This window comes from Pseudomonas sp. IAC-BECa141 (genome assembly GCF_020544405.1).
Taxonomy (GTDB): domain Bacteria; phylum Pseudomonadota; class Gammaproteobacteria; order Pseudomonadales; family Pseudomonadaceae; genus Aquipseudomonas.
On record NZ_CP065410.1, the window covers coordinates 3,206,493 to 3,262,969 of the forward strand.

A 56,477-nucleotide genomic window follows, 5' to 3' on the forward strand; every position below is an offset into this window, starting at 1 on the left:
TCGCGCGGCGGGGCTCGATGTGTTCGAACGCGAGCCGTTGAATCATGACTCGCCGTTGTTGCAGTTGAACAACGTGGTAGCGACGCCGCACATGGGCTCGGCAACCCATGAGACGCGCGAGGCAATGGCGCGGTGTGCGGTGGAGAACCTGTTGGCGGCGTTGGCGGGTGACAGGCCCGCCAACCTGGTCAATCCCCCACGTTGATCGTTCCCACGCTCTGCGTGGGAATGCAGCCCGGGACGCTCCGCGTCCCTTCCAGAGCTGGAACGCGGAGCGTCCCTTGAGGCATTCCCACGCGGAGCATGGGAACGATCGGTGTAGTTGCTTGCGCGTGGGAACGATCGAGGTCAGGCACTTCGCAGTTGCAAAAGCTGCGCAGCGCACAAGGCGATCCGCGAACACGCATCCGCCAGCTTCACCCGATCCACCACCAACCCGATGCGAATATGCCCCGCCGCACTCGGCCCGAACGCCTCCCCCGCCAGCACCGAAACGCCATACCCTTCCAGCAGCCGCTCGGCAAAACCCTGCGCACCGAGCCCGGTCTGGCGCACGTCGACCATCACGAACATCCCGCCATCCGGTTTGATCGGGTACAACCCCGGACAGTCGTGCAAGCGTTCGCACACCAGATCCCGGCGCAACCGGTATTCCTCGCGCATCTGCGTCACTTCCGGCAGATCCTTCTCCAGCGCGATCTGCGCTGCTTTCTGCACAAAATCCGGCAGACCGAACAGCATGCTCAACGACAGGTTCACCAGATGCTCGGCCAACGGCTTTGGCCCGATCATCCAGCCGATCCGCCAACCGGTCATGGCATGGGATTTCGACAGGCTGTTTATGGTGGCGGTGCGCTCGGCCATGCCCGGCAGGCTCGCCGGGCTGACGTGCTGGCCTTCGTATAACAATTCGCTGTAGACCTCATCGCTGATCAGCCACAGGTCATGACGGATGCACAGCGCTGCCAGCTCCTGCCAGATCAGCAACGACAGACTGGCGCCGGAAGGATTGTTGGGGCTGTTGAGCAACATGGCCCGAGTCTTCGGGGTGATCCGCGCTGCGACATCTGCCGGGTCGACACGAAAACCGTTTTCCGGACGAACCGGCACCGGCACCACGATTGCGCCGCAAGCACCGAACACGCCTTCATAAGTCACGTACATCGGCTCGGCGACGATGACTTCATCGCCCGGATCCAGCAGACATTGCGCCACCGAATACACGGCGCATTGCGCGCCGGGCAGCACAATCACATGATCAGCGTCCACATCCTGGCCACTTTTTCGCCGATGGCGTTCGGCAATCCGTTTGCGCAGCGCCAGCCGGCCGCGCACTTCGGAATAATGGGTATCGCCCGCCAGCAGGCTGTCGATGGCGCCGTGGATGATCGGCAAGGGTGTATCGAAATCCGGATCACCCACCGACAGCAGCAACACATCGACCCCTTCGGCGCGCAGCTCCAGCGCTCGGTCGTGAATCCGCCAGGCCGCTGCTCCCTCCCCGGCGATTCGTTGGGTCAAGGCTGAATAGCGCATGTACGTCTCCTGATTGCGCGGTCTCCAGCCTACACCCTAGGTCAAATCACAAACCGCGCCACCATCGCATTCAAATCCACCGCCAGACGTGACAGTTCGTGGGTCGCGGCGCTGGTCTGGTTGGCGCCGGCGGCTGATTGCGTAGCCAGATCGCGGATATTCACCAGGTTGCGGTCAACCTCGCGGGACACCTGTGCCTGCTCTTCCGAAGCGCTGGCGATCACCAGATTGCGCTCGTTGATCTGGTGAATCGATTGCGTGATCTGTTCCAGCGCAACGCCGGCGGCACGGGCCATTTCCAGCGTCGTCTGGGTGCGCTGGTTGCTTTGCTGCATCGACTCGACCGCTTCGCCCGTGCCGTTCTGGATGCCGGCGACCATTTTTTCGATTTCCTGAGTCGATTGCGCGGTGCGATGAGCCAGGGCACGAACCTCGTCCGCGACCACGGCGAAACCGCGCCCGGCTTCACCGGCACGGGCCGCTTCAATGGCGGCGTTGAGTGCCAGCAGGTTGGTCTGTTCAGCGATAGCGCGGATCACGTCCAGCACCTTGCCGATGTCGCGGCCCTGAGCCGCCAGGCCTTCGATCATCTGTGCGGTGTTCTGCACGTCGTGGGTCATGGTCTGGATCGCGTCGACGGTCTTCACCACCTGATCACGACCTTCGCGGGCGGCGTGAGTCGACTGGTTCGACGCTTCGGAGGTCGACACCGCGTTGCGCGCCACCTCTTCCACCGCAGCGGTCATTTCGTTGACGGCAGTGGCAGCCTGTTCGATTTCGTCGTTCTGCTGTTGCAGGCCACGGGACGCTTCTTCGGTCACGGCGCTGAGCTCTTCGGCAGCGGCGCCGAGTTGCGTGGCGGAGCCGGCAATCTGTTCGATGGTCTTGCGCAAGTTGGTCTGCATCGCGGCCAGGGCTTCAAGCAGGCGCGCCGGCTCGTCCTTGCCGTCGACTTCGATGGGTTTGGTCAGGTTGCCGTCGGCGATGGTTTGGGCGGCAGCGACGGCGCGGTTCAGCGGGGTGACGATGCTGCGGGTCAGCAGCCAGGCCAGCACTACGGTCAGCAACGCGGCAATCACGGCCACCACAATGATCCCGGTGATCGCGCCGCTGTACTGGTCACCGGCCTGGGACGACGCGGTTTTCGCGTCGGCCGAGTTGATTGCAATCAGTTGGTTGAGCTGTTCGCCCATTTTGTCGGTGCCGTCCTTGATCTTCGTGTTGATCAGGGTACGCATCTCATCGACCTTGTCCTGGCGCGACAAGTCGATCATCTGGTTTTGGGCTTGCAGGTAATTGTCGAGGGTCGTCGCGAATGTCTGATACAGCGCGCGTTCTTCCGAACCGGCCGGCAGTGCCGCGTAACTCGCCTGGGCGGTACGTACCTTGTCCACCAGCACGCCGATGCGGGTCTGGGCTTCCTGCAAGCCGGCAGGGTCTCGGTTGACCAGAATGCGGAACGAGAGAATGCGCAGTCGCAGGACGTTTTCCGTCACTACGGCGAGTTGAGTGACGCTGGGCAACTGTGTCGACTCCATCTCCAGGGACGCCTGACGGATGATCGACATGCGATTGACGGCGAACACGCCGAGCACGATCACAAGCAGAGCAATAAAGGCAAAACCGAGGAAAGCACGGGGCGCGATATTCAGATTACGCAAGGACATAGGAGGACTCTCGGATGATTGAAACTACGAGCGTCCATGCCGTGATCACTGGCCCATGGGGGCGGGCTTCAGTCCGGCGTCACTGTTTTTGGAAGTGTTGTGCGCCTGATTTCTTTATCGGCCAGGCTTGAGGAAGTTTGCGGGTAAAGATGAAATATTTTTCAAAGTGTTGCAGGTGTTTCAGCGGTGAAACACCCGTCGTTTTAGATGATGAGTGACAGGTCAGTCCGGGGTTGCCATGCACCAGACGCGCGCAATGTCTGTCGCGCGTTCGTGCAACAGGCGCGGCGCTTCGGCGCAGGCTTGTTCAAGTGTCATCGGGCCGCTGGTGACGGCGAAAGCTGCGTCGATGCCGTGCTCGTAGAGTGCCTGATAGCCCTCGCCCAAAGTCCCGGCAATGACGATCACCGGTACGCCGTGTTGTTTGGCGATCCGCGCCACGCCGAACGGTGTTTTGCCGCGCAGGGTCTGGGCATCGAAGCGCCCTTCGCCGGTAATCACCAGATCCGCACCTTTTACTGCATCCGCCAGCCCGACCAGTTCCGCGACCACTTCAACCCCGGCCTGGAACCGTGCGCCGAGGAAAGCCTTGGCGGCAAAACCCAGCCCACCCGCCGCACCGCTACCCGGCTCGCCCCGAACATCCTTGCCCAGCGCTTGCGCGCAGAGTTCGGCGAAGTGGCCGAGGGCGTGATCCAGTTGCTGCACTTGCGCCGGTGACGCGCCTTTCTGCGGACCGAAAATCGCCGAGGCGCCATGGGGGCCACACAGCGGATTGTTGACGTCGGCGGCGATGTCGAAGCGCACCTGTGCCAGACGCGGGTCAAGTTCGCTGAGATCCAGTCGTGCGAGTTGCGCCAGCGCCAGACCACCCGGCACCAGCGATTGCCCTTGAGCATCCAGCAGTTTCACGCCCAGCGCCTGCATCGCACCGGCGCCGCCGTCGTTGGTGGCACTGCCGCCGATGGCCAGAATCACCCGTTGTGCGCCGGCATCGAGCGCCGCACGGATCAATTCTCCGGTGCCGAACGTGCTGCTGATGCACGCATCGCGTTGACCCGGCGGCACCAGTTGCAGGCCGCTGGCTTCGGCCATTTCGATGATCGCGGTGTGGTTGTGCGGCAGCCAGCCCCATGCGGCTTCGACCGCCGCGCCCAATGGGCCGCGTACACGGGTGCGGCGCAACTCGCCCTCGCAGGCGTCGAGAATCGACTCCACCGTCCCTTCGCCACCGTCGGCCATCGGGCATTTGACCAGCGTCGCCTGCGGCCAGACCTGCGCCACGCCCAGCGCGATGGCTTCTGCAACGCCTTGGGCACTCAGGCTGTCCTTGAACGAATCGGGGGCGATGACGATTTTCATGCGAATTCTCCAGTTCCAATGCCCCTCATGCTGCCAGTCGCTTGGAACGTTGACGCCTGTCCGCTGCACAAGTGGCGCGGGCGTTTATTGTTCATTTCGACAAATCGTCGGTCTGCGGCAGCAATTGCACCCCGAGATACAGCGCCAACATGCCATCGAGCTTCAGCGGATCGACCCCGCTCAACTCGGCAATCCGCTCCATCCGGTAACGCAGGCTGTTGCGGTGAATCCCCAAAGCATCGGCGCAGGCCTGGCTCTGGCCGTCGTGGTCGCACCAGCTGCGCAGGGTCGCGAGCAACTGGCCGTTGCTGTCCTTGGCGATGACCTTGCGCAACGGTTTGAGCAGTTCATCCAGCGCATCATCGTTGCGATGGCGCCAGAGCATCACCGGCAAGCGGTAGCGATTGAGGGTCAGCAGTCTTGAGTGCGGCAATACTTCTCGGCCATAGGCGAGCAAATCGCCGACCCGCCGATAGCAACGGCGCAACCCGGCCAACCCATCGGCCTGCCCGCCGACGGCGATGCGCAGGATGTTCCAGCCCAGGCCATCGAGTTTTTCCAGCAGGCGATCATGCTCGACGTTCTGACTCGCCGGCCGGCACCACAGCAGCGACGACTTGGCCGAACTTACGCACCAACTGTCGGGATAGCGCGACATCAGCCAGGCACTCAGTGCCTCGACGGTTTGTCCAGACCCGTGTTCAAGTCCCAGCTCAAACAGATACGGCACCCGCGTCAGTTGCGGTTTGAGCCCGAGTTGCTGGGCCTCGTCGACCAGCCTTGGCGAATCCCCCGCCTCGCTCAGCAACAACGCAAGCAAGTCATCGCAACGTTGCCGTCGCCATTGCTGTTCGGATTGCTGGTTGCGCTGGCCGACCAGCATTTCGGCGGTCATGCGCACGAGCTCGGCGTAAGTGCGCAGTTGCTCTGGCTCGCCGGTAATGCCGAGTACGCCGATCAAACGCTGATCGAGCAGCAACGGCAGATTGATCCCCGGCTGCACGCCTTTCAGATGCACGGCGGTCTGCGCATCGATCTCCACTACCCGCCCGTTGGCCAGCACCAGTTGCGCGCCTTCGTGGCGGGTGTTGATCCGCTCCGGTTCGCCGCTGCCGAGGATCAGCCCCTGGCTGTCCATGACGTTGACGTTGTAGGGCAAAATGGCCATGGCCCGGTCGACGATGTCCTGGGCGAGGTCGTGGTCGAGTTCGAACATAAGGGGAAAATCCTTGAAAACAGGCGCGGACGGTTGTTCACCCGCACAGGGTCTGCCGGCAAACCCTGTGCTCAGGCACAAAGACAATCCGGCCAAAGGTGGCCGAGACTCTCAGGGCGATCAACGTTACCCTTTGCATCGCAAAAAATCATAATAAAGAGAGAGCCGCCATGTCGCAGAGCGCCGCTGCCGCCCAGACCATCGCTGACGATAAAAATGCCGTCTACAAACGCATCACCCTGCGTTTGATCCCCTTCATCTTCATCTGCTACCTGTTCAACTACCTCGATCGGGTCAACGTTGGATTCGCCAAACTGCAGATGCTCGACGCGCTGAAATTCAGCGAAACCGTGTACGGCCTCGGTGCCGGTATCTTCTTCATCGGCTACGTGCTGTGCGGCGTACCGAGCAACCTGGCGCTGACCAAGTTCGGCCCACGGCGCTGGATCGCGCTGATGATGATCACTTGGGGCACGCTGTCGACCTGCCTGCTGTTCGTCACCACGCCGACCCAGTTCTACACCCTGCGCCTGTTCACCGGCGCAGCCGAAGCCGGGTTCTTTCCGGGCGTTGTGCTGTATCTCTCGCAGTGGTTCCCGACCTTCCGCCGGGGCCGGATCATGGCGCTGTTCATGTCGGCGATTCCGGTGTCCGGCCTGCTCGGCAGCCCGTTTTCCGGCTGGATCCTCAATCACTTCGCTGCGGGCCAAGGTGGCCTCGCCGGCTGGCAGTGGATGTTCCTGCTGCAAGGCATTCCGACTGTAATCCTCGGCGCACTCGCCTACTTCCTGTTGAGCGACAACTTCGCCGCTGCCAAATGGCTGACCCCGCACGAGCGTTCGGTGCTGGAAGCCGATCAGGCGGAAGACCTGGCAAACAAACCGAAAACCACTTCCGATTCGCTGATCGCCGTGTTCAAGAACCCGGCGATCTGGGCCTTCGGCCTGATCTACTTCTGCATCCAGAGCGGCGTTTACGCGATCAACTTCTGGCTGCCGTCGATCATCAAGAACCTCGGCTTCAGCGACAACCTGGTGATTGGCTGGTTGAGTGCGATTCCTTATCTGCTGGCCGCCGTGTTCATGCTGGTGGTCGGGCGTTCGGCGGACTTGCGCAAAGAACGTCGCTGGCACTTGGTGGTGCCGATGCTGATGGGTGCGATCGGCCTGCTGATCGCGGTGAACTTCGCGGCCAACCCGCCGATTGCGATCCTAGGTCTGACCATTGCGACCATGGGCGCGCTGACCGGTCTGCCGATGTTCTGGCCGGTGCCGACAGCGATGTTGAGCGCGGGCGCGGCGGCAGGCGGTCTGGCGTTGATCAACTCCATGGGGCAGATGGCTGGATTCCTCAGTCCTTATCTGGTGGGTTGGGTCAAGGACAGCACCGGCTCGACCGATGCGGCGTTGTATCTGCTGGCGGGTGTGATCGTTGGCGGGAGTCTGCTGGCGTTGCGGATGACGCGGACGTTGCGGGCTTAAGCCTTAGTCGAAATACAGAAACGGCCCATTACGGGCCGTTTTTCATTTAGATCGTTCCCACGCTCCGCGTGGGAATGCCTCAAGGAACGCTCCGCGTTCCAGCTCTGGAAGGGACGCGGAGCGTCCCGGGCTGCATTCCCACGCGGACGGTTCGACGCCTCGACGTGGGAACGATCAGGCTAAGGATCTGGCTAGAGCGGTGTTTCTGTCTTCAACTCCAAATTATCCAGCGCCCGATTCACCGCCAGTTCACTCAGCATGATCAGTTGCGCAATGCCCAACAGCACATGTCGCTGCGAGCCGTCCACCAGCCCGGCGAAGTCAGTGGCCATGGTTTTGGCGCAGGTCAGGGTTTCAGAGGCGTCGGCCAGCAGTTCTTCGCTGTCGATGCCGGGGGCGATGAGGTAGCGGGTGTTGGGTTTGAGCAGCGGTTTTCTGGGGAGCAGCGGATTGAGGTAGTGATCGAGGGCGCGTTCGGCGGCTTCGTGGAATGTCTTGGAATCGAGGGTTTCGTAGGGCGAGGTGGTGTCGGCTTCGGGTGGGTTGGGTGTTGGTTTGATCACGTTTGAATCTCCAAATCAGAAAAATGGAGCCATCAAACTTCGCTACCAAACGAAGAGGTGGTGGCCATGCACGGGTTGGTAGACCGGTGACTTGGAGAACCGGCGCGCTCGAAAGCGCCCCGCGCATGGCCACCATAAAAGCACGGACGGATAAGCGTCCGAATACGGTGAGTTGCGCAACAAGTCAGAACCGGGCTACCAAACCCCATCGCTGTTTTTCAGCGACGAGATAACGATAAAACCCGGCCTATAAGCGCACAAGCCGGCGGATTCTGGCGCAGTTGTAGGCAACGGCGCAAGGTTGTGTAGCCTGAGGTGCGTGTCTGAACGTGTCCTTTAAACGCCACGATTAAACGCTCACAAGATCCCCGTTTTTGCATCCAGTTCCAGCACCAATCCCCCCGGCATCTGCACAAAAATCTGCCAGATCCCGTCCTCCGGCACCTGCGCCACCTGATACGGCAACCCACTCCCCTGCACCCGCCTCAAAACCACCGCCGCGTCTTCATCCGTACGAAACGCAATATGACTCAACGTCGCCTCATCCTGCGCCGGCTGCTCGATCACATGCACCAACGCCTCCCCGTCCTGATACAACCACCGCCCGGGAAACGGAAAGGGCGGCCGGCGCCCCGGCACCAATCCCAATAACCCGCCAAAAGCGTCCTGCAGCGCCTGCCCGTCAGCGGTGTTGAAGGCCAGATGATCAAATGTCCACGTCATGTCTGTCTCCTGCGGTTGTTCAGAATTCCAGTATCTGCGCTTGCCAATCCCGAAAAAATCCCGCAAAACGCCAAGGATCTTCAACGGATTTTTACTAATGAGCTCGATCCTCGACCTGGAAATCTTCGTTCGCACCGCCGACTCCGGCAGCATTTCCGCCGCCGCCCGGGCACTGGAGCTGACTCCCGCCGCCGCCAGCATCGCATTAAAACGCCTGGAAACCCGCCTCGGCATCCGCCTGTTCGCCCGCTCCACCCGCAGCATGCGCCTGACCGAAGAAGGCCGGCGCTATCTGGAAAGCGTGCGTCTGGCGCTGACCACCCTGGCCGAGGGCGAGCAGGCGCTGAAGCAGCAGACCGAAGGCCTGAGCGGTGTGCTGCAACTGGCGGCGCCGTCGGACTTCGGGCGCAATGTGTTGCTGCCGTGGCTGGACGACTTCAAGCGCGAGCACCCGCACATTCAACTGCAATTGTTGCTCAACGACCGACATGCGGATCTGTTTCGCGAGACGGTGGACGTGGCGCTGCGCTTTGGCGTGCCAAGTGATTCGACGCTGGTGGCGTTGCCAATCCTGCCTGAGCATCGGCGCGTGGCCTGCGCCAGCCCCGCGTATCTGGAGCGCCACGGCACACCGCAAAATCCTGCCGAATTGAGTGAGCACAGCGCCCTGCTCTACCTGCGCAACGGCCGGCCTTATAACACCTGGCGCTTCCATCGCGACGACGAAACGGTCGAGGTCGAAGTACGCGGCGACTACCTCAGCGACGACGGCGAAGTCGCCCGCCGCTGGGCGCTCGCCGGGCACGGCATCGCCTACAAAGCCTGGCTCGACGTGGCCGAAGACGTGCGCGCCGGGCGGCTGGTGACGCTGTTCGATGACTGGCACGGCGAGAACGTGCCGTTCAATCTGCTGTGCCCGCATCGGGTGCAGGTGTCGGAGCGGGTCAAGGTGTTGCAGGCATTTTTGCGCGAACGGTGCGAGGCATTGCGGCGATAAATTCACTTTGCCGCGTCGGATGCTTCTGGTATTTGATGGGAGCTTTCCCACCGACAAAAGGATTTCGGTATGAGCTATCGCACACTGGGTCACTCGGGGTTGCAGGTATCCACCCTCACCCTCGGCACGATGATGTTTGGCGAACAGACCAGCGCGGAAGACTCGCTGCGCATCATCGACAAGGCGTGGGATCAAGGCATCAACTTCATCGACACCGCCGACGTCTACACCAACGGTCGCTCGGAAGAAATCGTCGGCGAAGCCATCGCCCGTCATCGTCATGAATGGGTGCTGGCGACCAAGGTCGGTTTCGGCCCGGTGGACGGCGTGCCGAACCGCAGCGGTCTGAGCCGCAAACATATCTTCAATGGCCTGGAGGCCAGCCTGACCCGGCTCGGCACCGATTATCTCGACATCTATTACCTGCACCGCGAAGACCACAACACGCCGCTGGAAGTGACGATTTCGGCAATTGGCGACCTGATTCGCCAGGGCAAGATCCGTTATTGGGGCCTGTCGAACTATCGTGGCTGGCGAATTGCCGAGGTGATTCGCGTGGCGGACAAACTCGGCGTTGATCGCCCGGTGATCAGCCAACCGCTGTACAACATCGTCAACCGCCAGGCCGAAACCGAGCAGATCACCGCCGCTCAGACTTACGGCCTCGGCGTGGTGCCTTACAGCCCGCTGGCCCGTGGCGTGCTCAGCGGCAAATACGCACCGGACGTAACGCCGGACGCCAACAGCCGTGCCGGGCGCCAAGACAAGCGAATTCTGGAAACCGAGTGGCGCGTGGAGTCGTTGCGCATTGCCCAGCAGATTCAGCAATACACAAAAGAGCGTGGGGTCGGGATTGTCGAGTTTGCGATTGCCTGGGTGCTGAACAACGGTGCGGTAACGTCGGCGATTGTCGGGCCGCGCACTGAAGAACAGTGGGATGCGTACACCAAGGCGCAGGCGGTGAAGATTACGGCGGAGGATGAGGCATTTATCGATTCGCTGGTGACGCCGGGGCATGCTTCTACGCCGGGGTTCAACGATGTGAGCCATTTTGTGTCTGGGCGTAAACCCCATAAGGCTTAGGATTTTCCCTAAACCTTGAACAGCCGATACAATCGGCTGTTTTTTATTGAATCAAGCGCGATCAAACGGAATCTGATTGATCGTTCGGAATTTGCAAGGGATCAGCACATGTCCAATCGCTCCGCCGAGCTCCTCAGAAAGCCACTGCGCGGGCTGCTGTTCAAATTAACGGGCGATAAAGATCTGCGCGCCCTCACTTGCGCTATGGAGCCCGCAACTTTCGGCGATCGCCGCCCCTCACTTGCGTACCGGGCCGATATTGACGGACTTCGCGCCATCGCTGTTCTACTGGTGTTGATCTTCCACGGCGAACTGGCGCTTTTCCCGTCCGGTTTCATCGGCGTCGATATCTTCTTCGTGATTTCGGGTTATTTGACCACCGCTATCATCATGAAGTCGCTGCACAACGGCACGTTCACTTTCTCGGGGTTCTACACGCGCCGGATCTGGCGACTACAACCGGCCGTTATTGCGTTATTGATCGTCACATTGACGCTCACGACGCTACTGTATTTGCCCGATGATTACGTCGATTTTTTAAAAAGCGAAAAGTACACCTCGTTAATCATCTCCAACCAGTACTTTTCCAAAGTGACCACGGGTTACGCCACACCGGATGCAGCAAGCCTGCCGCTGTTGCACACCTGGTCTCTGGCCATCGAATGGCAGTGGTATCTGATACTCCCCCCGGGCATCTGGCTGCTCAACCGCTATCTGCCGAAAGTTATTTTCAAAGCGGCGGTGCTCGGCCTGACCGTGGCGGCAATGGTGCTCGCGCTGTACCTGTCTTACGCCACTCCTGAGAAAAACTACTATTTCTTCGCTGCGCGGATTTTCGAATTGATGATCGGCTCTTGTGCGGTCATCTTCAGTACGGACAAGTTCCGGCTCAATCGCCTGAGCGCCTCTGTGGTCTGTGCACTTTCGCTGGTCACGATCATCTATTGCGCTACCCGGGACGATATCTTGCCGGGATTCCCGCAATACCATGCCATTGCCGTATGTCTCGCTACTGCAGCTTTGCTGTACCAGGGGATTGGTGATGCAAGCATTTTCGCCAAGCTGCTCGCGGCCAGACCCATAGTGTTTATCGGCACACTCTCGTACTCCTTGTATCTATGGCACTGGCCGATCCTGGCGGTGATGAATTACATGGGAATCGCGCTAACCCCGTCGATGACGATCATTTACTTCGTTTGCACTTTCATCACGGCCTGGCTCTCTTATGTGCTGATTGAAAACAAGTTCCGCAAGGCACGATTTGGCTTTGGCAAAACGCTCGTGGTACTGATGATTTTGCCCGCTATCGGCCTGTCGCTGCTGCACTCTGCCAGTGTCAGGCACGAGGGCTGGCCGGGCCGCTTCAATCAGGGCTACAGCAACATGCTCAACGATTTGAAAGCCTCTGTGCCAGTTGCTCGGGAAGGATGTCTTGGTGTCAGCGATGGTGCCGATCCAGGCTGCATATTCGGCGCCGATCACACGGCGCCACAAGTATTTCTGATGGGCGATTCGTTTTCGAATCACTACTGGGGTTTTGTTGAAACGCTGGCCAGGGATGCCAATCTTGCTGTACTCGCACAGGCTTACCCGGCGTGCCTGGCATTGCCCGGGATCTACCAGTACGACGAGAAAAAATACAAGAACGCGTTGTTTGAAAAATGCCACGACGCCGCTCAACGCTATTACGAGATGATTGCGAACAAGCATTTCAAGTATGTGATTGTGGGCCAGTTCTGGGAGGCTTATTTGAACGGTGACATCGTCACCAAACGCGATGATCCTCACAGCCTGGAACTGTCCCGACAACGCTTTGGCGTAGCAATCCGGGAAGCCCTGGATATTATCGTCGCATCAGGCGCTATCCCGGTGTTTCTGGAGAACACGCTGCCCATGCCACCTGGTATCAACGCGTGCCTGCTGCGCCAGGTCAAGTTGCGTGGGCTGATGGGCAGCGTCGAGCAAGGCAGCCTCTGCGCTGCTATGCCATGGTCCGGTAGCAAAGAACCAGCGCTGGAAACACTTTTTAATGAACTGAAGGCTGAATACCCCGGGTTAATCGTCATTGACCCGAAAACCGTGCAATGCACAGGTGATGCGTGCATGAGCACGGTCGACGGTTTTCCGGTCTATCGTGACATTGGGCACATCACCGATTACGCCTCTTACAAGTTTGGCGAGATGTATCTCATGAACTTTGGTAATCCCTTGCAAGTTGGGCAGTGATGATTTCTGCCTCCGGACGGGCTCCGCGGCAAGGTTGAAAGCTTCGCGAGCAGGCGAATGTCTATGGGCTGTTTCATGTGTGGCAAATATTGAGCATCTGCCCAATATTCAGCACAAAAACCACGTATCCTGCGCACCCCGTTTGACCATTACCCCGCGAGGACAGTTTGTCTAAAGGTATCGCTCTCTCGGTAACAGCCTCGACGCTGTTTGCCGTCATGTATTACTACACCTCGCTGCTCACCCCGTTGAGCGGCGTGGAAATCTTCGGTTGGCGGATGCTGCTGACCGTGCCCTGCATGACCCTGTTCATGTTGTTGTCCGGCGAATGGCGGCGGGTGCTGGACCTGCTGCGCCGGATCCCTGCGCTGCCGAAGCTGACCGGCGGGTTGATCCTGTCGTCTGCGTTGCTGGGCGTGCAGTTGTGGCTGTTCATGTGGGCGCCGCTCAATGGTTACAGCCTCGATGTGTCACTGGGCTACTTCCTCCTGCCGCTGGCCATGGTGCTGACCGGGCGCATCGCTTATGGCGAGAGCCTGTCGTACCTGCAAAAAGTCGCGGTGTTCTTTGCCAGCCTCGGCGTGTTGAACGAGCTGTATCAGGTGGGCGGATTTTCCTGGGCGACGCTGGTGGTGGTCGTCGGTTACCCGTTGTACTTCGTGCTGCGCAAATACCTCAAGACCGACAACCTCGGCGGCCTGTGGGTCGACATGACTTTGATGCTGCCGGTGGCGTACTGGTTTGTGCGCGGCGGCGAACAGGGTTTCGGCGTGTTCGATCAGTACCCGGCGCTGACGTGGCTGATTCCGCTGCTCGGCCTGATCAGTGCATCGGCGCTGGTGGTGTACATCATTGCCAGTCGCCTTTTGCCGTTCAGCCTGTTCGGCTTGTTGAGTTACGTTGAACCGGTGTTGCTGCTGGGTGTGGCGCTGCTGCTGGGCGAGAGCATCAAACCCGGCGAATGGTTGACTTACATTCCGATCTGGCTGGCTGTGGTGGTGCTGGTATTTGAAGGGTTCAAGCATCTGATGCGCCAGCGGCGCCCGTAAGACGAGCAATAAAAAGCCCGGCCTGCAATTGCAGGCCGGGCTTTTTTACATCTGATACGGGTTACTCGGTAGCGAGTACACCGCGACGCACCTGGTCACGCTCGATCGATTCGAACAGTGCCTTGAAGTTACCTTCGCCGAAACCATCATCGCCCTTGCGCTGGATGAATTCGAAGAACACCGGGCCCATCAGGGTTTCCGAGAAGATCTGCAGCAGCAGACGCTTGTCGTCCTTGTCTGATGCGCCATCGAGCAGGATGCCGCGCGATTGCAACTGATCCACCGGTTCGCCGTGGTTCGGCAGGCGGCCTTCGAGCATTTCGTAGTAGGTGTCCGGCGGCGCGGTCATGAAGCGCATGCCGATTTTCTTCAACTGATCCCAGGTCTTGACCAGGTCGTCGGTGAGGAACGCCACGTGCTGGATGCCTTCGCCGTTGAACTGCATCAGGAACTCTTCGATCTGCCCGGCGCCCTTCGACGATTCTTCGTTGAGCGGGATGCGGATCATGCCGTCCGGCGCGGTCATCGCTTTCGAAGTCAGGCCGGTGTATTCGCCCTTGATGTCGAAGTAACGGATCTCGCGGAAGTTGAACAGCTTCTCGTAGAAGTTCGCCCAGTAGGCCATGCGACCGCGATACACGTTGTGGGTCAGGTGATCGATGATCTTCAGGCCGGCACCGACCGGGTTGCGGTCAACGCCTTCGAGGAACACGAAGTCGATGTCATAGATGGAGCTGCCTTCGCCGAAACGGTCGATCAGGTACAGCGGCGCGCCGCCGATGCCTTTGATCGCCGGCAGGTTCAGTTCCATCGGGCCGGTTTCGATGTGGATCGGCTGAGCGCCGAGTTCCAGTGCGCGTTTGTAGGCTTTCTGCGAATCCTTGACCCGGAACGCCATGCCGCACACCGACGGGCCGTGCTCGGCCGCGAAGTACGAGGCGACGCTGTGCGGTTCGTTGTTGAGGATCAGATTGATCGCGCCCTGGCGATACAGGTGCACGTTCTTGGAACGGTGGGTCGCGACCTTGGTGAAGCCCATGATCTCGAAGATCGGCTCCAGAGTGCCAGGCGTCGGCGCTGCGAACTCGATGAACTCGAAGCCCATCAGGCCCATTGGGTTTTCGTATAAATCTGCCATGGTTGGCGCCTCATCATTCTTATCAATTAACCAGAGTTATTTGTCAGTAATGCTGAGGCCGGTGGGTGGCGCACAGGAGATGCCACGCACACTGCGGGCGAGGAAGTCACCGTAGATCAGTTGAAACCCGAATATCTTCATTGTCGACCCAAGGCTCTTGCGGGCGAGGCTTCTGCTGCCAGAAGACGATTATTATTGTATGCGTAACCCGATTCTACACAGCGTAAATAGGGTTGTCTGCCCTCTCTATAAAATCCGCTTTTTTCGGGTCGGTGCAAGGGGTTTGTTGCACAGCCAGATACCCGCCAGAATCAGCACACCGCCCAGGCACATGGCCAGCGTCAGCTGTTCACCCAGCACGATTGCACCGGCCAGCACGGCGGTCAGCGGATTGAGAGCAATGAACACGCCGGAGCGTGTGGCGCCGATTTTACGGATGCCATCGTAGTAACCGATGTAGGCCAGCGCAGAACCGAGTACGCCCAGATAGACCAGGCTCAGCCATTGACGCGGGCCAAGCGCGGCCAGGGCCGCAACGTCCACTTCGCCCCGGCTCAGGGCCAGCGCCCACAACATCAGGGTGCCCAGTAAAATCGAAAAGGTCACGGTCTGCACCGGGCCGATGCTCTGATTGAGGCTGCGTGAGAACAGCGAATAGACGCCCCAGCTCAAAACGCAGCCGAGGATCAGCAGATCGCCAATCCACGCGTCCGGCGTTTCGCTCAACAGCTGCGGGTTGCGACTGACGATCACCACAGCCGCCCCGCTGATGCAGATCGCAATTCCGGTCACTTTCAACCGGCTCAGCCGCTCTCTGTACAGCAGCCAGGACGCGAGACCAATGACCGCCGGGTTCAGCGCCACGATCAATGAGGCACGAGAAGCGTTGATGTATTGCAGCCCGTAAAAGAAGCACAGGTTGTAAAAGAAGATCCCGAAGAACCCCAGCAGCACTAGTTGCAGCCATTGCCTCGGCGTGGGCCGCGCCAGCGCAATCCGCGCCAGTCGCAGAAACCCGAGCAATGCCACGCTGGCCAGCAAAAACCGCAGGCTGGCAGCAAACACCGGACTCAGGCTACCGGCCAGAAAACGCCCGGCCACCCACGTTCCGCCCCATATCATGGTGACCAGGGCCAGGTTCAAATAGACGGGCACGTCCGAAGCGGCCGGACGAACAGGTTCATGACAACTCATAACGTTCCCAATGATGAGACTGGCGGATGACGTATCATTCGATCGATTCCTCATCATCGTAAAATGAGTCTTTACTCATGACCCTGACCCAACTCGAAGTCTTCTCGATGGTGGCCGAACTGCGCGGCTTCACTCTCGCTGCCCATCGTTTGGGAATTTCCCAGTCGGCGGTGTCCCACGCCTTGAAATCGCTGGAACAGGAACTGGGCGTCGAACTGCTGCGCCGGCATCAGTCGCAAGTTGAACTGAGCGACATCGGCGAGCAATTGCTGCTGCGCGCGCGGGCGATGCTCGGGCTGGCCAATACGTTGCGTCAGGAGGCCGCGGATGCGCGCGGCATGAAACGCGGCACCTTGCGCATTGGTTCTTTCGGGCCGACGTCCTCGATCAAGTTGCTACCGAAGATTCTTCAGCGCTATCGCGAGGCGCATCCGGGGATCGAAGTGCACATTGATGAAGGCCCGGATCGGCAAGTCATCCAGTGGCTGGAGGAGCGGCGGATCGACATCGGTTTTGTAGTGCTGCCAGAAGAGCGCTTCGACACGTTTGCCCTGATTGAAGATCAGATGGTCGCCCTGCTCCCGCTCGGTCACCCGTTGGCGGAGCTTGAATCAGTAAGCCTCAAAGACCTTTGCAGCGACCCGTTCGTGCTGACCGAGGCCGGTTCATCGGAGCTGGTTTCGCGCCTGTTCAACACCGCGCGGTTGAGCCCGAACATCCGCTATCGCTGCTCGCAACTGCTCAGCACTCTCGACACGGTCGGACGAGGCGATGCCATGACCGTGGTGGCCGAAGGTTCGTTGCCTTTCGATTCCGCGCCACGCTATGTCAAGCGACCGCTGTCCCCCGCAGTCAACCGGCAGGTGGGCCTGGCGGTGCTGGATCAGCGCCAGGCGTCACCCGCCACGCTGGCATTCATTCAATTGGCAACACGGCTGGATTACCGTTGAGCAGCGCAGGTGTCATTGACCATCTATCATGGGCTCAGATCACGGGAGTTGCGCGCACGCTTCGCCTGCCATCAAGTGCCCCACTCCATTGCGACAGGATGCGCCCATGCCACTGACCGTCAGGCCCCGCCGCAAGCGCAGCACCCGGATTATCGTGACGTTGCTGTGTGGCCTGCTGCCGATCGTACTCGGCAGCGTGATTCTTTATATGCAGGCCGGGCGCGCCCTTCAGCAGAGTTCGCAACACACCGCCGATGAAGCCCTGCGGCAGTTCGAACTGATGCTCGACAATACCGCCCTCGCCGCCCGGGAGTTGCTGCCGCTGGCCGGCCAGACCTGCGAGACTGTAAAACTGGCCTTGCGCGAACAAGTCACCCGACGCCCGTTTGTGCGCTCGACCAATCTGGTATGGGACGACAATCTCTATTGCAGTTCGCTGTTTGGCGACTTCAAGGAAGTCGTCAATCCGGGCGACTACACCCAGGGCAAGTTGTGGCTCATGAACGGCAACCCGGTCACGCCCGATACTGCGTTGCTGGTATATCGTCTGAGCGAAGGGCGCGCAGGCGCACTGACCACGCTGGACGGCTATCACCTGAGCAACATCCTGCGTCTGATCGGCCGGCACACATTGTTGTTACTGCAAGTCGGCAACAACTGGCTCTCGGCCGACGGCAAAGTGCATCAAGGCGCACTGCCCGCGTTGCCGGTGGCGCAAAGTACCTTGCACTCGCCGCACTATGCATTCTCGGTCACCGCCGCGTTTCCGGAAGGCGAAACCTGGCGCTACATGAAAGATGAATACCCGCCGCTGTTCAGCCTGCTGATGTTCTTCGGTGCGGTATCGGCAGCGATCGGCTACATCTTGCAGAAGCGCTCCACATCGCCCAGCCATGAAATGCTGCGAGCTCTGGAGGCGGGAGAGTTTATTCCCTACTTTCAGCCGGTGGTGCATGGCGACAGTAAACAGTGGTCGGGCACGGAAGTGCTGATGCGCTGGAACCATCCCAAGGAGGGGCTGGTACGTCCGGACCTGTTCATCCCGTTTGCCGAACACTCCGGGCTTATCGTGCCAATGACCCGCGCCTTGATGCAGCAGACCGCTGTCCTGTTGGGGCCGCTTTCGTCGACCTTTACCGCGCCGTTCCACATTGGCATAAACATCACCGCCAGCCACTGCCAGGATCTGGAGCTGGTTGAGGATTGCCGTGAATTTTTGTCAGCTTTCCAGCCGGGCAGCATCAGCCTGGTCCTGGAGCTGACAGAACGCGAGCTGATCGAGCCGTCCGAGATCACCCACCAGCTGTTCGAGCAACTGCGTGCGATGGGTGTAAAGATCGCGATTGATGACTTTGGCACCGGTCATTCAAGCCTTGGCTACTTGAGAACGTTCAATGTCGACTTCCTCAAGATCGACCAGACATTTGTCGCGATGATCGATAAAGATGCCCTCTCCCGGCACATTCTGGACAGCATCATCGAGCTTTCCACCAAACTGGATCTGGGCATCGTGGCCGAAGGTGTAGAGACACAAGCCCAGTGTGATTATCTGGCCGCCCACCATGTCAACTTTCTGCAGGGCTACCTGTTCGGCAAACCGATGCCGGCTGCAGACTTCATCGATGCATTAACTCATCATTAACTTGGCAGCATAAATCCTGACTCGCCGACAGCTCGCACCAAATTGATACAAAACAGCGTTGTTGTTACATGAAGAAAAAGTCAGGATTTACTCTTGCCGCATTAACTACTACAATTTTTCTTACCTGTTGCAAGATTGGCAGGTGAGCCATTATCACCGAGTCGCTTCAAGGCTCTTGGCTTATAGCTTTGTTTGCGGTTGGTTTCAGCCAAACACACTATTGGAGTAAAGATATTGTCCAGACTCGCTGAATTTCGTGCAGCTGAAAAAGCCCTTCAGGAACAGCTCAAGCAGCTTGAATCGCTGAAGAACGATGCCGGGCTCAAGAAAGAAATCGAATTCGAAGAAAAGCTCCAGGGGCTGATGAAAACCTACGGCAAAGGCCTGAAAGACATCATCGCCATTCTCGATCCGAACCCGGCGAAATCCGGTCTGCAATCGACCGCCGCACCTAAAACCCGCCGCGCTCGCGTGGTCAAGGTCTATCAGAACCCGCACACCGGCGAGCTGATCGAGACCAAGGGCGGCAACCACCGCGGCCTGAAGGCCTGGAAGGAACAATACGGTGCAGCCACCGTTGATTCCTGGTTGCGCAGTTAATCCCTCGCAAACATGAAAGCCCTGCATATGCAGGGCTTTTTTTTGGACAATATTTAACAAATACAACGACTTTTCTGGCAGAAAAGTTAAGTCTCAAACCCGTTCCGCACTGAAACTATGCTTCCGAATGTTGCCTCATTTCCCGGCAATAACTTTATGCTTAATCAGTTCGGGTATCTAACATCACGCTGACCACGAACAGGCGATTAGAATTTCAAGCTGTTTCGTGCCGCCACTATGTCATCGCCGCTGGCCTTATAAACCTCTGCCTGCCCGGCATACGAAAGTACGTAAGCCTTATTCGCCTCCACCGCTGCAACCAATGTTTGCGACAGCACGTGACGGCCGTTTTCAGTCACGGTACAAGTGGTCTCAAGTGCCGCAAGCGAGCCCAGCGTAGTCGCGTGAACCTTGTTGCAGACACTCTGATAACCGCTCTGGAAAAAGTCTTTCTGCACCGACTTGCGTATCTCCAGCAACACGCCCTGCAAGTTGACCTGATGACCACTTTCCACACGGGTCATCGTCAACTCCATCACCATCACCTGATTGCCATCGGCGTCAGTCTTCACCCCGCGCTGACGGGAGACGTCCGGGGATGTTTCAGGCAACGCCTCGACTTCCCAGCCGGCGGGCCAGGTGATGCTCGGCGCCTCGGCAAAGGCCGGTAGCGCCAGCAGGGAAAAACCCAGGAAAACGAACAGCGATTTGAACGGTCGGATCATTACCAGAGGCACTCGCGGATTGAGTCGTAAAGTCTGAGCCCCGCCCGCTCGCAGGGCAAGCCCACGCTTTCGGTTTGGCGATGCTGCCAGGCATGCGTATCATTGCGCCCATTCACTCGCCCCAATTTGTTACGGAGGGCCCATGAGCCTGCAAGAACTGAACACCTTCCCTGGCGTCACCGTCACCCCAGACAGCGCAACCCGCAACTTCGTGTTCAACCACACCATGCTGCGCGTCAAAGACATCACCAAATCGCTGGATTTCTACACCCGCGTACTGGGTTTCTCGCTGGTAGAAAAGCGTGACTTCCCGGAAGCGGAATTCAGCCTGTACTTCCTCGCCCTCGTCGACAAATCGCAGATCCCGGCCGACGCCGCTGCGCGCACTGAGTGGATGAAGTCGATTCCCGGCATTCTTGAGCTGACCCACAACCACGGCACCGAGAACGACGCCGACTTCGCCTACCACAATGGCAACACCGACCCGCGCGGTTTCGGCCACATCTGCATTTCGGTACCGGATATCGTTGCCGCTTGCGCACGCTTTGAAGAGCTGGGCTGCGATTTCCAGAAGCGCCTGACCGATGGCCGCATGAAGAGCCTGGCGTTCATCAAGGATCCGGATGGTTATTGGGTCGAAATCATCCAGCCAGCGCCGCTGTAAAGCTGAGTCTGGGTAGAAAGCACCCCGCAAAGAAAAAACCCCATCATCACTGATGGGGTTTTTCTTTTTCAGGCCCGGGATTTATGCCGGAGCCGAAGTGCGGATCAGGTGATCGAAAGCGCTAAGCGAAGCCTTGGCGCCCTCGCCCACCGCAATCACGATCTGCTTGTACGGCACGGTGGTTACGTCACCGGCGGCAAAGATGCCGGGGATCGAGGTTTCACCGCGGTTGTCGACGATGATCTCGCCGCGCGGCGACAACTCGATGGTGCCCTTGAGCCAATCAGTGTTGGGCAGCAGACCAATCTGCACGAAAATCCCTTCCAGTTCGACGGTGTGCAGCTCTTCGGTATTGCGATCCTTGTAGCGCAGGCCGTTGACCTTCTGGCCATCGCCGGTGACCTCGGTGGTCAGCGCACTGGTGATCACGGTGACGTTAGGCAGGCTGTGCAGCTTGCGTTGCAATACGGCGTCGGCGCGCAACTGAACGTCGAACTCCAGCAAAGTTACGTGTGACACGATACCGGCCAGATCGATCGCTGCCTCAACACCGGAGTTACCGCCGCCAATCACCGCCACACGCTTGCCTTTGAACAGCGGGCCGTCGCAATGCGGGCAATACGCTACACCCTTGTTGCGGTATTCCTGCTCGCCCGGCACGTTCATTTCGCGCCACCGCGCGCCGGTCGCCAGAATCACGCTCTTGGCCTTAAGGGTCGCGCCACTGGCGAAGCGGACTTCATGCAGCTCGCCATTCTTGCCCGGGATCAACTTGTCGGCGCGTTGCAGGTTCATGATGTCGACGTCGTACTGCTTGACGTGTTCTTCCAGCGCGGTCGCCAGTTTCGGGCCTTCGGTTTCCTGAACGGAAATGAAGTTTTCGATGGCCATGGTGTCCAGTACCTGACCGCCGAAGCGCTCGGCTGCAACACCGGTGCGAATACCTTTACGTGCGGCATAAATCGCCGCCGAAGCGCCGGCCGGCCCACCGCCGACCACCAGCACATCAAAGGCTTGCTTGGCGCTGATTTTCTCGGCCTGACGCTCGATGGCGCCGGTGTCGAGTTTGGCGAGGATTTCTTCCAGGCCCATACGGCCCTGGCCGAAGTTTTCGCCGTTCAGGTAAATGCTTGGTACAGCCATGATCTTGCGATCGTTGACTTCGTCCTGGAACAGCGCGCCGTCGATGGCGACGTGGCGGATGTTCGGGTTCAGCACGGCCATCAGGTTCAGCGCCTGAACGACATCCGGGCAGTTCTGGCAGGACAGCGAGAAGTAAGTCTCGAAGTTGAACTCACCCTTGAGCGAGCGGATCTGTTCGATCACTTCGACACTGGCCTTCGAAGGGTGTCCGCCGACTTGCAGCAGGGCCAGCACCAGCGAAGTGAATTCATGGCCCATCGGTATGCCGGCGAAACGCAGGCTGATGTCGGCACCGGGGCGATTGATCGAGAAGGACGGTTTGCGTGCATCGTCACCGCTGTCGATCAAGGTAATCTGATGCGAAAGACTGGCAACGTCTTTCAGCAGGTCAAGCATTTCACGGGATTTCGCACCGTCGTCGAGTGAGGCAACGATCTCGATCGGCTGGGTGACCCGTTCCAGGTACGATTTCAACTGGGCTTTAAGATTGGCGTCCAACATACGGGCGATCTCCTGACTTTATTTGAGGCGAAAAAAAGCCCGAGCGAATCTCGCCCGGGCTTTTCTATTGGGCGGTGCAGCTTACTTGAGTAGGTGCGGAGTTCCGCCCTGTATTGCGTGTGTCACAGACTTAGATCTTGCCGACCAGGTCCAGGGACGGAGCCAGAGTGGCCTCGCCTTCTTTCCACTTGGCAGGGCAAACTTCGCCTGGGTGAGCAGCAACGTACTGAGCAGCCTTGATTTTGCGCAGCAGCTCGGAAGCGTCGCGGCCAACGCCGCCATCGTTCAGTTCAACGATTTTGATTTGGCCTTCAGGGTTGATCACGAAGGTGCCACGATCCGCCAGACCAGCTTCTTCGATCAGCACGTCGAAGTTGCGGGAAATGACATGGGTCGGGTCGCCGATCATGGTGTATTCGATTTTGCCGATAGCTGGCGAAGTGTTGTGCCAGGCAGCGTGGGCAAAGTGGGTGTCGGTCGAAACGCTGTAGATCTCTACGCCCAGTTTCTGGAAGGCGGCGTAGTTGTCAGCCAGGTCTTCGAGTTCGGTTGGGCAAACGAAAGTGAAGTCGGCCGGGTAGAAGAACACTACGGACCATTTGCCTTTCAGGTCAGCGTCCGAGACTTGTACGAAGTCGCCGTTTTTGAACGCGGTAGCTTTGAACGGTTTTACTTGGCTGTTGATGATAGGCATTGATGACTCTCCGTCAGGGTTGTGAATTCGATGGGTGAATCCTACCCAGTCACTCGACGGATGGCTCATTGGCAAACCTGATGCTGCTGATTTGTTTTCGCTATTAGCAGAGGATATTAATAGAAGAAAACGATATCTACGGCGACAGCGGCTTATCCGTAATCCGGGCCATCCCGTGAAAAGGGCTCGCTTCAACATAGCGCATGGCGGACTTCATATCCTTCCAGCCGACGTAACTCATCAGTGACTTGAGATCCCAGCCGCTTTGATGGGCCCACGTTGCAAAACCTCGTCGCAGAGAGTGACTCGTGTAGCGCTCAGCGGAAATTCCGGCGCGCTCCAGAGCCTGACGCAGCAACGGAATCACACTGTTGGCGTGCAAGCCCTCCTCACTCAGATTTCCCCACCGGTCCACGGCGCGAAACACCGGGCCGCGTACAAGCGCAGCCTCGGTGATCCATTCGATATATGCCTGCACAGGGCACAACTTCAACAGCGCCGGGGCCTGATAGGTTTGCCCGATGTTTTCCCGATCACCCTTGCTGCGCGGCAGGTACAAAGTGATGCCGCTGCCAGCGTGCGCCTGCACATGCTCGATCTGCATCCGACACAGCTCATCGCTGCGAAAGCCGCGCCAGAAGCCCAGCAGGATCAATGCCCTATCGCGGCAAGCCCGTAGCAGCACTGGTCGATCCTGTTTTTCCCGCGCCTCCCTCATTTCCTGCTCAAGCCAGGCGACAGTCTGTTCCAGATCTCGCAATTGCAACGGCTCGGCCTGCTTCTCCTGGGCGGGATGCAGGGCACGAATGCCCTTGAATACTTTGCGCACCACCGGGGACTTGGTCGGATCAGCGAAGCCCTGACTGTTGTGCCACTGCGCCAGCGCCGACAGACGCAACTTGAGCGTATTGACCGACAGCACGCCAGCATGTGCCACCAGATACCGGGCGATGCTGTCCGCTGTCGCTGGCAGAAACCCGCCCCACACGGACTCGAAATGCTCGATGGCCGCGCGATAACTGCGGCGGGTGTTGTCACGGGTAGCGGCTTGCAGGTAGCGATCGATATCGCTCATGGGCTGATTTTCTCGTTGCGTACTGAAGGTTTGATCGGAAATCGATTTTATGGGTTTCACATGGGGTAATACCAGTATATCCCGTCCGTTTATCGGTGCTTATTTCACTTTAATTTCAACGTGGTACACTGTGTGCTTTAGTGGCATGTACCACAGTACGAAATGGTAGGAGCAGATATGGCCCGTGGCGGCGTCAATAAAGCAGTAGTCCAGATCGCGCGCGCAGCGATTCTCGCCCGTGGCGAACACCCCAGCATCGACGCAGTACGCATCGAGCTGGGCAATACGGGTTCCAAAACCACAATTCATCGCTACCTGAAGGAACTGGATGACGGCAGCGAACCGGCCGATCCGTCGGCAGAACCTGTCGATGACGAACTCCTCGCCCTCGTCACACGCCTCGCCCAGCGCCTGAAAGAACAGGCGCAGGAGCCGATTGATCAGGCACGCGAGCAGTACGAGCATCAGCGTCAGGCACTGGAAAACGAGCTGAATCAGCTTCGTCAGGATCATGCGCAGCTGGAGAAGAAGCACGACATTCAGACTGCCGCGCTGGCAAAGGAATCCGAAGCCCTGAGCGATACCCGCTCGATGCTGCAGACCGAGCAGACCCGCAACGCCGGACTGAATCAGGCGCTGGCCGATTTTGAATTGCGCTTGCAGGACAAGGACGAGCAGATCCGCTCGCTGGAAGAGAAGCACCTGCACGCCCGCGATGCGCTTGAACACTACCGCAACGCCATCAAGGAGCAGCGTGAGCAGGAGCAAAGCCGTCACGAGACGCAGGTGCAGCAGTTGCAGATGGAGTTGCGCCAGGCGCAGCAAAGCGCCCTCGTACGTCAGGACGAAATCACCCAGCTGCACCGCGACAACGAACGCCTGCTGACCGAAAATCGCGGCACCGTGCGCGAACTGAGCCTGTTGCAGGATCAGCTCAAGCACAGTAATCAGCGTCAGGATCAATTGCTGGAGCAAGCGTCCCGCGTCGACAGTGAACGCACCCTCCTCCAGGAACGTCTGCGCGTGGCCCTGCTGGAAAGTCAGACGCTCAAGCAGAACGTCGACGAGCAGTCGCAGCTCAATCAGTCATTGGAAAAAGAATTAACCAAGGCGCAAGACAGCCTGCGCCTGGCTACTACCGCTGAGGCAGCGCCAGACGCAGCCCAACCGAAAAAGATTTAAGCGCCGACCGGCGTACGCATTGTGACAAACTCTTCGGCCGCCGTCGGATGCACTCCGATGGTGTCGTCGAAGTCACGCTTGGTTGCGCCAGCCTTCAAAGCGATTGCCAGCCCCTGCACGATCTCGCCAGCATCCGGGCCGACCATGTGACAGCCCAACACCTTGTCAGACTTGCCATCGACCACCAGCTTCATCAGCGTGCGCTCCTGGCAGTCCGTCAGGGTCAGCTTCATCGGCCGGAAGCGGCTTTCGTAGATCACCACGTCGTGACCCGCCTCCCGCGCCTCCTCTTCAGTCAGACCGACGGTGCCGATGTTCGGCAGACTGAACACTGCCGTCGGGATCATCTTGTAATCCACCGGACGGTATTGCTCAGGCTTGAACAGACGCCGCGCCACTGCCATGCCCTCAGCCAGCGCCACCGGCGTCAACTGAACACGACCGATGACATCGCCCAGCGCCAGGATTGAAGGCTCGGTGGTTTGAAACTGCTCATCGACCTTAATGAAGCCTTTGTCGTCGAGCTGCACATCGGTATTTTCCAGCCCCAGGTTGTCCAGCATCGGACGTCGGCCGGTTGCATAGAACACACAATCGGCTTCCAGCACGCGACCATCCTTGAGGGTTGCTTTCAGGCTGCCATCTGATTGCTTGTCGATACGGGCAATGTCGGCATTGAATTGCAGATCCAGGCCACGCTTGGTGAGTTCTTCCTTCAAGTGCTTACGAACCGAACCGTCGAAACCGCGCAGGAACAGATCTCCGCGATACAGCAACGTCGTATTGGCGCCCAGACCATGGAAGATTCCGGCGAATTCGACGGCGATGTAACCGCCACCGACGACCAGTACACGCTTGGGCAGCTCTTTGAGGAAGAACGCCTGGTTCGAGCTGATCGCATGCTCATGCCCCGGAATCTCGGGGATCTGCGGCCAGCCACCGGTGGCGATCAGAATATTCTTCGCGGTGTAGCGCTCGCCGTTGACCTCGACTTCGTGCGGGCCAACGATTTTCGCGTGAGCCTCATGCAGGGTCACGCCGCTGTTGACCAGCAGATTGCGATAAATGCCGTTCAGGCGATTGATTTCGCGATCCTTGTTGGCAATCAGCGTGGCCCAGTCAAAATCCGCCTCGCCCAGTTGCCAGCCGAAACCAGAGGACTGTTCGAAGTCTTCGGCAAAGTGGGCGCCGTACACCAACAGTTTTTTCGGTACGCAACCAACATTGACGCAGGTACCGCCCAGATAACGGCTCTCGGCCACCGCTACTTTTGCGCCGAAACCTGCCGCAAAACGCGCAGCGCGCACACCGCCGGAACCGGCGCCAATCACATAAAGGTCAAAATCGTAGGCCATTTCTATCTCCTCGGCAGGCGATCAGCATACCCGCAGATGCTTATTGAGCAAGTCTCTACTGCAAGGGGACGGGCAATACCGGGAGGTTCTACCGTTAGCATTTGATTAATGGCTTTCTGCCGGTTGAATTTTTGGCAGCCGCAACGTATGCCAGGCGATCAGAATCGCTACGAGCGCCAGGCCGAAAGCGAGCCACGATGCCAATGCAATTCCGCCCGCAAATGCACTTCCCGCCTGCTGCATCAACTGTTGCGCTTGATCCCCCGCCAACCCCGCCGCCACATGATGAGCGCCAGCCAGCGTTTCACTTGCCAGCATCGTCTGAACATCGCTCAAAAACGCTGGAAGCTGCAGGTCTGCTCGGTAGTGAGCCGTCACCAGGCCGCCAATCAGAGTAGTACCCAGCACCACGCCAACTTCATAGGCTGTTTCACTGATGGCGGATGCCGCCCCTGCCTTCGCCGGGGGCGCTGCCGACAAAATCACATCATTGGAAACCGTAGCGATCGCCCCCCACTCCGATGTTGAGCAACGCGAACGCCACTACCAATACCGCAAGACTGCTGCCCATGCTGGCCACCAGCAAAAAGGCCGCACCGGTGAAAGCCACCAGAATCGGTATCAGTACATGCACCGGCATGCGCTGCGCGACTGGGACGACTGCCACTCCAACCATAATCGCCATGATTTGCCCCGGCACCAATGCAAGGCTCGCACTCAAGGGCGCCATTTGCAGAACAATCTGCAAAAACTGAGTCGTGAAGAAAACGAAGCCGACAAGAAACGCAAGACTCATCAAATTGATAAGGACTGATCCGCTGAAGGCGCCATTGCTGAACAGGGTCATGTCCATCAGGGGTACAGGAAGACGCAACTGGCGACGTACGAATATCCAGCCTGCCAGTGCACCTACCAGAAAGGTGCCAAACACAACACCGTCAATGCCCTCACTGGCGCCATGCTTGATGCTGTAAACGATACAACCCAGTGCGACCATCGACTGAAGGATGCTGATCGGGTCCAGCGGACCCGACACATCACGCTCTGATTCAGGGAGCAACAGCGGCCCCAGTACTAACAATGGAATCAGGACGGGTACCGCCAACAGAAAAATCGCGCCCCAATCAAAGAACTGCAGCAACACCCCTCCCACCAAAGGCCCTAGTGCCGAGCCGACAGTCAGCGTCGTTGCCCAGATCGCTACTGCCACTCTGCGCTCCTCTCGATCCTCAAACACCGAACGTATCAATGCCAGCGTGGAGGGCATCAACATCGCGCCGAAAATCCCCATACAAGCCCGCCCGATAATCAGCTGCATCGATGTTGCGGAATATGCGGTCAGCACCGAGACCACCACAAACCCGAACGAGCCGATAAGCAGCAACTTACGGTGCCCCACCCGATCACCCAGGCTACCCATCGAAACCAGCAGTCCTGCGAGAACCAACGAATAGGCATCAATCATCCACAGCTGCTGGCTGGCCGTCGGACGCAAGGCTTCGGCGATTTTGGGTAACGCGAAACCCAATACGGTGTTATCAACGGTCACCAGCAGCACTGGCAACATGAGCACCGCCAGCCCTGACCAGCGTCTGGCACTTGATCTTCGTGTTGCAGCCATATTCTTTAACGCCACAAGCAACACTCCTTATTGCTGGAGAATAAATTTCACAACTGTCCTTCGACGATCATGAAACGCGGTCCTCCGCACCTCCCTGGCGAAGACGAGTCAGTTCAGCAGTGAACATGCAGGCTGACAATCGAACATTTGTTTCACATTGCATCCTGAATCGAATCGAGATGCGCTATTTCTCCCCACAAACGCAAACGCCCCGAACATGTCGGGGCGTTTGTTTTTAGCATCACACGATTCAGACCGTGTGACGTACCTTCAGACAGTCAGGCGCTATCAGTACGCCTTGCCAGTCTTGTAGAAATTCTCGAAGCAGAAGTTGGTTGCCTCGATATAGCCTTCAGCACCACCGCAGTCGAAACGCTTGCCCTTGAACTTGTAGGCCATCACGCAGCCGTTCTGGGCTTGTTTCATCAGGGCGTCGGTGATCTGGATTTCCCCGCCCTTGCCTGGCTCGGTCTGTTCGATCAGGTCGAAAATGTCCGGGGTCAGGATATAGCGGCCGATGATCGCCAGGTTCGACGGTGCGTCTTCCGGCTTTGGCTTCTCGACCATGCTGTGTACGCGGTAGATGTCGTCGCGGATCATTTCGCCAGCGATCACACCGTACTTGCTGGTTTCCTGCGGATCGACTTCCTGGATGGCAATGATCGAGCAGCGGAACTGTTTGTACAGCTTGACCATCTGGGTCAGTACGCCGTCGCCTTCGAGGTTGACACACAGGTCGTCTGCCAGCACCACAGCGAACGGTTCGTCACCGATCAGCGGACGACCGGTCAGGATCGCGTGGCCCAGGCCTTTCATTTCGGTCTGACGAGTGTAGGAGAACGAGCACTCGTCCAGCAGCTTGCGGATACCGACCAGGTATTTTTCCTTGTCGGTGCCTTTGATCTGGTTTTCCAGTTCATAGCTGATGTCGAAGTGGTCTTCCAGGGCGCGCTTGCCACGACCGGTCACGATGGAGATTTCGTTCAGGCCAGCATCCAGAGCTTCTTCGACGCCGTACTGGATCAGTGGCTTGTTTACCACCGGCAGCATTTCTTTGGGCATGGCCTTCGTCGCTGGGAGGAAGCGAGTACCGTAACCGGCTGCTGGGAACAAGCATTTCTTGATCATATAAGTCCTTGAAAGGGCTGTGTGTACGAGTTTCGGCGCAGTCTAATCAGGCGGCGTGCACCTTACAATGCCCCGCACTGGCTAACCGATGTCAACATAGAGAAATATTCTCGCGGATAGTTCAATCCGCACACAAAGGCTGCGAAATCAGCGTAGTCCAAAGATCCAGGAATACCTCATCGACCTGCGCCAGTCGCCGATTTACCGTTATCATGACGCCTTTGAAACAGCCAACGAGGCAGTGAGATGTCCGCAGCAAAAATCATCAATGGGTACAGCGTCGCCAAGGCGAAAGATGGCCAGTGGCATATCACCGCCGCCAACGGCGAAGATGTGTCCGGTCCGTTGCCCACTGAAGCGATGGCGATAGAAGTGGCCGCGGTGCTTGATTACACGCCTCCTGCACCGAAGCGTCGCGGCAAGGACCAAGACTGATCGGCAACCACGAATCTCGGCCCTGCCTTCGCGCAGGGCTTTTTTTGGGCTGTGCGCAAAGAACTGGCCAATCGCTATAACCTTTTCATGCCGGCGCTGTCATAGCGTCTAGCCCCCTCCTCCTCGAAGACGACATTGCCATGATCAACCGCCCCTTCATCAGTTTTCTACCCCTGATTGCGCTCGCGGCCCTGGCCGGCTGCGCCACATCGCAGACCACCTACCTGAACAACGGCGAACAGGGTTTGAGCATCGACTGCTCCGGCGAAGCCAATTCCTGGGCCAGCTGTTACGAAAAGGCTGATGCATCATGCGCCGGAACCGGCTATCGCATTGTCGGGACTGAAGGCACACCGGCGCCCAAGGAAGACGACAAGACGCTGGGCGTCGATGTCGGCAACTACAAAACCCGTAGCGTAGTAGTGGTATGTAAGTAGCCTTACATGTGAATTTCGGCGAATTTGATCCCCAGCCCGCGCACGACCTCGATCAGGTCATCGAGTCGGTTGAAGGATTCGACTTCGTCGTTATCGTCCACCAGAAAATAACTGCGACCGGCACTTTTCTTGAAGAACACGATCCACTCTCCCGGATTTGCCGGGTTCTGGATCACATGGGTAGCCGCAATGAGCCCTTCCTTGTGTCGCTCCCGCACCTGCTCTCTCTTCATTCACCTCTCCAGAAATGACAATGCCGCCACAGCAATGCTGTGACGGCATCAATGCTGACGGCGGACAGTCTATCAGCCGGAAATACAGGCCGTGGCGGCTTTGCGCACATCCCATGGACGCAGCGGCACATTGGACATCCGTTCATGCAGCTTGATGCTGCTGCCACCGGAGCGATCCTCGATATCAAACACTGCGGCGGGACCTGATCCCAGCTTGCCCGGAACGATGACCCGGACTTCGTCCTTGTGCCGCTCGACCTGCAAGGCGCCCCGGCTGCCGGACAGCTTCTCGGCCAGGCATTCAGCATACTCATGGGGCTTCTTACCGGAAATGACGTTCATGGTCGGCAGTGTTTCATTGATTTCCGAAACACTTGCGCAACCACCCATTGCCAATGCCAACGGCAGAATCACCACACCCCACTTCATACAAAACCTCCGATAAAGACCCTCCGACAGCACGAATGCCGTTTTTCTCCAAGGCCCATTGCATTTAATCCACATCGAATCGTGAATATCTGTTTTTAATTTTCAAAGCGGCGCCCGACGGCCGGATAATAACCTGTCCGGGCTGATAAACTGCGCCAATCGACAATGCTATCGTTTTGATTTTGTAGAAAAAGCCCTTCTGGAGGCGCCCATGAAATTCATTCACCAGCGCGAGCACCTCAACGAAGACGACATCGTCGTCATTCAATGCTCGCAAACCTGCAATATCCGCTTGATGAACGACGCCAACTTTCGCAGCTTCAAGAATGGCGGCCGTCACACCTATCACGGTGGTGCTTTCGACACGTTCCCGGCCCGTATTACCGCGCCGAGCACCGGCTTCTGGAACATCACCATCGACACCGTCAACCGCCGTGCGATCAGCGTGACCCGCAAGCCAACCCTGACGCACTCGATCAAGATCATTCGCCGCTCGAGCTCCAAACTCAGCTGAGCGACTCCGCCAACGCAGACAGGTAAGCATCAACGTGGCCCAAACGACCAAATACGTGATCAAGTACAAACTCAACGGTGAACGCCGTTTCGAGTTCGCCCAACTGGAAAAGGGCACGCCGGAAGAAGCCAAGGCAGCACTGAATGCCTTGCACGGCCAGAGCGACGATGTGATCAGCGACATCAGCGTCAGCAAGGCCCTGTAAAACCCGGATGACAATTCGACCGCAAGCGGCGGAGTGTTCCGAGCGGGTGGACGGCCCAGACTGAGACCTGAATGCAAGCCAAGGAATCAGCATGTCACTCTCATCCGTCTCCCCGCTCGATGCGCTCGACTGGATCGCCCTGGAGCAGCAACTGGACCAGGACGGTTGCGCGGTCGTCCGTACGCTGCTGCGCCCGGACACCTGTGATCGATTGAGTGCGCTTTACCCACAAAGTGAACCGTTTCGATCCCAAGTCATCATGGCCCGCCACGGTTTCGGGCGCGGGGAATACAAATACCTGCGCTATCCGCTTCCGCCCGTGGTCGAACGCCTGCGCAGCGCGCTCTACCCGCGACTTGTACCTTTGGCCAACCGCTGGCATGAGCGAATGGGGCTGCCTGAACGCTTTCCAGAACAGCACAGCGAATTTCTCCATCGCTGCCACGCCGCCGGTCAATTGCGGCCTACCCCGCTCTTGCTGCAATACGGCCCGCAGGACTACAACTGTCTGCATCAGGATCTGTACGGTGAACATGTCTTTCCGCTGCAAGTGGCGATTCTTCTGTCAGAACCTGGCAAAGATTTCACCGGCGGCGAGTTCGTTTTGACTGAACAGCGCCCGAGAATGCAGTCGCGCCCGCTGGTGATGGACCTGAGAAAAGGCGACGCGCTGATCTTTGCCGTCAACCAGCGCCCGGTCAAAGGCACGCGCGGCGACTATCGAGTAAGCATGCGCCACGGCGTCAGCCGATTGCACAGCGGAACACGGCATACTCTGGGCATCATTTTCCACGACGCGACCTGACGATCATGCAAACCACCTTCGACCTGTTCGCCGACACAGAATCCGAACAGCCCCGGCGCACCGAACAGATCGGTGAACAATCCTGGGTGCTGCGCGGCTTTGCCCTTCCACAAATCGAGCAGTTGTTGCCGGCCCTGGAATCGATCATCGCCTGCGCCCCACTGCGCCATATGATGACGCCCGGGGGCTTCAGCATGTCGGTGGCTACCAGCAGTTGCGGGGCAGTGGGCTGGATCACCGATCGCAGCGGCTACCGCTATTCATCCGAAGATCCCGTGAGCCATCAGCCCTGGCCGGCCATGCCCGAAGTGTTTCGCGAGCTGGCCCAGACGGCAGCGAAAAGCGCCGGATTTGCCGACTTCGTTCCGGACTCCTGCCTGATCAATCGTTATGTCCCAGGCGCAAAGATGTCGCTGCATCAGGACAAAGACGAAAAAACCTACGAAGCGCCGATCGTTTCGCTGTCTTTGGGCCTACCCGCAACGTTCCTGTTCGGCGGTTTCGCACGCGGCGACAGGAGCCAGAAAATCTCGCTGCTGCACGGCGACATGGTGATCTGGGGTGGTGTAGACCGGCTGCGCTACCACGGGATCCTGCCGATCAAGCCCGGTCGGCATCCGAGCCTGGGCGAGCAGCGTTTCAACCTGACGTTTCGTACCGCTGGATAATCCTGCAAAGTTTGACCGCAAGGGTCGGAGTGTTCCGGCCGGTGGCACTGGTTAACCTGACATTCAACAGGTCAACGGACTCTCCATCATGAAAACGCTTTCCACCTCGCTGAACACTGAAGACGATCCAAGGTGGGCCGCTGTCGTGGCACGCGACCCTCGGGCAGACGGCCAGTTTGTCTATGCCGTGAAAACCACCGGCATCTATTGCCGCCCCAGCAGCCTGGCGCGCTTGCCGAAACCGCAGAACGTCGAGTTCTTCGACACCGCCGGAGAAGCCGAGGCCGCGGGCTATCGTCCCAGCAAACGGGCGAGCAAGGATCAGACCGAAGTCGCTGCTCAGCATGCCGCCACCGTCGCGGCAGCCTGTCGCCAGATCGAAGCGTCGGACAGCCTGCCGGCACTCAACGATCTCGCCGAAACCGCTGGCCTGAGCGCCTTCCACTTTCATCGCGTCTTCAAGGCCGCAACGGGTCTGACCCCAAAAGGCTACGCTGCCGCACATCGCTCGCGCCGGGTTCGTCAGCGTCTGGCGGACGGCGGCTCGGTGACCGAGGCGTTGTATGACGCCGGTTTCAATTCCAACAGCCGTTTCTACGAGGCCGCCGATCAGGTACTGGGCATGAAACCCGGCGACTTCCGCGCGGCCGGGCAGAACAACGACATCCGCTTCGCCGTCGGCCAGTGCTCGCTCGGCGCCATTCTGGTGGCACAGAGCGCACGCGGAATCTGCGCGATTCTGCTGGGGGAAGATCCGCACCAACTGGTGTGCGACCTGCAGGACCAGTTTCGCCGGGCCAACCTGATCGGTGCCGATGCCGAGTTCGAACAACTGATCGCTCGCGTCGTCGGCTTTATAGAGGCGCCTGCCATCGGCCTGGATTTGCCGCTGGATGTGCGCGGCACGGCGTTTCAGGAACGTGTGTGGCAGGCGCTGCGCGAAATTCCGGTCGGCAGCACCGCCAGCTACGCGGACATCGCCTTACGTATCGGCTCGCCAAAAGCAGTGCGCGCAGTGGCCCAGGCTTGCGGCGCCAACAGCCTCGCGGTGGCCATTCCGTGCCACCGCGTGGTGCGCAGCGACGGTAACCTCAGCGGCTACCGCTGGGGCGTGGAACGCAAGCGAGAGCTGTTGCTGCGCGAAACGCAGGTTTAACGCAGCGATGTAAATCGCCACCGATTCGGGGCCCGACAGGCCTCGAAGTCGGTGGCAAATTTTCCGCTTTCGATCCGGTTCGTCTCGACGTCTGCTGACGGCTCGGCCACCGCAACCCCGGCGGTGACATCGAATGCTCCGGGCGGGCCGCGATGGCGCTGAGGTCTCAGCGATTGACGTCGACCACAACCCGTCCGCGCAACTGACCCGCGAGCAACTTCGGAGCCGCCTCAAGAGCTTCGCCGAGACCGATTTCATGGCTGATCAGTGGCAACAGCGCAAAATCCAGATCCTTCGCCAGACGATTCCAGGCCTCGATGCGGCGAGCCTTGGGCTGGGTCACGCTGTTGATCCCGGCCAGCATCACGCCACGCAAAATGAACGGCGCCACAGACGCCGGGAAATCCATGCCCTGAGCCAGACCGCATGCGGCCACGGTGCCTTCGGCCCGGGTACTGGCGCAGGCATTGGCAAGCGTGTGGCTGCCGACTGAATCGATGACGCCCGCCAGATCAATCCCCGGAACCATCGGGAACTTGCGCACCACCGGGCTGCTACCGGTGATCGCCAGGCCGTCCTTGAAATTCAGCGTGCTGTACGCGACACGAACCGTCACATCGCCCGCAGGCAACTGCTCGTCATCAATCTCTTGCAGGTTGGCGCGATAACCGCTGTCGTCTTTGTCGATCAAAATGCCTTTGAACATGACTGCCTCTCACGGGTGGAATTCAGGATGTCGAGGGATTGGAATAGCACACGGCAACATTTTGCCCCACTCGACCTTTAGCCAATCGGGCCCGAACGCCCAGCCAGCGCCGGCTGTTCAAGCTACAAATCTGTGCTGGTCTTGGGAGTGGCTTTGCGTTAAAAAACCGGCTGCTACCGTCCCTGCTTTGTCGTCGGAGAAGCTATCCCATGAGCCAATGGCCTGATACCCGCATTCTTGACCTTTTCGGCATCGAACTGCCGATCATCCAGGGCCCCATGGCCGGTGCCACCAATTCTTCGATGGTCATCGCAGCGTGCAACGCCGGTGGCCTCGGTTCGATGCCGGCTGCGATGCTGACCATCGAGCAACTGCGTGAAGAGCTGAAGACCATTCGCCAAGGCACGAACAAGCCGTTCAACGTCAACTTCTTCTGCCATCAACCGCCGGCCGCCGATGAGCAAAAGGCGCGAGAGTGGAAAAATCTGCTGGAGCCCTACTATCGCGAACTGGGTGTCGATTTCGATGCGCCGACGCCGGTGTCCAACCGTGCGCCCTTCGATGCGGCCGCCTGCGAGGTGCTGGAAGAATTTCGCCCTGAAGTGGTGAGCTTCCATTTCGGCCTGCCGGAAAAAGCCTTGCTGGATCGGGTCAAGGCCACCGGCGCGAAAATCCTCTCGTCGGCAACCACCGTCGACGAAGCTATCTGGCTGGAGCAGAACGGTTGCGACGCGATCATCGCCATGGGTTACGAGGCCGGAGGTCATCGCGGGATGTTCCTCAGCGCTGACCTGAGCAGTCAGGTCGGTACGTTTGCGCTGGTGCCGCAAGTGGTCGATGCGGTGAGTGTGCCGGTGATTGCTGCCGGTGCAATTGCCGATGCACGCGGCGTGGCAGCAGCGTTCATGCTCGGCGCTTCGGCGGTTCAGGTCGGCACGGCGTATCTGTTTACCCCGGAAGCGAAAGTCAGTGCTTCGCACCACAAGGCCTTGCGCACCGCCAAGGAAAGCGAGACGGCGGTAACCAATCTGTTTACCGGGCGTCCGGCAAGGGGGATTCTCAATCGAGTGATGCGCGAACTGGGCCCGATGTCGGAAAAGGCCCCTGCCTTTCCGCTGGCTGGCGGTGCCTTGATGCCGCTGCGCGCAAAAGGCGAAGCCGAATTCAGTAACCTGTGGGCCGGTCAGGCGTTCACGCTCGGCAAAGACCTTGGCACCGCTGAACTGACCCGGCAACTGGCTGAAGGCGCGCTGGCAAAATTGACGCGGTGATCTACCCGAGCGAGTGAGGAGCGTGAAGCCCTCACTCGGTTTAAAAGCAGTGCTTCCCGTTTGGCGGCATTTCGCTATATATTTCTCTATATAGCGTTGCACCCCATCGTACGGCGCAGTCTATCCCTCCAATAACAACTGCCCACTGCACTTGCCATTCACGGAGCCGTTACATGATCAATCGTGCCACCCGCTTTGCCCCTGTCCTGTTCGCGGTATTCGCCATCGGCGCCGCCCAGGCCGACGAAGTGCAAGTCGCCGTCGCGGCCAACTTCACCGCACCGATCCAGGCGATTGCCGCCGATTTCGAAAAAGACACCGGACACAAGCTGGTCGCTGCCTATGGCGCCACGGGCCAGTTCTACACCCAGATCAAAAACGGCGCGCCGTTCGACATGTTCCTCTCGGCCGATGACACCACCCCTGAAAAACTCGAGAAAGAAGGCGACACCGTCAAGGGTTCGCGCTTCACCTACGCCATCGGCACCCTGGCACTGTGGTCGGCCAAGGAAGGTTACGTCGATGCCAACGGCGACGTCCTGAAGAAAAACGAATATCAGCACCTGTCCATCGCCAACCCGAAAGCCGCCCCTTATGGTCTGGCCGCCACTCAGGTGCTGGAAAAACTGAATCTGACTGAGGCCACCAAAGCCAAGATCGTTGAAGGCCAGAACATCACCCAGGCTTACCAATTCGTGTCCACCGGCAACGCCGAACTGGGCTTCGTTGCCCTGTCGCAGATCTACAAGGACGGCAAGGTCAGCAGCGGCTCGGCGTGGATCGTTCCAGCGAACATGCACGACCCGATCAAGCAAGACGCGGTGATCCTGAACAAAGGCAAAGACAACGCCGCTGCCAAGGCGCTGGTTGATTACCTCAAGGGCCCGAAAGCCGCTGCGGTCATCAAGTCCTACGGTTATCAGCTGTAAATGTCGCTGACGAGTGCCGATTTCGCGGCGATATGGCTAACCCTGAAGCTGGCGTCCCTGACCACCGCAATCTTGCTGGTCGTCGGCACTCCGATTGCCTTGTGGTTATCGCGCAGCCGTTCCTGGCTGCGCGGCCCCATCGGCGCGATTGTCGCCCTTCCATTGGTACTGCCACCGACGGTCATCGGTTTCTATCTGCTGCTGGCCCTCGGCCCCAATGGCTTCATTGGCCACTTCACCCAATGGCTGGGGCTCGGCACCTTGACCTTCAGTTTCACCGGACTGGTGATCGGTTCGGTGCTCTATTCCATGCCGTTCGTGGTGCAGCCATTGCAAAACGCCTTCTCCGCGATCGGCACTCGCCCACTGGAAGTGGCCGCGACATTACGCGCCAATCCCTGGGACACCTTCTTCAGCGTGATCCTGCCGCTGGCGCGTCCCGGCTTCATCACTGCAGCGATCCTTGGCTTCGCCCACACCGTTGGTGAATTCGGCGTGGTGCTGATGATCGGCGGGAATATTCCCGATAAGACCCGGGTGGTTTCCGTACAAATCTACGACCACGTCGAAGCCATGGAGTACGCCCAGGCGCACTGGCTGGCCGGGGCAATGCTGGTGTTTTCGTTTCTGGTGTTGCTGGCGCTGTATTCCAGCCGCAAGACCCGCGCGGGCTGGAGCTGATCGATGATTGATGCACGTCTGAAACTGGCCTGGTCAGGCTTCAGCCTCGATGTTGACCTGCAGATGCCCGGTCGCGGTGTGACAGCGCTGTTCGGTCAGTCCGGTTCGGGCAAGACCACTTGTCTGCGCTGCATCGCCGGGCTTGAGCGTGCGCCGCACGCCTTTATCCGCATCAATGACGAAGTCTGGCAGGACAGCGAAAAAGGCATTTTCGTGCCGCCGCACAAACGCGCGCTCGGCTATGTGTTTCAGGAAGCGAGCCTGTTTCCGCATCTGTCGGTACTGGCCAATCTGCAGTTCGGCCTCAAGCGCATTGCCAGGGCACAGCGCCGGGTCGACTTGACCCAAGCCACCGAACTGCTGGGGATCGGCCACTTGCTCGATCGCCACCCGCAACACTTGTCCGGCGGTGAGCGCCAGCGTGTCGGCATCGCCCGCGCATTGTTGACCAGCCCCCGACTGCTACTGATGGATGAGCCTTTGGCAGCCCTCGACAGTCAGCGCAAAAGTGAGATCCTGCCTTACCTGCAACGCCTGCACGACGAACTGGAAATCCCCGTGCTGTATGTCAGCCACGCGCAGGACGAAGTGGCCAGGCTCGCCGACCATCTGGTGCTGCTCAGCGACGGCAAAGCGCTGGCCAGCGGCCCGATTGGCGAAACCCTGGCACGGCTCGACCTGCCCCTGGCCATGGACAACGACGCCGGCGTGATCATCGAAGGCCAGGTCAGCGGGTACGATGCCGACTATCAATTGCTCACCCTGCAACTACCGGACTCGCCCCTGAACATTCGCGTGACCCACGCGCCGTTGGCGAAGGGCCAGAGACTGCGATGCAAGGTTCACGCGCGGGACATCAGCCTGACCCTGCAAAACAGCGAATTCAGCAGCATCCTCAATCGCCTGCCGGTCACAGTCGTCAGCGAGCAACCAGCCGATAACGCTGCGCACGTGCTCATCCGCCTCGATGCCGGGGGAACACCGTTGCTGGCGCGCATCACTCGGTATTCTCGGGACCAGCTTGGCGTGCATCCGGGCCAGTCATTGTGGGCACAGATCAAGGCTGTCGCGGTACTGGCTTAAATCCGCGGGCACGACCGTCATGGCGCGCGGTCAATGGCTTTAACAGCCTGATTTGCCGCGAAGGAAGTCCGCCATGCCCGATACTGTGCTCACCGAAGTGTTGCCTTCTGATCTGCATTACGTTGATGACACGCAGCCCGGTATCACCCGCAAAAAGTTGCGCGGAAAATTCGCCTACTTCGATCCCGAAGGCCAGCGCATCACCGATCCTGACGAAATCAAACGCATCAACGCGCTGGCCGTTCCACCGGCCTACACCGACGTGTGGATTTGCGCCGACCCGCGCGGCCATTTGCAAGCCACCGGCCGCGACGCCCGTGGACGCAAGCAATATCGCTATCACCCGCGCTGGCGCGAAGTACGCGACGCGGATAAGTATTCACGCCTGCGCGAGTTCGGTCTGGCGCTGCCCAAACTGCGTAAACAGCTGGAGAAGCTGCTGGCAGCGCCGGGTTTCAGCCGCGACAAAGTCATGGCCACGGTCATCACGCTGCTCGACGCCACGCTGATCCGCGTCGGCAACACGCAATACGCCCGGGACAATCGCTCCTACGGCCTGACAACCCTGCGCAGCCGGCATGTCGAGGTCAACGGCAGTGCGATCCTGTTTCAGTTTCGCGGCAAGAGCGGTATTGAACACCAGATCACGGTGAAGGACCGGCGACTGGCTCGCATCATCAAGCGCTGCCTGGAAATTCCGGGACAGAACCTGTTCCAGTATCTGGATGAAAACGGCGAGCGGCACACTGTCAGTTCCTCTGACGTCAACACCTACCTGCAAACCCTGACCGGTGCAGATTTTACCGCCAAGGATTATCGGACCTGGGCCGGCAGCGCCCTCGCTCTGGCGGTCCTGCGGGAACTGCAATGGGAGTCCGAGACCGAGGCCAAGCGGCATGTGGTCGAGATGGTGAAGGGAGTCGCCCGCCAATTGGGCAACACGCCGGCAGTCTGTCGCAAGTGCTATATCCACCCGGCAGTGGTCGAACACTTCATGCTCGGCGCCCTGGCCGAGTTGCCGAAACCGCGCATCCGCAAAGGCCTGCGCAAGGAGGAAGTTGCGTTGGCGCTGTTCCTCGAGCGCATGGCCGAGCAAGCAGGCGCGCCTTGAAGCCTGCGCCCATCTCGACTAGGCTACGCCCTCTTACCTCCCCAGGACGATCGCAGAAGTGAACAACTAAGCCTTCAAAAATGTAATCGCGACACGCCGGTCATGGCGCTTGTCAGTGTTCACAACATTTTTTGGAGGTGCCGATGACTCACGTCTCGCGTACGCCTGCTCTCGTCTCCCTGAATCAACTGGGTTTTCAGTTCGCCAATGGCGAGACGATTTTCACTGCACTCAATCTGAAATTCGATCACACCCCGACCGCCATCGTTGGGCGCAACGGCGTTGGCAAAAGCATACTCGCGCGCCTGATCGCAGGACATTGGCACCCCACCAGCGGCAGCGTGACGCGCGCCGTGGCGACAACCTATGTGGCGCAAAACGTTGTCGCGACACACGGCCAGACGGTCGCCGAGTCCACCGGCTGCGCCGCGATTCTTCGGGCTCTGGAGCGGATGAATCAGGGCTGCGGATCAGTCGAGGATTTCGAACTTATTGGCGAACAATGGGATCTGGCAGAGCGGTTGCGCCGCTTGCTCGATGACTCAGGACTGAGCGAAGTCGCCTTCACCGACAAGACCGGCAACCTCAGCGGCGGCCAGCAAGCGCGGATTGCCCTGATTGGCGCTTTTTTGAGTCAGGCTCCGCTGCTGGTTCTGGATGAGCCGACCAACCACCTGGATGCATCCGGACGCCAATGGCTGATGAACTCGCTTGAGCGCTGGCACACCGGTTTGATCGTCGTCAGCCATGATCGGCAACTGCTCGACCGGATGCAGCGGATCGTCGAGCTGAGCGCGTCGGGCGCCGTTGAATTCGGTGGTAATTATTCGGCGTTCCGCGAGCATCAGCGAATTCATCAGGCGGCTGCGCAGGCTCGTCTCGACCACGCCAGAAGCGAACGCCAGCGCGAGCGGGTTCGATTACGGCGCGAACACGACACGGTACAGCGCCACGCCGCCAACTCCCGTCGCAACGCCGAAACCGCCAACATTGCCAGTTTCGAATACGTGGCGATCAAGGGCGCGGCACGGGAAATCATGGGGCATGTCCGTCAGGGTCATAAGGCCCGCAAGTCAGAACTCGACGCCCAGGTGCGCGAGGCTTACGCAAAGGTGCAGCCTGAGGACAGTGTGCTGATCAATCTGCCCGGCAGCGCCGTGCCGAACAACCGACAGATCTGCACGCTGATTGATGCTCGGCTGCCATGGTTGCCGAACGATGCGCTGAATCTTGCGATCCATGGCCCGATGCGCATCGCTGTCAGCGGACCAAACGGCTGTGGCAAATCAACGCTGTTGAAAGTGCTCGCCGGGGAACTGACACCTGTCGATGGTACTGCCACAACCCACGTGCCCTTCGCGTTCCTGGATCAGCAATTGGCGCAACTGGACGATCAGCGCTCCATCACCGAGCAACTGATAATGCAGGGAGCCGCCGCGCTCACTGAGGGCACTCTGCGCAGCTATCTCGCGCACTTGCAACTGGATGCGAGCCGCGCCACGGGTCTCTGTGCAGCATTGAGCGGTGGCGAGCGTCTGAAAGCGGCATTGGCGCTGGCCTTGTGGCGAGCGGATCCTGCGCAGCTGTTGCTGCTGGACGAACCGACCAACCATCTGGATCTGCCATCGGTGGAGGCATTCGAACGAGCGTTGCAGACATTTCCGGGCGCGATTGTCGCCGTTTCCCACGATCAGAACTTCCTTGAGGCGTTGAATCCGACCCACTGTCTGCGCTGGCACCGATCAGGCTGGCAACTGCAACCGACGAACTGACTTGCCTATTTTTTGCACGATCGGTCAGGGCTTCTATAGTTGATCTGGTACGAATCAGCTGCGGTGACGCCATGGAAGACATATTCGTCGTGAAGCGCTGCAACAAGATCGTCATCCACGGTCGGCGCGCAGGAGAAACCCTCCATGAGCCCGCCGAAGCCCAGGGCTGGTATCGCATCAGCGACACGCGAACCGGCGGTTTCATCGGCGATGGCTACGATCGGGAAGAGGACGCCCGCAAGGAATGTCATCGGCTCAACGCCGCCAGCTCGCGAGTGACCGCACCCGAGTCTTCGGGCCGATAGCGGTCATTTACGGGTCTATACTCAAAATCAGCTGAAGGAGCAGCGCCCCAACGGCAGAAAGCTCGCCCTCGCGAGCTTTTTGCTGCCACCGAGCGGATTAATGAACGGAGGTGTTCCATGTCCGAAAAAGAGTCCATCACCACTCTCCTTACCTTGCTCGAGGCCAGGGAGGCGCGTCTCGCGGCAGCCTGCAAAGAGATCGCCGACTGGGTCGACCATCAAGGCGGACACCCTACCGCCCTGCGCATCCGCGACCGGTTGAACGATATCGAAAAGGATACCCCGCTGATTCGCAGCACCCTGTCATCGCTCAAACCGATCGACCGGCCGTTGCCACGCTTCAGGTAGGACATCGGTTCACCTGCTGCATGAAAGAACGTCTTGGAGGTGTGTAAGGTCAAACCCTTTACACGTCACCAAGGAGACGTCTCATGGTCATTCATTTCAAAGTAAACGGGCATCTGGCCTGTGGGCACAAGGGCAACAACCTCTCCTCGAGCAGCGAACTCAATCGAGTGAAGTGCCGCAGCTGCCGCAATACCGACGCATACAAGGATGCCCGCAAAGAACAGCGCAATGCAGCCCGGCGCGCGGCTCGCCATTCCAGGACTGCAAGACAGGGACCTGACCCAGTCATTTCAATGGGTCATAGCCGATCAACGTCTTTGGCTCCAAATACGCGCTCATCCCCCACCTGCCCATTTCGCGCCCAAGGCCTGAATGCTTGAATCCACCGAAGGGGGCACGCGGTTCGTGGGCCAGGGTGTTGATGAGCACGCGTCCCGAATCGATCTGACGGGCGACGTTCATACAACGTTCGGAGCTTTTTCCCAGCACCAGGGCGCTCAGCCCATAGTCCGTATCGTTGGCAATGCTGATCGCATCGGCATCATCCTCGTAGGGGATGATCGTCAGCACGGGGCCGAAAATTTCCTCACGCGCGATGCGCATCCGGTTGGTGGCATCAGTGAAGATCGTGGGCTTCACGAACCATCCGGCATGCAAGCCTTCCGGGCGACCTTCGCCACCCGCCAGCAACCTCGCGCCTTCTTCGTGGCCGGTACGGATGTAGCGCTGCACCCGCTCCCATTGTTTCTGGCTCACCATCGGACCGATGTCGGTGTGGGCGTTGCGTGGATCGCCCGATTGAATCTGTGAGACACCCTCCTTCGCAATCCGCTCGAACTCTGCCAGCCGGCTGCGCGGCACGAGGATGCGAGTGCCCGCGATGCAAGCCTGGCCGCTGTTGAGAAATCCGGCTTGCAGCACCAACGGCATGACCGCTTGGAAATCAGCATCGTCAAGCACCACGGTGGGGGACTTGCCGCCCAATTCGAGCGTCACGCGCTTCATGGTGTCGGCACCGGTTCTTACCAGATGCTGACCGACAGCGGACGAACCCGTGAACGAGATCTTGGCAACGTCGGGATGACGGGCGATCTCCTCGCCAACCACATCGCCCCGTCCGTTGACGACATTGAATACACCCGGTGGCAGCCCCGCTTCGTGCAACGCCCTGACCACGACCTGCGTCTGCAACGCGCTCATTTCGCTGGGCTTGATGACAGCGGTGCAGCCTGTCGCCAGCGCGGTGGCCAGCTTGTTGCAGATGAAGCCCGCATTGCTGTTCCAGGGCGTAATCAGGCCGGTCACGCCCACGGGCGTCAGAATGACCCTGGCCACGCCGACCTGTTCCTCGAAATCGAACGCCTCAAGTGCATCGATTGCTTGCGCAATCACATCGGCCGGATAAGTCGCCATCCAGCGCCCGCGAACCGCAGGCGCGCCGTATTCCACGAGGATGGCTTCCAACAGTTCCTCTTCCCTTGCCGCCATGGCCCGGTGCATGCGTTGCAGTGCCGCAATGCGCTCCTCCCGACTGGTACGAGACCACGCCGGAAACGCAACCTTGGCGGCTGCGATCGCACGCTGTGCGTCCAGTGCATCGCCCAGCCGAACCTGACCGATGACTTCCTCGGTGCTCGGGTTATGAAGGTCGAACCATTCCTGACCATGCGGAATGACGAACTCGCCGTCGATGTAGATATGTTCAATGAGTTGCATGGCGACTCCTCGCTCAAAAACGACTCGCCTGAATCGAGCCACTGTGATGAAGTCTAAGAAGGGTTCATTATTCCGATAAGCCACCCTTTTGCTTATGAAGCATCCGCATATTCAGGATAATCCATGCACAGAACAGGAATGACCGAGCTGGAAGTGGTTCTGGCCGTGGCGCGCCGCAGCAGTTTTCGCGGCGCAGCACAGGAATTGGGCATGTCCACTACCGCCGTGAGCAGCGCGGTGGCCGGGCTGGAAGCACGCCTGAAGGTGCGCCTGTTCAATCGCTCCACGCGCAGCGTTGCCCTCACCGACATCGGGCAACGCTATGTGGCACGCATCACACCTGCGCTGTCCCAGATCAAAAGTGCCGACGAAGAAGCCAGCGTCGGCCCCGATGAACCCAGCGGCACATTGCGCATCAATGCGCCGCATGGCGCGGCCTACCTGCTGTTGGATCCGCTATTGAAGCAGTACGCTCAGCGCTATCCCGAAGTGCGCATCGACATCGTCAGCGAATCAAGCATGGTCGACATCATCGCCGGTGGCTTCGACGCCGGGATTCGCCTGGCGGAGTCTGTGCCGCAAGATATGATTGCCGTGCCGCTGTCAGGTGACATCCGGATGCTCGTGGTAGCAACGCCCGAGTACCTCGAACGCCACGGCGTGCCCGAGCATCCGCGAGATCTGCTCACCCACCAGAGCATCTGCATGCGCATGGCCCACGGTGGCCTCTACCAGTGGGAACTGGAGCGCGATGGCCAAAAGCTGCAGATGGATCTGCCGGTGCGCTTCGCCTCCAACGAGTTGCTGGCCATCAAACAGGCCGTAGTGTTGGGCCTTGGCATTGGTTTCATTTCCGAGTGGTTCATCCAAGAAGAACTGGCGAGCGGCGCCCTCGTGCCGGTGTTGATGCCATGGTGCCCGTCGTTTGGCGGGTTGAGGCTCTACTACTCGGGCCATCGCTTCGTGCCGGCGCGATTGCGCGCACTGATTGAACTGGCGCAGGAGTTGCGGCCCACGGTGGTTTGATAGTGTTGCTGATTGATCGAGTGTGATCGATATTGCATGACTTTCCAGATCATCTCCCGCATGAACGCTATCTCGATCAATGGCAACTACCAACATGACTGCTCCTTTTAGTGGTGTGCTTTCACCAGATCGATCAGCGTAGAGACATCAGCGGCTAACTGTCGAGTGCGCTTCTAGCCGAAACCTGCCGTACCAGGCTACCGCTTTCGGCCAACAGCAGACGTCCGTGAATGTCTGGTGTCGGCCAGGTCTGGAACTTTAATAACCTGCTAGGCTGACCGCGATTCAGACTACCGATTTTTGTGTGAACGCGAGGTAGTAGCCATTGCAGTCGCGCAGTCCAAACTCCCTTGAACCATAGTCAGTATCTTGAAGTGCCCAAGCGATATTGGCGTTGTTGATCACTGACTCGTAATAACTATCTACATTCGATATCGCCAAGTAGAGCGTACCCGAGTACCCGACTGGTACTCCCCAAATATCCTGTTCAGTAAAGATGAGACTGCAGTCATCCAAGCGCACAGTGATTGTTGACGCAGCGGAGTCACTCACGGTGAGACCGAGAGTTTCGCGGTAGTAATTGCCAGTGGCGACAAGATCGTCACAGCGCAGGAGCGTAGTTAACGGCATGCTGACCTCAGCTTGTGATTATGCACTCTATTCTGAGATTGAGAGTTGACATTAAAGACGATCGGTCTAAAGTACCTGCATGACCAACGCCAAATCTCCAGTCCGCAGAGGACGTCCCCCAAAAGTTGCCCGTGAGCATGATGATACCCGCGAAATCTTGCTTCGCCGCGGGGTGGAAATGCTTACTGAACGAGGCCTTGCCAGCACCGGTATTGACAGCATTCTAAAATCTGCTCAGGTGCCTAAAGGCTCGTTCTATCACTACTTTGACAGCAAGGAAGCCTTTGGCATGGAGGTACTTGAAGTTTATGCAAATTTCTTTGCACGCAAACTAGAGCGTCATCTGCTAAACCCCGACTTCCCTCCCCTGCAACGCTTGGCAAACTTTGTTGAGGATGCCAAGTCTGGGATGTCCAGACATGAGTTTCGCCGAGGCTGTCTGGTAGGCAACCTCGGCCAGGAAGTATTTGCTCTGCCCGATGGTTTTCGAGTGCGGGTCGACGCTGTGTTGAACGATTGGCAGGCTCTTGTAGCAGCCTGTCTGGAAAAGGCAGTCGCCGCTGGCGAGCTATCGCAGCAAGCCGACTGCAGATCCATTGCTGCCTTTTTTTGGATTGGCTGGGAGGGCGCAGTGCTGCGCGCCAAACTCGTCGGGAATGTTTCCCCGCTGGATATTTTCTTCTCAGGATTTCTCGCCGGCATCACTCGGTGAAGCTTCCGCCCTTTTAAAGACGATCAGTCTAAAGTAAGGAGATTCAAAATGTTTAGAGCGATTGTTGCCGAAAAACGCGGTGAACATTATCAATCCCGATTGGCCGATCTCGACGAAGCCCAGTTACCGGATGGGGATGTCTTGGTACAGGTCGCTTATAGCACGTTGAATTTCAAGGACGCGCTCGCAATAACCGGTAAAAGCCCGGTCGTTCGACAATTCCCGATGGTGCCCGGTATCGATTTTGCGGGCACTGTAAAAGCCAGCTCTCATTCGGCCTATAAACCAGGCGATCGTGTCCTGCTCAATGGCTGGGGCGTAGGCGAAAGTCATTTTGGCGGACTTTCCCAGATGGCCAAAGTCAACGGTGACTGGCTCATACCGCTGCCTGAAGGGCTCAATGAACGCCAAACAATGGCAGTCGGAACCGCAGGATATACCGCCATGCTTTGCATCATGGCGCTTGAGCGAAATGGTCTCACTGCGAATCAAGGGCCGATTCTGGTCACTGGGGCAAATGGTGGGGTCGGAAGCTTTGCAATCACCCTTCTTGCACGCCGGGGATATACCGTCATGGCGTCGACCGGACGGCCCCAAGAAGCCGATTATTTGCGAGCATTGGGGGCTGATACGATCATCGACCGAGGCGAACTTTCGGTTCCGGGACGCCCTCTGGTCAAAGAGCGCTGGGCAGCCGCAATCGACTCGGTAGGCAGTCATACACTGGCCAATGTCTGCGCCGCAACCAAAGCCGAGGGGAGCGTTGCGGCATGCGGATTGGCGCAGGGGATGGACTTTCCCTCTTCAGTTGCACCATTCATCTTGAGAGGCGTCAATCTGTTGGGCATCAACAGCGTGACCCAACCCAAATCTAGACGTATCGAGGCGTGGGAGCGACTTGCGAAAGAATTGGATTTGAACAACCTTGCCCTGATCACCCGGGAAATTGGTCTGGAACAGGCGTTGGTGGCTTCGGAGGATTTACTTGACGGAAAAATACGCGGCCGCCTCATAGTAAATGTCAACGGCTGAGTAACAACCAGTCGCCATTCTTGCAATGATGCATAGGGCACTGCGCGGTGGGGAACACGCCACACATGGCAACAGCTGCGCAGCGTCCGGTCATGCGGTCTTGAGCCCATCTCTTGACAAATTTTATTGTCGATCCGCAAAAGGGCACCGCTACCCGCAAGCGCCCGGCCCGATCTGTAATGCTTGCAAACCGACGCGCATCCAGCCGATCCAACCGCCTGCCAGCGACAAGCCCCTGCGCATAGCAGGGTTGCCAGCACTCCTTTTCTCATGCCTTAGCCATTGTGATATCGAGGCGAGATAGTGGTCGCTCGTGGATTGGCCAATTGACGATTGCGGCGATCAGGCTCAACCCAATGGCAATTTCCCACACCAGATCGTAATTGCCAGTGCGGTCATAGACTACGCCCCCCAACCAACCACCCAGAAAGGCACCGAGTTGGTGGCAGAGATAAACAATACCGCCGAGCATCGACAAATTTCGCACGCCAAAAATCGTCGCAACCGTGCCGTTGGTCAATGGAACCGTCGAGAGCCACAGCACCCCCATGGCAATGCCAAACAGATAAGCCGTGAAAGCCGTGACCGGCACTACAAGAAAAACGCCAATCACCAGCGCACGCAACAAGTACAGCACAGTCAGCAGGCGCGGCTTGGAGTATCGCCCTCCTATCCAGCCGGCGACATAGGTGCCGGCAATATTGAACAGGCCGATAAGCGCCAGCACCGTTGTGCTGGTCGTGGCTGGTAAATGTTGATCCAGTAGAAACGCCGGAAGGTGCACGCCGATGAACACCACTTGAAAACCACAGACGAAAAAACCGAATGCCAGCAGCCAGAATCCCGAGTGGGTACAAGCTTCATGCAAGGCTTCACGCAGAGTTTGCTGGACGCCGACGACAGGGAGCGGTTTGTCCTTGAGCATACTGACCAAAGGCAAGATCAAGGCGACCAGTACACCCAGCATCAGCAATGCCTTGGACCAGCCCAGCCCCTCGATCATTCCCAATGAGCCAGGCAACATGATGAACTGACCGAACGAGCCGGCAGCGCTGGCCAGGCCCATGCCCATACTGCGTTTTTCCGGCGGTAACGCCCGGCCGACTACGCCCAGAATCACCGAAAACGTCGTGCCAGACAAACCAATGCCCACCAGTACGCCCGCACTGAGCATCAGGCTCGACGGTGAATCTGCAAAGCTCATGCACAACAAACCCACAGCGTAGAGCACGCCGCCGGTGAACACGACTTTGCCCGCACCGTAACGATCGGCCAGCCCTCCTGCGAATGGTTGGGCCAGCCCCCACAACAGATTCTGGAAGGCAATCGCGAAGGCAAATATCTCACGCCCCCAACCGAACTGCAGGCTCATCGGCGCCAGAAACAGGCCAAATCCATGTCGAATACCCAACGACAGCGCCAGAATCAGCGCACTGCCAATAATCACCCTGGCGCTGGAGCGCATTGTATTGACCACGATGGTGCTTCCTTCTGTCATCAGCCGGGTCATCCCCACTGCCCTTATGAATAATCTGTGTGGAGCGGCCGACCGCCAGTTGGCATGACCGATCAGGCCGTGCCTGTTTCAGTCACCCGATACCCGCTCATGGCGTTAGATATACGTACACTGTCCGCTGCAGGCTGACTCGAAAGCCACTCTCGGGACTGCGACTCGATTTGTGCCGACGTCAGGTTGCCGTAATCCTGACGCAACCACCGGAACAGCCCGAGCATCATCACCACCAACACCAGAATGAAAGGAATGGCAGCAAGGGTCACGGCGGTCTTGAGCGTGGTCAGCGGTGCATTGATGTACAGCATGGCGGTGGGCAGTGCCGCCAACATGACGCACCAGAACACTCGAAGCCCAGGTGCAGGATCATCGCCCTCGCGCAAGTTACGCGTACTGGTGGCAGCCACGGTGAAGGAGACGGCATCCAGGTGTGAGGCCAAAAATACCAGCATCAGCAGGAAGTACAGCGCCGCTATCAACTTGCCCCAAGGCAAGCTGATGAGCAGCATCGAAACCCCCGCCTCCCCCCCACCGCTGCTGAGAATGGCCGGCGAGTCGATCAGTCCGGTGATGAACTGATGAATGGCGAAACTTTCCAGACTGCCGAAGAAAAACCAGCAACCAGCGCATCCGCCCAGAATCATCGCCAGTATCACTTCCCGTACAGTTCGCCCGCGTGATACGCGGGTAACGAAGATCGCTACGCCCGGTGTGTAGGTCGTCCAATAGAGCCAATAGAACGCGGTCCAGCCGCGCGGAAAATCACCATTGCCAGTGGGGTCGGTAGCAAGGCTCATCTGCACAAAGTGTTGCAGCATCAAGCCGATTCCATTGGTGATGTTACTCACGGCAAACTGAGTGGGCCCCAGTATCAAAACGATTAATCCGAACAGCAGCGTCAGCGCACAGGCAACTTTTGCCAGACGCTGCATGCCGCTGGCGATTCCCACGAAAGAAGTCAGGGAGAAAACAAGCGTCACTAATATGACCAGACCGGCCTTGAGCATAAAGCCATCGGTCAAGCCCAGAAGGTCAGCCAGCCCACGGGATACCGTGGAGGTTGTCAGTGTAATGGTCAGCACCAGGCCACCGAAAGTTGCCAGCAGGAAGATCAGATCGATCACCCGCCCCGCCGGCCCCTTCGCCTTGAGGCCTGTGATCGCCTGCATCACGCTCGACAGGCTGAGACCTTCATTTCGTCGGACATGAAAATGGTATGCCATTGCCAGCGAGGCAATGGCATACATGGCCCAAGGTGTGATGCCCCAATGAAAAAATGAGTAGGCAATGCTGAATTCAAGTGCTTGCTTGCTAGCGGGGGCGATATTCAGCCCCGGGGTTAGGTAGTAGTAGCCCCACTCCATGAATGCCCAGTACATCGTGGCAGAACCCAGGCCCGCGCAAATGAACATGAATACCCAGCCTGTGTTGGTGTACTGCGGCGCGCCTGTGCCGAGGCGAATATGCCCGTATTTGCTGAACGCCAACGCAAAGGCAATGACGACCGAAGCGAAACCGAGCATTTGCACCCAAGAGCCGAACCAGCGCGTGGTCGTATCGAACCATTGCTCGGCCAGCATTTTGGAATGCTCGGGCGATGCGGTCAGCGCGCCGACAGCCGCCGTAATAACCACGAGGCTGATAACGATAAGGGGCAGGTCTTTTTCTGTGGCGTGTGCCGAGAGCACGCGCCGAGGAGGTGACGACATCAACATCCAGGTAGCCTTTTATTATGATATTTGGAGGTTTGACACCCAGGTACCGGGCTGCCGGCGCGAGACCGCGCCCGGTACGCATCACCGGTGTTACTTCATGGTAGGCATCGAGAATTCGGCGCCTTCACGAATGCCCGACGACGGCCAGCGCTGAGTCACCGTTTTGCGCTTGCTGTAAAAACGCACGGCATCAGGCCCGTAGGCATGCAGGTCGCCGAACAGCGATCGCTTCCAGCCGCCAAAGCTGTGGTAGGCGACTGGCACCGGTAGCGGCACATTAACCCCGACCATGCCGACTTTGATGTTGTCGGAGAAATAACGCGCAGCCTCGCCATCCCGGGTGAAAATGCAGGTGCCGTTGCCGTACTCGTGATCGTCGATCAGCTTCATGGCTTCCTGCATGCTCTGGGCACGGACGACCAGCAACACCGGGCCAAAGATTTCATCCTCATAGCAGCGCATGCCCGGTTTGACGTGATCAATCAACGTGCCGCCAACAAAGAACCCGCCTTCACAGGCCGGAACCTGGATGTCGCGACCATCAACCACCACTTCTGCCCCTTCCTCCTGGGCACTGTTGATGTAGCCAACAACTTTCTGCTGATGCTCACGGGTGATCAACGGTCCAAAATCGTTGGTCTTGTCCTGATACTGGCCGACCTTGAGTTTGGCCATAGCTGCGCGCATTTTCTCAATCAGCGCATCAGCCGTTGCATCACCGACAGTGACCGCTACCGACAGCGCCATGCAACGCTCGCCGGACGAACCGAAGGCCGCGCCCACCAGTTGGTTGACGGCGTTGTCGATGTCGGCATCCGGCATGACGATGGCGTGGTTTTTCGCCCCGCCCAATGCCTGGCAGCGTTTGCCGTTGGCGGCGGCGGTGCGATAGATGTACTCGGCGATCGGCGTCGAACCGACGAAGCTCACCGCTTGCACGCGCGGGTCATGCAGCAGGGTGTCAACGGCTTCCTTGTCACCGTTGACCACACTCATCACGCCCTTTGGCAGACCGGCTTCCTGCAGTAATTGGGCGATGTACAGTGTTGAGCTTGGATCACGCTCGGACGGTTTGAGGATGAAGCAGTTGCCGCAGGCAACAGCCATCGGAAACATCCACAATGGAACCATCGCCGGGAAGTTGAATGGCGTGATACCAGCGACCACACCCAACGGCTGGAACTCACTCCACGAATCGATATTGGGACCTACATTCTTGCTGTGTTCGCCTTTAAGCAACTCGGGCACACCGCAGGCGTATTCAACGTTTTCGATGCCGCGCTGCAGCTCGCCCATGGCGTCGTGAAGAATTTTACCGTGCTCTTCACCAATCATCTGGCAGATGCGATCAGCGTTTTGCTCCAGCAATTCCTTGAAACGAAACATCACCCGGGCCCGCTTGATCGGGGGCGTGTTACGCCACTCGGGGAATGCCGCCTCAGCAGCGGTGATCGCTTCTTCAACAGTCGATTTCGAAGCGAGCAGAACCTGCTTGGTCGCTTCGCCTGTTGCCGGGTTGAAAACGGCTTGGGTACGGCCGTTATCGAGGATAACTTCGCCGTTGATCAAATGGCCTACGGTGTTCATATATGCGTTCCTTATTATTGAAGTGTGCGGTCTAGCCGCGAATATGTGCGCCGGCTTACCAAAGGTTGCGATACAGCTCGACCATTTCGTCAGCAGTAGGAACCCGTGGGTTATTACCAGGAGAGCCGGACGCCAGTGCCTGCTTGACCATCAGCGGCATCATTTCGAAAAACTTGCCGCGGCTGACACCGAAGCCTTCCAGCGTCGGCACTTGCAGCTCGTCATTGAGCGAGCGCAAATTCGCCAGCAACTTGGCGTTGGCCTCTTCATCGGAGTCTCGCGCAGTGGCGACGCCCATGGCCCGAGCGCAATCGGCATAACGATGTGGGGCACCGGGGATCGAGTACTCGGTAATACTCGGCAGCAACATGGCGTTGGACAGACCGTGGGGAACATGGAAGAACGCGCCAATCGGCCGGCTCATGCCATGCACCAGTGCCACCGACGCGGCTGAGAATGCGACACCAGCCAGTGTCGAGCCGAGCATCAGCGCTTCCCGAGCCTCGGCATCCTGGCCATCGCGATAGACCCGACGCAGGTTTGGACCAATCAGGCTCATGGCTGCCAGTGCCTGGCTGTCGCTATAGAGATTGGCCTTGAGACTGACGTAAGCCTCGATGGCGTGGGTCAGTGCATCCAGTCCGGTGTCAGCGGTTACGCGGGCGGGAAGACTCATAGTGAGGGTGTAGTCGACGAGTGCTGCGACCGGCATGAAGCCAATGCCTACGCAAAGCATTTTCTCGTCGGTCGTTTCATCGGTGATTATTGTGAATCGTGTGACTTCAGAGCCGGTGCCTGCCGTGGTAGGCACTGCAATGATGGGCAGTCCCTGCTCATTCACCTGACGCGGGAATTTGTAATCGCGCATCTGGCCGCCAAATTTGGCAAGAATGCTGATGGCCTTGGCGCTATCGATCGGACTGCCGCCACCCAGGGCAATGATGCTGTCATAGCTGCCGCTCCGGGTATGCTCAAGACCTGCTTGAATCGAGGCGACGGTCGGTTCCGGAACTGTGTCGGCAAACACATCGGCGGTGATGTCTTTGGCCGCGAGTACATCCTGAATATTTTGTGCGTAACCCAACTGCACCATCATCTTGTCGGTGATGATCAGCGGGCGACTGCAACCCAGACTGGCCAATACATCCGGAATGGCCTGACTGGCCTTGGCGCCGACTTGCAGGATACGTGGCAGGACGATTTGGTTGGACATGATGCCTCCAGAAGTTTGATACAGGCAGGGGGCGGCCCGGCAACGGCCGTCCCTGTTATCGGTTCTTGTAAGAAGGTTCGGTGGGTGGGTGCAGGTCAGCTCGGCAGGTATTCCTGGCTCCAGCTGTCGTTGATCACCTTTTTATCCATCAGTGCCTCGATCTGTGGCTCGCTAAAGCCCATCTCGCGCATGACGGCGCGGGTCGAGGCACCAAACTTTTCAGCCGGTGGCAATGCACGAATCGGTGCGTGCCGTGGGCGAATTGCAAACGGATCCAGCTGCGTAATGCGATGACCGCTTGGATGATCCGCATACACACTGAATGAGTAACTGCCGTTCCCGGTGCCCGGCAGACCATCCGCAGCACGACTGTATCGCTGGCGTAGCTGATCAATATTGTCCGGAACGGCGGCAGCCAGATTCACCGCTTGCAGGCGTTGCTGCCAGGTTTCACCGGGTGCCTGGGCCAGCGCCAGGGTCAGGAATGCCGCACGATCCTGCGCTTGAGCAATACCCCTCAGCCCGTCAACCGAGTCCAGTCGCTCAAGTTCGGTCAAGTCAGTATCGAGGTACAACCAGCCGTCAGCGGTGTGATAGAAGCGCGACAATTCGTGGTATCCCATCACGTCACGTCCCGATGGCTCATCGAATGGCGCACGTCCCACGTAGTCATAACAGAACGGAACCTGTACCAGGTTGCCAAGCGCCGCCAGCGATGTACGTGCGCGACTGACCTGACCGGTACGAGTTTTCTGGTAAAGCGCCGCCGCCACACCCAACGCCGCAGCGAATCCGCACATGACATCGATCGTGCCGACGTGCGCATGCTCTTCTGGCGTTTCCATCCCGCCGCCGAAGCGCAACATGATGCCGGTTGTGGCCTGAATCAGATCGTCGTAGCCCAGGTAGTCGGTACGCGGCCCGCGGCGTGGGCCACCGAAGCAATCGAGCTGACAGAAGATCACACCTGGGTTGATTGCCTTGAGGCTGGCCTCATCCAGCCCCAGCGGCGCAAGTTGACGATCAGGCGCATTCATTACGATCACGTCGACGGTCTGTACCAGCTTGTCGAATACCTCGCGTCCTTCCTGCTGGTTGAGGTCGACCAGAATGCTTTGTTTGCCGCGCGCCGACGACAGGCCGAAGACCACCGTATTCCACGGATCATAGTTTGGCGTGGTCGGATCAAGTTTGATCACCTCAGCGCCGAAGCGTCCCAGATAGGAAGTGGAATGCGGACCGGCGATGACGTTGGTCAGATCAAGAATCCGTACACCGTCCAGCCAGCCCTTCGGCGCGGAATCCGACACTGCCGGCAGGACATCACGCGGCGTTTCGTCCAGCGTTGCCAAAGCCTCGTCAATGCTGACATCGCGGCGCGATACGGGGGCGAGCATCAGAGCCGCACTGTCTTCAAGCCAGGCCATTGGTCCCGGCTGCTTCATTACTCCGTATTTGTGGTCGATCACATCGACCACGAGCCCTGCGGTATTGGCGTGCTCGTCGTGCAGCCACTCCCGGGTCGAACGGTGTGGCGTGCCGGGGAACTGCCCTTCCCCGAAGATCACTTCCCACTGCGCCGAGGTCTTTGTCAGAAACACATCTTTCATGCGCTCGGAAATGCGCTTGGCCCAATTGGCCGGGAGCGGATAAACCCCAAGCGAGGCATCGCCTTCCCACTGCGAGAACGGCAGGTACGGGTCATCCACCTTGGGCAAGCCGGCAGCGATCATCTCATCCAGCAACCCCATGGCTTGCAGGCAGCGTTTGGCGTGAGACCGGTGCGACGGGCAGACCGCATAGAACTTTCGGCCATCGGCGCATTCGTACGTGCGATAGAACGGGTCGAGGTACTCCTGCAACTCGCCGTAGCTAAGGTTCATCGGTAAACCTTGCGCACGTCGGCGCTCGATTTCCTTTTCGCGCAGGGTTTTGTAGCGCAGCGGATAATCGTCGATCTTGATCGAGTTATACGACAGTCCTTCCATCACCGCTGCCGCCAGCGGTACTTCTATTTCGTCCCCCAGACCGGTGCGTTGGCGAGCCTGCAATGCCAGCATCACCGAGGACGCGGCCAGCATAGTGCCGTACGCCGAGGCCAGTGGCAGCGGCGAGAAGCTCGGATTGAATCCCATCAATACACGGTTCTGCCCCATGTCAGTGAAAACACCGGAGGCCGAGGCGATGATTGCTTCAGTGGCGCGCCACTGCCGACGTAGCTCATCGTTGCTGGCAAAGCCTGGAATGGAAAGCGTGATCAGGCTTGGGCGCTCGGTACGTAGCTCGGAAAAATCGAGGCCCAGGCGAGTCATGACGCCTGGACGGAAGTTCTCGATCAGGATGTCAGCCTTGGCGATCATCTGCCGTGCCTGCTGAAGGCCTTCAGGCGACTTCAGTTCAAGACTGACGCAGAGCTTGTTGCGATTGAGCACGGCATTGGCCGGGCTATCCCAAAGCGGCCCACCGGGTGGGTCGATGTGAATGACCGTCGCTCCGAGATCCGCGAGGATCATCGCAACGGCCGGGCCGGCAATGTATTGACCGAAGTCGATGACGTTAACGCCACAAAGAGGCAGTTGACTGCGCTGTGCCATGATTCACCCTTTATTTTTATTGACCTGCCAGCAGTTGCGGGCAGGCCATTTCTTGATGTTTGAGGTCGTCGGCAACGTGGCGCAGCCCTTGCGGTGGCCGACTGCCGAAGAACGACTTGACGAATACTTTCGTGAA

At 58.7% G+C, this 56,477-nt stretch carries 55 protein-coding genes and 2 pseudogenes (2 of these 57 cut by a window edge); 31 read left to right on the forward strand and 26 right to left on the reverse strand.

The features are described 5' to 3' along the window. On the forward strand, window positions 1-205 hold the end of the coding sequence (locus I5961_RS14560) for a 2-hydroxyacid dehydrogenase (protein WP_227232646.1). 764 nt of this gene lie to the left of the window's left edge; 205 of the gene's 969 nt are visible here — the last part of the coding sequence; the start codon falls outside the window, past its left edge; it ends in the stop codon at window positions 203-205. Window positions 206-348: 143 nt separating this feature from the next. On the opposite strand, the gene I5961_RS14565 is transcribed toward I5961_RS14560, so the two are convergent. From I5961_RS14565 to I5961_RS14580, 5 genes and pseudogenes are all read right to left on the reverse strand, one after another. Further along, window positions 349-1,536 carry a pyridoxal phosphate-dependent aminotransferase gene (locus tag I5961_RS14565; RefSeq protein ID WP_227232647.1) on the reverse strand — a complete coding sequence of 396 codons (1,188 nt, stop codon included), beginning with the start codon at window positions 1,534-1,536 and terminating at the stop codon, window positions 349-351. A 41-nt stretch (window positions 1,537-1,577) separates the two neighbouring features. After that, entirely contained in the window at window positions 1,578-2,441 is an 864-nt protein-coding gene (locus I5961_RS28815) for a methyl-accepting chemotaxis protein (protein WP_371917911.1), read from the reverse strand. Continuing rightward, window positions 2,436-3,203: pseudogene (locus tag I5961_RS28820) on the reverse strand (MCP four helix bundle domain-containing protein); the annotation flags it as partial. The gene I5961_RS28815 and the pseudogene I5961_RS28820, both read right to left, overlap by 6 nt. 222 nt (window positions 3,204-3,425) lie before the next feature. Continuing rightward, entirely contained in the window at window positions 3,426-4,565 is a 1,140-nt protein-coding gene (locus I5961_RS14575; RefSeq protein WP_227232648.1) for a glycerate kinase, read from the reverse strand. 91 nt (window positions 4,566-4,656) lie between these two features. Further along, window positions 4,657-5,781: a sugar diacid recognition domain-containing protein gene (locus I5961_RS14580; protein ID WP_085702004.1), complete on the reverse strand. Its 1,125-nt coding sequence runs from the start codon at window positions 5,779-5,781 to the stop codon at window positions 4,657-4,659. A 170-nt stretch (window positions 5,782-5,951) separates the two neighbouring features. Here I5961_RS14580 and I5961_RS14585 point away from each other — a divergent pair, with 170 nt between their 5' ends. Then, window positions 5,952-7,262 (forward strand): MFS transporter, encoded by a 1,311-nt coding sequence (locus I5961_RS14585; protein ID WP_085702003.1) that lies wholly within the window; start codon window positions 5,952-5,954, stop codon window positions 7,260-7,262. Between the two features lie 191 nt (window positions 7,263-7,453). On the opposite strand, the gene I5961_RS14590 is transcribed toward I5961_RS14585, so the two are convergent. Both I5961_RS14590 and I5961_RS14595 read right to left on the reverse strand, forming a co-directional pair. After that, window positions 7,454-7,825, reverse strand: a complete 372-nt coding sequence (locus I5961_RS14590) for a DUF6124 family protein (RefSeq protein WP_227232649.1) — start codon at window positions 7,823-7,825, stop codon at window positions 7,454-7,456. A gap of 357 nt (window positions 7,826-8,182) precedes the next feature. Then, a complete protein-coding gene (locus tag I5961_RS14595) occupies window positions 8,183-8,548 on the reverse strand; it encodes a hypothetical protein (RefSeq protein ID WP_227232650.1) in 366 nt (121 codons plus the stop codon). 97 nt (window positions 8,549-8,645) lie between these two features. On the opposite strand from I5961_RS14595, the gene I5961_RS14600 reads away from it, so the two are divergent. The 4 genes from I5961_RS14600 (at window position 8,646) to rarD (ending at window position 13,903) form a co-directional block, all read left to right on the forward strand. Beyond that, a complete protein-coding gene (locus I5961_RS14600) occupies window positions 8,646-9,545 on the forward strand; it encodes a LysR family transcriptional regulator (RefSeq protein WP_227232651.1) in 900 nt (299 codons plus the stop codon). A gap of 69 nt (window positions 9,546-9,614) precedes the next feature. Beyond that, entirely contained in the window at window positions 9,615-10,628 is a 1,014-nt protein-coding gene (locus I5961_RS14605; protein WP_085696030.1) for an aldo/keto reductase, read from the forward strand. Between the two features lie 108 nt (window positions 10,629-10,736). Continuing rightward, window positions 10,737-12,854: an acyltransferase family protein gene (locus tag I5961_RS14610; RefSeq protein ID WP_085701998.1), complete on the forward strand. Its 2,118-nt coding sequence runs from the start codon at window positions 10,737-10,739 to the stop codon at window positions 12,852-12,854. A 167-nt stretch (window positions 12,855-13,021) separates the two neighbouring features. After that, window positions 13,022-13,903: an EamA family transporter RarD gene (gene rarD, locus I5961_RS14615; RefSeq protein WP_085696028.1), complete on the forward strand. Its 882-nt coding sequence runs from the start codon at window positions 13,022-13,024 to the stop codon at window positions 13,901-13,903. 61 nt (window positions 13,904-13,964) lie between these two features. Here rarD and hppD read toward each other — a convergent pair whose 3' ends face one another. Further along, window positions 13,965-15,041, reverse strand: a complete 1,077-nt coding sequence (hppD, locus tag I5961_RS14620) for a 4-hydroxyphenylpyruvate dioxygenase (RefSeq protein ID WP_085686995.1) — start codon at window positions 15,039-15,041, stop codon at window positions 13,965-13,967. Between the two features lie 246 nt (window positions 15,042-15,287). Continuing rightward, window positions 15,288-16,235 (reverse strand): DMT family transporter, encoded by a 948-nt coding sequence (locus I5961_RS14625; RefSeq protein ID WP_227232652.1) that lies wholly within the window; start codon window positions 16,233-16,235, stop codon window positions 15,288-15,290. A 77-nt stretch (window positions 16,236-16,312) separates the two neighbouring features. Here I5961_RS14625 and I5961_RS14630 point away from each other — a divergent pair, with 77 nt between their 5' ends. From I5961_RS14630 to I5961_RS14640, 3 genes are all read left to right on the forward strand, one after another. Next, a complete protein-coding gene (locus tag I5961_RS14630) occupies window positions 16,313-17,185 on the forward strand; it encodes a LysR family transcriptional regulator (protein WP_227232653.1) in 873 nt (290 codons plus the stop codon). A 106-nt stretch (window positions 17,186-17,291) separates the two neighbouring features. Continuing rightward, window positions 17,292-18,827 (forward strand): EAL domain-containing protein, encoded by a 1,536-nt coding sequence (locus I5961_RS14635; protein ID WP_085701995.1) that lies wholly within the window; start codon window positions 17,292-17,294, stop codon window positions 18,825-18,827. A 234-nt stretch (window positions 18,828-19,061) separates the two neighbouring features. Further along, entirely contained in the window at window positions 19,062-19,427 is a 366-nt protein-coding gene (locus I5961_RS14640) for a histone-like nucleoid-structuring protein, MvaT/MvaU family (RefSeq protein ID WP_085696023.1), read from the forward strand. Window positions 19,428-19,633: 206 nt separating this feature from the next. Here I5961_RS14640 and I5961_RS14645 read toward each other — a convergent pair whose 3' ends face one another. Next, complete coding sequence (locus tag I5961_RS14645; RefSeq protein ID WP_227232654.1) at window positions 19,634-20,152, reverse strand: DUF4946 domain-containing protein; 519 nt, start codon at window positions 20,150-20,152, stop codon at window positions 19,634-19,636. A gap of 142 nt (window positions 20,153-20,294) precedes the next feature. On the opposite strand from I5961_RS14645, the gene gloA reads away from it, so the two are divergent. Further along, entirely contained in the window at window positions 20,295-20,816 is a 522-nt protein-coding gene (gene gloA / locus I5961_RS14650) for a lactoylglutathione lyase (RefSeq protein WP_227232655.1), read from the forward strand. Window positions 20,817-20,897: 81 nt separating this feature from the next. On the opposite strand, the gene ahpF is transcribed toward gloA, so the two are convergent. From ahpF to I5961_RS14665, 3 genes are all read right to left on the reverse strand, one after another. After that, entirely contained in the window at window positions 20,898-22,460 is a 1,563-nt protein-coding gene (ahpF, locus tag I5961_RS14655) for an alkyl hydroperoxide reductase subunit F (protein WP_085696020.1), read from the reverse strand. A gap of 130 nt (window positions 22,461-22,590) precedes the next feature. Then, the gene (ahpC, locus tag I5961_RS14660) at window positions 22,591-23,154 is read right to left on the reverse strand and encodes an alkyl hydroperoxide reductase subunit C (protein WP_003224621.1); all 564 of its coding nucleotides are present in this window, start codon (window positions 23,152-23,154) and stop codon (window positions 22,591-22,593) included. 136 nt (window positions 23,155-23,290) lie between these two features. Continuing rightward, entirely contained in the window at window positions 23,291-24,229 is a 939-nt protein-coding gene (locus I5961_RS14665; protein ID WP_227232656.1) for a site-specific integrase, read from the reverse strand. Between the two features lie 177 nt (window positions 24,230-24,406). Between I5961_RS14665 and I5961_RS14670 the strand changes: the two genes are divergently transcribed. Further along, window positions 24,407-25,411, forward strand: a complete 1,005-nt coding sequence (locus I5961_RS14670; protein ID WP_085701993.1) for a DNA-binding protein — start codon at window positions 24,407-24,409, stop codon at window positions 25,409-25,411. On the opposite strand, the gene gorA is transcribed toward I5961_RS14670, so the two are convergent. The 4 genes from gorA to galU form a co-directional block, all read right to left on the reverse strand. Beyond that, the gene (gene gorA / locus I5961_RS14675; protein WP_085696017.1) at window positions 25,408-26,766 is read right to left on the reverse strand and encodes a glutathione-disulfide reductase; all 1,359 of its coding nucleotides are present in this window, start codon (window positions 26,764-26,766) and stop codon (window positions 25,408-25,410) included. The two genes, I5961_RS14670 and gorA, sit on opposite strands and share 4 nt — an antisense overlap. A gap of 105 nt (window positions 26,767-26,871) precedes the next feature. After that, complete coding sequence (locus tag I5961_RS14680) at window positions 26,872-27,252, reverse strand: hypothetical protein (protein WP_227232657.1); 381 nt, start codon at window positions 27,250-27,252, stop codon at window positions 26,872-26,874. A gap of 1 nt (window position 27,253) precedes the next feature. Then, on the reverse strand, window positions 27,254-28,402 hold the full coding sequence (locus tag I5961_RS14685; protein ID WP_227232658.1) for an MFS transporter: 1,149 nt from the start codon (window positions 28,400-28,402) through the stop codon (window positions 27,254-27,256). Window positions 28,403-28,675: 273 nt separating this feature from the next. Then, window positions 28,676-29,515 (reverse strand): UTP--glucose-1-phosphate uridylyltransferase GalU, encoded by an 840-nt coding sequence (galU, locus tag I5961_RS14690; RefSeq protein ID WP_007958937.1) that lies wholly within the window; start codon window positions 29,513-29,515, stop codon window positions 28,676-28,678. 246 nt (window positions 29,516-29,761) lie between these two features. On the opposite strand from galU, the gene I5961_RS14695 reads away from it, so the two are divergent. Next, on the forward strand, window positions 29,762-29,950 hold the full coding sequence (locus I5961_RS14695; protein WP_085696016.1) for a hypothetical protein: 189 nt from the start codon (window positions 29,762-29,764) through the stop codon (window positions 29,948-29,950). Between the two features lie 140 nt (window positions 29,951-30,090). After that, a complete protein-coding gene (locus I5961_RS14700) occupies window positions 30,091-30,387 on the forward strand; it encodes a hypothetical protein (protein WP_085696015.1) in 297 nt (98 codons plus the stop codon). 2 nt (window positions 30,388-30,389) lie between these two features. Here I5961_RS14700 and I5961_RS14705 read toward each other — a convergent pair whose 3' ends face one another. Continuing rightward, window positions 30,390-30,620: a hypothetical protein gene (locus I5961_RS14705; protein ID WP_011334337.1), complete on the reverse strand. Its 231-nt coding sequence runs from the start codon at window positions 30,618-30,620 to the stop codon at window positions 30,390-30,392. 72 nt (window positions 30,621-30,692) lie between these two features. Beyond that, entirely contained in the window at window positions 30,693-31,049 is a 357-nt protein-coding gene (locus tag I5961_RS14710; RefSeq protein WP_085701991.1) for a hypothetical protein, read from the reverse strand. Between the two features lie 211 nt (window positions 31,050-31,260). On the opposite strand from I5961_RS14710, the gene I5961_RS14715 reads away from it, so the two are divergent. The 5 genes from I5961_RS14715 to ada all read left to right on the forward strand — a co-directional run bounded on the left by I5961_RS14715 (window position 31,261) and on the right by ada (window position 34,397). Then, entirely contained in the window at window positions 31,261-31,563 is a 303-nt protein-coding gene (locus I5961_RS14715; RefSeq protein ID WP_007958929.1) for a DUF1883 domain-containing protein, read from the forward strand. Between the two features lie 34 nt (window positions 31,564-31,597). Then, entirely contained in the window at window positions 31,598-31,768 is a 171-nt protein-coding gene (locus I5961_RS14720) for a hypothetical protein (protein WP_227232659.1), read from the forward strand. A 91-nt stretch (window positions 31,769-31,859) separates the two neighbouring features. After that, window positions 31,860-32,573, forward strand: coding sequence for a 2OG-Fe(II) oxygenase (locus I5961_RS14725; RefSeq protein WP_227232660.1), 714 nt, complete (start codon window positions 31,860-31,862; stop codon window positions 32,571-32,573). A gap of 5 nt (window positions 32,574-32,578) precedes the next feature. Further along, the gene (gene alkB / locus I5961_RS14730; RefSeq protein WP_413541578.1) at window positions 32,579-33,241 is read left to right on the forward strand and encodes a DNA oxidative demethylase AlkB; all 663 of its coding nucleotides are present in this window, start codon (window positions 32,579-32,581) and stop codon (window positions 33,239-33,241) included. A gap of 88 nt (window positions 33,242-33,329) precedes the next feature. Further along, entirely contained in the window at window positions 33,330-34,397 is a 1,068-nt protein-coding gene (ada, locus tag I5961_RS14735) for a bifunctional DNA-binding transcriptional regulator/O6-methylguanine-DNA methyltransferase Ada (protein ID WP_227232661.1), read from the forward strand. 166 nt (window positions 34,398-34,563) lie between these two features. On the opposite strand, the gene I5961_RS14740 is transcribed toward ada, so the two are convergent. Further along, window positions 34,564-35,103 carry an alcohol dehydrogenase catalytic domain-containing protein gene (locus I5961_RS14740; RefSeq protein WP_227232662.1) on the reverse strand — a complete coding sequence of 180 codons (540 nt, stop codon included), beginning with the start codon at window positions 35,101-35,103 and terminating at the stop codon, window positions 34,564-34,566. Between the two features lie 209 nt (window positions 35,104-35,312). Between I5961_RS14740 and I5961_RS14745 the strand changes: the two genes are divergently transcribed. The 9 genes and pseudogenes from I5961_RS14745 to I5961_RS28825 all read left to right on the forward strand — a co-directional run. Beyond that, window positions 35,313-36,374 (forward strand): NAD(P)H-dependent flavin oxidoreductase, encoded by a 1,062-nt coding sequence (locus I5961_RS14745; RefSeq protein WP_227232663.1) that lies wholly within the window; start codon window positions 35,313-35,315, stop codon window positions 36,372-36,374. Between the two features lie 173 nt (window positions 36,375-36,547). After that, entirely contained in the window at window positions 36,548-37,303 is a 756-nt protein-coding gene (gene modA, locus I5961_RS14750; RefSeq protein WP_227232664.1) for a molybdate ABC transporter substrate-binding protein, read from the forward strand. Further along, window positions 37,304-37,984 (forward strand): molybdate ABC transporter permease subunit, encoded by a 681-nt coding sequence (gene modB / locus I5961_RS14755; protein ID WP_007958914.1) that lies wholly within the window; start codon window positions 37,304-37,306, stop codon window positions 37,982-37,984. Window positions 37,985-37,987: 3 nt separating this feature from the next. Beyond that, on the forward strand, window positions 37,988-39,067 hold the full coding sequence (gene modC, locus I5961_RS14760; RefSeq protein ID WP_227232665.1) for a molybdenum ABC transporter ATP-binding protein: 1,080 nt from the start codon (window positions 37,988-37,990) through the stop codon (window positions 39,065-39,067). A 73-nt stretch (window positions 39,068-39,140) separates the two neighbouring features. Then, window positions 39,141-40,178, forward strand: coding sequence for a DNA topoisomerase IB (locus I5961_RS14765; RefSeq protein ID WP_085696006.1), 1,038 nt, complete (start codon window positions 39,141-39,143; stop codon window positions 40,176-40,178). Between the two features lie 143 nt (window positions 40,179-40,321). After that, entirely contained in the window at window positions 40,322-41,950 is a 1,629-nt protein-coding gene (locus tag I5961_RS14770) for an ABC-F family ATP-binding cassette domain-containing protein (protein ID WP_227232666.1), read from the forward strand. A 71-nt stretch (window positions 41,951-42,021) separates the two neighbouring features. Then, window positions 42,022-42,255: a hypothetical protein gene (locus I5961_RS14775; protein ID WP_085696004.1), complete on the forward strand. Its 234-nt coding sequence runs from the start codon at window positions 42,022-42,024 to the stop codon at window positions 42,253-42,255. A gap of 117 nt (window positions 42,256-42,372) precedes the next feature. Next, on the forward strand, window positions 42,373-42,603 hold the full coding sequence (locus I5961_RS14780) for a hypothetical protein (protein WP_085696003.1): 231 nt from the start codon (window positions 42,373-42,375) through the stop codon (window positions 42,601-42,603). Window positions 42,604-42,686: 83 nt separating this feature from the next. Then, window positions 42,687-42,869, forward strand: a pseudogene (locus I5961_RS28825) (hypothetical protein); the annotation flags it as partial. A gap of 19 nt (window positions 42,870-42,888) precedes the next feature. Here I5961_RS28825 and I5961_RS14785 read toward each other — a convergent pair. Continuing rightward, on the reverse strand, window positions 42,889-44,319 hold the full coding sequence (locus tag I5961_RS14785; protein ID WP_227232667.1) for an aldehyde dehydrogenase family protein: 1,431 nt from the start codon (window positions 44,317-44,319) through the stop codon (window positions 42,889-42,891). Window positions 44,320-44,442: 123 nt separating this feature from the next. Here I5961_RS14785 and I5961_RS14790 point away from each other — a divergent pair, with 123 nt between their 5' ends. The 3 genes from I5961_RS14790 (at window position 44,443) to I5961_RS14800 (ending at window position 47,719) form a co-directional block, all read left to right on the forward strand. Next, a complete protein-coding gene (locus I5961_RS14790) occupies window positions 44,443-45,345 on the forward strand; it encodes a LysR family transcriptional regulator (protein WP_227232668.1) in 903 nt (300 codons plus the stop codon). Between the two features lie 709 nt (window positions 45,346-46,054). Further along, the gene (locus tag I5961_RS14795; RefSeq protein ID WP_227232669.1) at window positions 46,055-46,687 is read left to right on the forward strand and encodes a TetR/AcrR family transcriptional regulator; all 633 of its coding nucleotides are present in this window, start codon (window positions 46,055-46,057) and stop codon (window positions 46,685-46,687) included. A 48-nt stretch (window positions 46,688-46,735) separates the two neighbouring features. Next, window positions 46,736-47,719, forward strand: a complete 984-nt coding sequence (locus I5961_RS14800) for an MDR family oxidoreductase (RefSeq protein WP_227232670.1) — start codon at window positions 46,736-46,738, stop codon at window positions 47,717-47,719. A gap of 268 nt (window positions 47,720-47,987) precedes the next feature. On the opposite strand, the gene I5961_RS14805 is transcribed toward I5961_RS14800, so the two are convergent. The 5 genes from I5961_RS14805 to I5961_RS14825 all read right to left on the reverse strand — a co-directional run bounded on the left by I5961_RS14805 (window position 47,988) and on the right by I5961_RS14825 (window position 56,341). After that, complete coding sequence (locus tag I5961_RS14805) at window positions 47,988-49,184, reverse strand: MFS transporter (RefSeq protein ID WP_413541598.1); 1,197 nt, start codon at window positions 49,182-49,184, stop codon at window positions 47,988-47,990. A gap of 104 nt (window positions 49,185-49,288) precedes the next feature. After that, window positions 49,289-50,947 carry a BCCT family transporter gene (locus I5961_RS14810; RefSeq protein ID WP_227232671.1) on the reverse strand — a complete coding sequence of 553 codons (1,659 nt, stop codon included), beginning with the start codon at window positions 50,945-50,947 and terminating at the stop codon, window positions 49,289-49,291. A gap of 90 nt (window positions 50,948-51,037) precedes the next feature. Next, entirely contained in the window at window positions 51,038-52,534 is a 1,497-nt protein-coding gene (locus I5961_RS14815) for a CoA-acylating methylmalonate-semialdehyde dehydrogenase (protein WP_085695996.1), read from the reverse strand. A gap of 55 nt (window positions 52,535-52,589) precedes the next feature. Beyond that, window positions 52,590-53,747, reverse strand: coding sequence for an iron-containing alcohol dehydrogenase (locus I5961_RS14820; RefSeq protein ID WP_227232672.1), 1,158 nt, complete (start codon window positions 53,745-53,747; stop codon window positions 52,590-52,592). A 95-nt stretch (window positions 53,748-53,842) separates the two neighbouring features. Next, window positions 53,843-56,341, reverse strand: a complete 2,499-nt coding sequence (locus tag I5961_RS14825) for a CoA transferase (RefSeq protein WP_227232673.1) — start codon at window positions 56,339-56,341, stop codon at window positions 53,843-53,845. Here I5961_RS14825 and I5961_RS14830 point away from each other — a divergent pair. After that, window positions 56,340-56,477, forward strand: partial view of a hypothetical protein gene (locus tag I5961_RS14830; protein WP_227232674.1) — the 5' end (the start) only. 174 nt of this gene lie beyond the right edge of the window; 138 of the gene's 312 nt are visible here — the first part of the coding sequence; it begins with the start codon at window positions 56,340-56,342; its stop codon lies off the right edge, out of view. The genes I5961_RS14825 and I5961_RS14830 overlap by 2 nt on opposite strands.

Excerpts from the sequence above, each read along its gene's own strand:
- I5961_RS14565 (WP_227232647.1), bottom strand. The coding sequence starts at position 1,536 with ATGCGCTATTCAGCCTTGACCCAACGAATCGCCGGGGAGGGAGCAGCG.
- I5961_RS28815 (WP_371917911.1), bottom strand. The coding sequence starts at position 2,441 with ATGCAGACCAACTTGCGCAAGACCATCGAACAGATTGCCGGCTCCGCC.
- I5961_RS14575 (WP_227232648.1), bottom strand. The coding sequence starts at position 4,565 with ATGAAAATCGTCATCGCCCCCGATTCGTTCAAGGACAGCCTGAGTGCC.
- I5961_RS14580 (WP_085702004.1), bottom strand. The coding sequence starts at position 5,781 with ATGTTCGAACTCGACCACGACCTCGCCCAGGACATCGTCGACCGGGCC.
- I5961_RS14585 (WP_085702003.1), top strand. The coding sequence starts at position 5,952 with ATGTCGCAGAGCGCCGCTGCCGCCCAGACCATCGCTGACGATAAAAAT.
- I5961_RS14595 (WP_227232650.1), bottom strand. The coding sequence starts at position 8,548 with ATGACGTGGACATTTGATCATCTGGCCTTCAACACCGCTGACGGGCAG.
- I5961_RS14600 (WP_227232651.1), top strand. The coding sequence starts at position 8,646 with ATGAGCTCGATCCTCGACCTGGAAATCTTCGTTCGCACCGCCGACTCC.
- I5961_RS14605 (WP_085696030.1), top strand. The coding sequence starts at position 9,615 with ATGAGCTATCGCACACTGGGTCACTCGGGGTTGCAGGTATCCACCCTC.
- I5961_RS14610 (WP_085701998.1), top strand. The coding sequence starts at position 10,737 with ATGTCCAATCGCTCCGCCGAGCTCCTCAGAAAGCCACTGCGCGGGCTG.
- hppD (WP_085686995.1), bottom strand. The coding sequence starts at position 15,041 with ATGGCAGATTTATACGAAAACCCAATGGGCCTGATGGGCTTCGAGTTC.
- I5961_RS14625 (WP_227232652.1), bottom strand. The coding sequence starts at position 16,235 with ATGAGTTGTCATGAACCTGTTCGTCCGGCCGCTTCGGACGTGCCCGTC.
- I5961_RS14630 (WP_227232653.1), top strand. The coding sequence starts at position 16,313 with ATGACCCTGACCCAACTCGAAGTCTTCTCGATGGTGGCCGAACTGCGC.
- I5961_RS14635 (WP_085701995.1), top strand. The coding sequence starts at position 17,292 with ATGCCACTGACCGTCAGGCCCCGCCGCAAGCGCAGCACCCGGATTATC.
- I5961_RS14645 (WP_227232654.1), bottom strand. The coding sequence starts at position 20,152 with ATGATCCGACCGTTCAAATCGCTGTTCGTTTTCCTGGGTTTTTCCCTG.
- gloA (WP_227232655.1), top strand. The coding sequence starts at position 20,295 with ATGAGCCTGCAAGAACTGAACACCTTCCCTGGCGTCACCGTCACCCCA.
- ahpF (WP_085696020.1), bottom strand. The coding sequence starts at position 22,460 with ATGTTGGACGCCAATCTTAAAGCCCAGTTGAAATCGTACCTGGAACGG.
- ahpC (WP_003224621.1), bottom strand. The coding sequence starts at position 23,154 with ATGCCTATCATCAACAGCCAAGTAAAACCGTTCAAAGCTACCGCGTTC.
- I5961_RS14665 (WP_227232656.1), bottom strand. The coding sequence starts at position 24,229 with ATGAGCGATATCGATCGCTACCTGCAAGCCGCTACCCGTGACAACACC.
- I5961_RS14670 (WP_085701993.1), top strand. The coding sequence starts at position 24,407 with ATGGCCCGTGGCGGCGTCAATAAAGCAGTAGTCCAGATCGCGCGCGCA.
- gorA (WP_085696017.1), bottom strand. The coding sequence starts at position 26,766 with ATGGCCTACGATTTTGACCTTTATGTGATTGGCGCCGGTTCCGGCGGT.
- galU (WP_007958937.1), bottom strand. The coding sequence starts at position 29,515 with ATGATCAAGAAATGCTTGTTCCCAGCAGCCGGTTACGGTACTCGCTTC.
- I5961_RS14695 (WP_085696016.1), top strand. The coding sequence starts at position 29,762 with ATGTCCGCAGCAAAAATCATCAATGGGTACAGCGTCGCCAAGGCGAAA.
- I5961_RS14700 (WP_085696015.1), top strand. The coding sequence starts at position 30,091 with ATGATCAACCGCCCCTTCATCAGTTTTCTACCCCTGATTGCGCTCGCG.
- I5961_RS14705 (WP_011334337.1), bottom strand. The coding sequence starts at position 30,620 with ATGAAGAGAGAGCAGGTGCGGGAGCGACACAAGGAAGGGCTCATTGCG.
- I5961_RS14710 (WP_085701991.1), bottom strand. The coding sequence starts at position 31,049 with ATGAAGTGGGGTGTGGTGATTCTGCCGTTGGCATTGGCAATGGGTGGT.
- I5961_RS14715 (WP_007958929.1), top strand. The coding sequence starts at position 31,261 with ATGAAATTCATTCACCAGCGCGAGCACCTCAACGAAGACGACATCGTC.
- I5961_RS14725 (WP_227232660.1), top strand. The coding sequence starts at position 31,860 with ATGTCACTCTCATCCGTCTCCCCGCTCGATGCGCTCGACTGGATCGCC.
- alkB (WP_413541578.1), top strand. The coding sequence starts at position 32,579 with ATGCAAACCACCTTCGACCTGTTCGCCGACACAGAATCCGAACAGCCC.
- ada (WP_227232661.1), top strand. The coding sequence starts at position 33,330 with ATGAAAACGCTTTCCACCTCGCTGAACACTGAAGACGATCCAAGGTGG.
- I5961_RS14740 (WP_227232662.1), bottom strand. The coding sequence starts at position 35,103 with ATGTTCAAAGGCATTTTGATCGACAAAGACGACAGCGGTTATCGCGCC.
- I5961_RS14745 (WP_227232663.1), top strand. The coding sequence starts at position 35,313 with ATGAGCCAATGGCCTGATACCCGCATTCTTGACCTTTTCGGCATCGAA.
- modA (WP_227232664.1), top strand. The coding sequence starts at position 36,548 with ATGATCAATCGTGCCACCCGCTTTGCCCCTGTCCTGTTCGCGGTATTC.
- modB (WP_007958914.1), top strand. The coding sequence starts at position 37,304 with ATGTCGCTGACGAGTGCCGATTTCGCGGCGATATGGCTAACCCTGAAG.
- modC (WP_227232665.1), top strand. The coding sequence starts at position 37,988 with ATGATTGATGCACGTCTGAAACTGGCCTGGTCAGGCTTCAGCCTCGAT.
- I5961_RS14765 (WP_085696006.1), top strand. The coding sequence starts at position 39,141 with ATGCCCGATACTGTGCTCACCGAAGTGTTGCCTTCTGATCTGCATTAC.
- I5961_RS14770 (WP_227232666.1), top strand. The coding sequence starts at position 40,322 with ATGACTCACGTCTCGCGTACGCCTGCTCTCGTCTCCCTGAATCAACTG.
- I5961_RS14775 (WP_085696004.1), top strand. The coding sequence starts at position 42,022 with ATGGAAGACATATTCGTCGTGAAGCGCTGCAACAAGATCGTCATCCAC.
- I5961_RS14780 (WP_085696003.1), top strand. The coding sequence starts at position 42,373 with ATGTCCGAAAAAGAGTCCATCACCACTCTCCTTACCTTGCTCGAGGCC.
- I5961_RS14785 (WP_227232667.1), bottom strand. The coding sequence starts at position 44,319 with ATGCAACTCATTGAACATATCTACATCGACGGCGAGTTCGTCATTCCG.
- I5961_RS14790 (WP_227232668.1), top strand. The coding sequence starts at position 44,443 with ATGCACAGAACAGGAATGACCGAGCTGGAAGTGGTTCTGGCCGTGGCG.
- I5961_RS14795 (WP_227232669.1), top strand. The coding sequence starts at position 46,055 with ATGACCAACGCCAAATCTCCAGTCCGCAGAGGACGTCCCCCAAAAGTT.
- I5961_RS14800 (WP_227232670.1), top strand. The coding sequence starts at position 46,736 with ATGTTTAGAGCGATTGTTGCCGAAAAACGCGGTGAACATTATCAATCC.
- I5961_RS14805 (WP_413541598.1), bottom strand. The coding sequence starts at position 49,184 with ATGCGCTCCAGCGCCAGGGTGATTATTGGCAGTGCGCTGATTCTGGCG.
- I5961_RS14810 (WP_227232671.1), bottom strand. The coding sequence starts at position 50,947 with ATGTTGATGTCGTCACCTCCTCGGCGCGTGCTCTCGGCACACGCCACA.
- I5961_RS14815 (WP_085695996.1), bottom strand. The coding sequence starts at position 52,534 with ATGAACACCGTAGGCCATTTGATCAACGGCGAAGTTATCCTCGATAAC.
- I5961_RS14820 (WP_227232672.1), bottom strand. The coding sequence starts at position 53,747 with ATGTCCAACCAAATCGTCCTGCCACGTATCCTGCAAGTCGGCGCCAAG.
- I5961_RS14825 (WP_227232673.1), bottom strand. The coding sequence starts at position 56,341 with ATGGCACAGCGCAGTCAACTGCCTCTTTGTGGCGTTAACGTCATCGAC.